Source organism: Streptomyces roseifaciens (genome assembly GCF_001445655.1).
Lineage (GTDB): Bacteria > Actinomycetota > Actinomycetes > Streptomycetales > Streptomycetaceae > Streptomyces > Streptomyces aureoversilis.
Genome location: NZ_LNBE01000004.1, coordinates 2,786,824 through 2,842,781 on the forward strand (window position 1 = coordinate 2,786,824; position 55,958 = coordinate 2,842,781).

General features: G+C 70.4%; 60 protein-coding genes and 1 tRNA gene (2 of these 61 only partly in view). 53 read left to right on the forward strand and 8 right to left on the reverse strand.

Annotation, left to right across the window (positions count from 1 at the left end; all coding sequences use genetic code 11):
* Positions 1–5 carry the 3' portion of a polysaccharide deacetylase family protein gene (locus AS857_RS29705; protein WP_245700573.1) on the forward strand. The gene continues 823 nt to the left of window position 1, outside the view, so 5 of the gene's 828 nt are visible here — the last part of the coding sequence; its start codon lies off the left edge, out of view; the stop codon is at positions 3–5.
* Positions 6–42: 37 nt separating this feature from the next.
* Here the strand turns inward: AS857_RS29705 and AS857_RS29710 are convergent, their stop codons facing one another.
* Together AS857_RS29710 and AS857_RS29715 are read right to left on the reverse strand one after the other, a co-directional pair.
* A complete protein-coding gene (locus tag AS857_RS29710; RefSeq protein ID WP_058046252.1) occupies positions 43–1,599 on the reverse strand; it encodes an amino acid permease in 1,557 nt (518 codons plus the stop codon).
* A gap of 104 nt (positions 1,600–1,703) precedes the next feature.
* Complete coding sequence (locus tag AS857_RS29715; RefSeq protein WP_079110721.1) at positions 1,704–2,675, reverse strand: hypothetical protein; 972 nt, start codon at positions 2,673–2,675, stop codon at positions 1,704–1,706.
* Positions 2,676–3,153: 478 nt separating this feature from the next.
* Between AS857_RS29715 and AS857_RS29720 the strand changes: the two genes are divergently transcribed.
* From AS857_RS29720 to AS857_RS29735, 4 genes are all read left to right on the forward strand, one after another.
* The gene (locus AS857_RS29720; RefSeq protein ID WP_058047157.1) at positions 3,154–3,438 is read left to right on the forward strand and encodes a hypothetical protein; all 285 of its coding nucleotides are present in this window, start codon (positions 3,154–3,156) and stop codon (positions 3,436–3,438) included.
* Positions 3,438–3,683, forward strand: a complete 246-nt coding sequence (locus AS857_RS29725) for a hypothetical protein (protein ID WP_058046253.1) — start codon at positions 3,438–3,440, stop codon at positions 3,681–3,683. Before AS857_RS29720 ends, AS857_RS29725 begins: the two co-directional genes overlap by 1 nt.
* Before the next feature lie 121 nt (positions 3,684–3,804).
* Complete coding sequence (locus AS857_RS29730) at positions 3,805–4,251, forward strand: GntR family transcriptional regulator (protein WP_058046254.1); 447 nt, start codon at positions 3,805–3,807, stop codon at positions 4,249–4,251.
* A gap of 13 nt (positions 4,252–4,264) precedes the next feature.
* A complete protein-coding gene (locus AS857_RS29735; protein WP_058046255.1) occupies positions 4,265–4,822 on the forward strand; it encodes an HD domain-containing protein in 558 nt (185 codons plus the stop codon).
* Here the strand turns inward: AS857_RS29735 and AS857_RS29740 are convergent.
* Positions 4,819–5,292 carry an NUDIX hydrolase gene (locus AS857_RS29740; protein WP_058046256.1) on the reverse strand — a complete coding sequence of 158 codons (474 nt, stop codon included), beginning with the start codon at positions 5,290–5,292 and terminating at the stop codon, positions 4,819–4,821. The two genes, AS857_RS29735 and AS857_RS29740, sit on opposite strands and share 4 nt — an antisense overlap.
* A gap of 11 nt (positions 5,293–5,303) precedes the next feature.
* Complete coding sequence (locus tag AS857_RS29745) at positions 5,304–6,056, reverse strand: helix-turn-helix domain-containing protein (protein WP_058046257.1); 753 nt, start codon at positions 6,054–6,056, stop codon at positions 5,304–5,306.
* A gap of 874 nt (positions 6,057–6,930) precedes the next feature.
* On the opposite strand from AS857_RS29745, the gene AS857_RS40135 reads away from it, so the two are divergent.
* From AS857_RS40135 to AS857_RS29855, 22 genes are all read left to right on the forward strand, one after another.
* Positions 6,931–7,101, forward strand: a complete 171-nt coding sequence (locus AS857_RS40135; protein ID WP_160330279.1) for a hypothetical protein — start codon at positions 6,931–6,933, stop codon at positions 7,099–7,101.
* Between the two features lie 128 nt (positions 7,102–7,229).
* Positions 7,230–7,490, forward strand: a complete 261-nt coding sequence (locus AS857_RS29750; RefSeq protein WP_058047158.1) for a DUF6284 family protein — start codon at positions 7,230–7,232, stop codon at positions 7,488–7,490.
* The gene (locus AS857_RS29755; RefSeq protein WP_058046258.1) at positions 7,490–8,149 is read left to right on the forward strand and encodes a GGDEF domain-containing protein; all 660 of its coding nucleotides are present in this window, start codon (positions 7,490–7,492) and stop codon (positions 8,147–8,149) included. Before AS857_RS29750 ends, AS857_RS29755 begins: the two co-directional genes overlap by 1 nt.
* Entirely contained in the window at positions 8,146–8,352 is a 207-nt protein-coding gene (locus AS857_RS29760; protein ID WP_058046259.1) for a hypothetical protein, read from the forward strand. The genes AS857_RS29755 and AS857_RS29760 overlap by 4 nt, the downstream gene beginning before the upstream one ends.
* A complete protein-coding gene (locus tag AS857_RS29765; RefSeq protein ID WP_058046260.1) occupies positions 8,352–8,645 on the forward strand; it encodes a DUF6303 family protein in 294 nt (97 codons plus the stop codon). The genes AS857_RS29760 and AS857_RS29765 overlap by 1 nt, the downstream gene beginning before the upstream one ends.
* Positions 8,642–10,303: a coiled-coil domain-containing protein gene (locus tag AS857_RS29770; protein WP_058046261.1), complete on the forward strand. Its 1,662-nt coding sequence runs from the start codon at positions 8,642–8,644 to the stop codon at positions 10,301–10,303. The genes AS857_RS29765 and AS857_RS29770 overlap by 4 nt, the downstream gene beginning before the upstream one ends.
* 95 nt (positions 10,304–10,398) lie before the next feature.
* Positions 10,399–10,611: a hypothetical protein gene (locus AS857_RS29775; protein ID WP_058046262.1), complete on the forward strand. Its 213-nt coding sequence runs from the start codon at positions 10,399–10,401 to the stop codon at positions 10,609–10,611.
* A gap of 86 nt (positions 10,612–10,697) precedes the next feature.
* Positions 10,698–10,934, forward strand: coding sequence for a hypothetical protein (locus AS857_RS29780; protein ID WP_058046263.1), 237 nt, complete (start codon positions 10,698–10,700; stop codon positions 10,932–10,934).
* Complete coding sequence (locus tag AS857_RS29785) at positions 10,934–11,320, forward strand: RRQRL motif-containing zinc-binding protein (protein WP_058046264.1); 387 nt, start codon at positions 10,934–10,936, stop codon at positions 11,318–11,320. The genes AS857_RS29780 and AS857_RS29785 overlap by 1 nt, the downstream gene beginning before the upstream one ends.
* 27 nt (positions 11,321–11,347) lie before the next feature.
* Entirely contained in the window at positions 11,348–11,596 is a 249-nt protein-coding gene (locus AS857_RS29790) for a hypothetical protein (RefSeq protein WP_058046265.1), read from the forward strand.
* The gene (locus AS857_RS29795) at positions 11,596–11,904 is read left to right on the forward strand and encodes a hypothetical protein (RefSeq protein ID WP_058046266.1); all 309 of its coding nucleotides are present in this window, start codon (positions 11,596–11,598) and stop codon (positions 11,902–11,904) included. The genes AS857_RS29790 and AS857_RS29795 overlap by 1 nt, the downstream gene beginning before the upstream one ends.
* A 1,152-nt stretch (positions 11,905–13,056) precedes the next feature.
* Positions 13,057–14,187 (forward strand): hypothetical protein, encoded by a 1,131-nt coding sequence (locus AS857_RS29800; RefSeq protein WP_144440906.1) that lies wholly within the window; start codon positions 13,057–13,059, stop codon positions 14,185–14,187.
* Between the two features lie 102 nt (positions 14,188–14,289).
* Positions 14,290–16,437 carry a hypothetical protein gene (locus AS857_RS29805; protein WP_058046268.1) on the forward strand — a complete coding sequence of 716 codons (2,148 nt, stop codon included), beginning with the start codon at positions 14,290–14,292 and terminating at the stop codon, positions 16,435–16,437.
* 253 nt (positions 16,438–16,690) lie between these two features.
* Entirely contained in the window at positions 16,691–16,885 is a 195-nt protein-coding gene (locus AS857_RS29810; RefSeq protein WP_058046269.1) for a hypothetical protein, read from the forward strand.
* A gap of 14 nt (positions 16,886–16,899) precedes the next feature.
* Entirely contained in the window at positions 16,900–17,202 is a 303-nt protein-coding gene (locus tag AS857_RS29815; protein WP_063804381.1) for a hypothetical protein, read from the forward strand.
* A 9-nt stretch (positions 17,203–17,211) separates the two neighbouring features.
* On the forward strand, positions 17,212–17,493 hold the full coding sequence (locus tag AS857_RS29820) for a hypothetical protein (RefSeq protein ID WP_058046271.1): 282 nt from the start codon (positions 17,212–17,214) through the stop codon (positions 17,491–17,493).
* A gap of 15 nt (positions 17,494–17,508) precedes the next feature.
* Positions 17,509–18,042: a hypothetical protein gene (locus AS857_RS29825; protein WP_058046272.1), complete on the forward strand. Its 534-nt coding sequence runs from the start codon at positions 17,509–17,511 to the stop codon at positions 18,040–18,042.
* 154 nt (positions 18,043–18,196) lie between these two features.
* Positions 18,197–18,820, forward strand: a complete 624-nt coding sequence (locus tag AS857_RS29830; RefSeq protein ID WP_058046273.1) for a bifunctional DNA primase/polymerase — start codon at positions 18,197–18,199, stop codon at positions 18,818–18,820.
* On the forward strand, positions 18,817–19,695 hold the full coding sequence (locus AS857_RS29835) for a bifunctional DNA primase/polymerase (protein WP_058046274.1): 879 nt from the start codon (positions 18,817–18,819) through the stop codon (positions 19,693–19,695). Before AS857_RS29830 ends, AS857_RS29835 begins: the two co-directional genes overlap by 4 nt.
* A 1,153-nt stretch (positions 19,696–20,848) precedes the next feature.
* A complete protein-coding gene (locus AS857_RS29845) occupies positions 20,849–22,408 on the forward strand; it encodes a YfjI family protein (RefSeq protein ID WP_058047159.1) in 1,560 nt (519 codons plus the stop codon).
* Between the two features lie 481 nt (positions 22,409–22,889).
* On the forward strand, positions 22,890–23,084 hold the full coding sequence (locus AS857_RS29850) for a helix-turn-helix transcriptional regulator (protein ID WP_173864821.1): 195 nt from the start codon (positions 22,890–22,892) through the stop codon (positions 23,082–23,084).
* Positions 23,081–24,565, forward strand: a complete 1,485-nt coding sequence (locus AS857_RS29855) for a tyrosine-type recombinase/integrase (protein ID WP_420823977.1) — start codon at positions 23,081–23,083, stop codon at positions 24,563–24,565. The genes AS857_RS29850 and AS857_RS29855 overlap by 4 nt, the downstream gene beginning before the upstream one ends.
* Before the next feature lie 143 nt (positions 24,566–24,708).
* Here AS857_RS29855 and AS857_RS29860 read toward each other — a convergent pair.
* Positions 24,709–24,780 (reverse strand) — tRNA-Arg (locus AS857_RS29860).
* A gap of 162 nt (positions 24,781–24,942) precedes the next feature.
* Between AS857_RS29860 and AS857_RS29865 the strand changes: the two genes are divergently transcribed.
* The 25 genes from AS857_RS29865 (at position 24,943) to AS857_RS29985 (ending at position 50,970) form a co-directional block, all read left to right on the forward strand.
* Complete coding sequence (locus AS857_RS29865) at positions 24,943–25,476, forward strand: response regulator (protein WP_079110873.1); 534 nt, start codon at positions 24,943–24,945, stop codon at positions 25,474–25,476.
* 197 nt (positions 25,477–25,673) lie between these two features.
* The gene (nrtL, locus tag AS857_RS29870) at positions 25,674–26,498 is read left to right on the forward strand and encodes an ArgS-related anticodon-binding protein NrtL (RefSeq protein WP_058046277.1); all 825 of its coding nucleotides are present in this window, start codon (positions 25,674–25,676) and stop codon (positions 26,496–26,498) included.
* A 14-nt stretch (positions 26,499–26,512) separates the two neighbouring features.
* Positions 26,513–27,904 (forward strand): diaminopimelate decarboxylase, encoded by a 1,392-nt coding sequence (lysA, locus tag AS857_RS29875; protein ID WP_058046278.1) that lies wholly within the window; start codon positions 26,513–26,515, stop codon positions 27,902–27,904.
* Positions 27,905–28,016: 112 nt separating this feature from the next.
* Positions 28,017–29,309, forward strand: a complete 1,293-nt coding sequence (locus AS857_RS29880) for a homoserine dehydrogenase (protein ID WP_058046279.1) — start codon at positions 28,017–28,019, stop codon at positions 29,307–29,309.
* 8 nt (positions 29,310–29,317) lie between these two features.
* Positions 29,318–30,406, forward strand: coding sequence for a threonine synthase (thrC, locus tag AS857_RS29885; protein ID WP_058046280.1), 1,089 nt, complete (start codon positions 29,318–29,320; stop codon positions 30,404–30,406).
* A gap of 299 nt (positions 30,407–30,705) precedes the next feature.
* Positions 30,706–31,620, forward strand: a complete 915-nt coding sequence (gene thrB / locus AS857_RS29890) for a homoserine kinase (protein ID WP_058046281.1) — start codon at positions 30,706–30,708, stop codon at positions 31,618–31,620.
* 425 nt (positions 31,621–32,045) lie between these two features.
* The gene (rho, locus tag AS857_RS29895; protein ID WP_058046282.1) at positions 32,046–34,088 is read left to right on the forward strand and encodes a transcription termination factor Rho; all 2,043 of its coding nucleotides are present in this window, start codon (positions 32,046–32,048) and stop codon (positions 34,086–34,088) included.
* Between the two features lie 311 nt (positions 34,089–34,399).
* Positions 34,400–35,518: an LCP family protein gene (locus AS857_RS29900; protein ID WP_058046283.1), complete on the forward strand. Its 1,119-nt coding sequence runs from the start codon at positions 34,400–34,402 to the stop codon at positions 35,516–35,518.
* Positions 35,519–35,715: 197 nt separating this feature from the next.
* The gene (rpmE, locus tag AS857_RS29905) at positions 35,716–35,940 is read left to right on the forward strand and encodes a 50S ribosomal protein L31 (protein WP_058046284.1); all 225 of its coding nucleotides are present in this window, start codon (positions 35,716–35,718) and stop codon (positions 35,938–35,940) included.
* A gap of 116 nt (positions 35,941–36,056) precedes the next feature.
* Positions 36,057–37,136 (forward strand): peptide chain release factor 1, encoded by a 1,080-nt coding sequence (gene prfA / locus AS857_RS29910; protein WP_058046285.1) that lies wholly within the window; start codon positions 36,057–36,059, stop codon positions 37,134–37,136.
* Between the two features lie 97 nt (positions 37,137–37,233).
* Positions 37,234–38,079, forward strand: a complete 846-nt coding sequence (prmC, locus tag AS857_RS29915) for a peptide chain release factor N(5)-glutamine methyltransferase (RefSeq protein WP_058046286.1) — start codon at positions 37,234–37,236, stop codon at positions 38,077–38,079.
* 52 nt (positions 38,080–38,131) lie between these two features.
* Positions 38,132–38,779 (forward strand): L-threonylcarbamoyladenylate synthase, encoded by a 648-nt coding sequence (locus AS857_RS29920; protein ID WP_058046287.1) that lies wholly within the window; start codon positions 38,132–38,134, stop codon positions 38,777–38,779.
* Positions 38,776–39,435, forward strand: a complete 660-nt coding sequence (locus AS857_RS29925) for an arsenate reductase/protein-tyrosine-phosphatase family protein (RefSeq protein WP_058046288.1) — start codon at positions 38,776–38,778, stop codon at positions 39,433–39,435. The genes AS857_RS29920 and AS857_RS29925 overlap by 4 nt, the downstream gene beginning before the upstream one ends.
* A gap of 92 nt (positions 39,436–39,527) precedes the next feature.
* Entirely contained in the window at positions 39,528–40,802 is a 1,275-nt protein-coding gene (locus tag AS857_RS29930; RefSeq protein ID WP_058046289.1) for a serine hydroxymethyltransferase, read from the forward strand.
* A gap of 111 nt (positions 40,803–40,913) precedes the next feature.
* On the forward strand, positions 40,914–42,269 hold the full coding sequence (locus tag AS857_RS29935; protein ID WP_058046290.1) for an MraY family glycosyltransferase: 1,356 nt from the start codon (positions 40,914–40,916) through the stop codon (positions 42,267–42,269).
* Between the two features lie 309 nt (positions 42,270–42,578).
* A complete protein-coding gene (locus AS857_RS29940; protein ID WP_058046291.1) occupies positions 42,579–43,016 on the forward strand; it encodes a Cg1360 family ATP-synthase-associated protein in 438 nt (145 codons plus the stop codon).
* Positions 43,017–43,274: 258 nt separating this feature from the next.
* Positions 43,275–44,084 carry a F0F1 ATP synthase subunit A gene (gene atpB, locus AS857_RS29945; RefSeq protein WP_063278443.1) on the forward strand — a complete coding sequence of 270 codons (810 nt, stop codon included), beginning with the start codon at positions 43,275–43,277 and terminating at the stop codon, positions 44,082–44,084.
* Positions 44,085–44,160: 76 nt separating this feature from the next.
* On the forward strand, positions 44,161–44,412 hold the full coding sequence (gene atpE, locus AS857_RS29950; protein ID WP_030367998.1) for an ATP synthase F0 subunit C: 252 nt from the start codon (positions 44,161–44,163) through the stop codon (positions 44,410–44,412).
* Between the two features lie 41 nt (positions 44,413–44,453).
* Positions 44,454–45,023 carry a F0F1 ATP synthase subunit B gene (locus AS857_RS29955; protein WP_058046293.1) on the forward strand — a complete coding sequence of 190 codons (570 nt, stop codon included), beginning with the start codon at positions 44,454–44,456 and terminating at the stop codon, positions 45,021–45,023.
* Positions 45,020–45,838: a F0F1 ATP synthase subunit delta gene (locus AS857_RS29960; protein ID WP_058046294.1), complete on the forward strand. Its 819-nt coding sequence runs from the start codon at positions 45,020–45,022 to the stop codon at positions 45,836–45,838. Before AS857_RS29955 ends, AS857_RS29960 begins: the two co-directional genes overlap by 4 nt.
* 136 nt (positions 45,839–45,974) lie before the next feature.
* Entirely contained in the window at positions 45,975–47,546 is a 1,572-nt protein-coding gene (atpA, locus tag AS857_RS29965; RefSeq protein WP_058046295.1) for a F0F1 ATP synthase subunit alpha, read from the forward strand.
* A 2-nt stretch (positions 47,547–47,548) separates the two neighbouring features.
* Positions 47,549–48,472, forward strand: coding sequence for a F0F1 ATP synthase subunit gamma (locus AS857_RS29970; protein WP_058046296.1), 924 nt, complete (start codon positions 47,549–47,551; stop codon positions 48,470–48,472).
* On the forward strand, positions 48,472–49,914 hold the full coding sequence (gene atpD, locus AS857_RS29975; protein WP_058046297.1) for a F0F1 ATP synthase subunit beta: 1,443 nt from the start codon (positions 48,472–48,474) through the stop codon (positions 49,912–49,914). Before AS857_RS29970 ends, atpD begins: the two co-directional genes overlap by 1 nt.
* A 114-nt stretch (positions 49,915–50,028) precedes the next feature.
* Positions 50,029–50,403 carry a F0F1 ATP synthase subunit epsilon gene (locus AS857_RS29980; RefSeq protein ID WP_058046298.1) on the forward strand — a complete coding sequence of 125 codons (375 nt, stop codon included), beginning with the start codon at positions 50,029–50,031 and terminating at the stop codon, positions 50,401–50,403.
* 117 nt (positions 50,404–50,520) lie between these two features.
* Complete coding sequence (locus tag AS857_RS29985; RefSeq protein ID WP_058046299.1) at positions 50,521–50,970, forward strand: DUF2550 domain-containing protein; 450 nt, start codon at positions 50,521–50,523, stop codon at positions 50,968–50,970.
* A gap of 61 nt (positions 50,971–51,031) precedes the next feature.
* Here the strand turns inward: AS857_RS29985 and AS857_RS29990 are convergent, their stop codons facing one another.
* The 3 genes from AS857_RS29990 to AS857_RS30000 all read right to left on the reverse strand — a co-directional run bounded on the left by AS857_RS29990 (position 51,032) and on the right by AS857_RS30000 (position 55,326).
* Positions 51,032–53,353: a glycoside hydrolase family 18 chitinase gene (locus tag AS857_RS29990; RefSeq protein ID WP_058046300.1), complete on the reverse strand. Its 2,322-nt coding sequence runs from the start codon at positions 53,351–53,353 to the stop codon at positions 51,032–51,034.
* A gap of 81 nt (positions 53,354–53,434) precedes the next feature.
* Positions 53,435–54,124, reverse strand: coding sequence for a response regulator (locus AS857_RS29995; protein ID WP_058046301.1), 690 nt, complete (start codon positions 54,122–54,124; stop codon positions 53,435–53,437).
* Complete coding sequence (locus AS857_RS30000) at positions 54,121–55,326, reverse strand: sensor histidine kinase (protein ID WP_058046302.1); 1,206 nt, start codon at positions 55,324–55,326, stop codon at positions 54,121–54,123. Before AS857_RS30000 ends, AS857_RS29995 begins: the two co-directional genes overlap by 4 nt.
* 159 nt (positions 55,327–55,485) lie before the next feature.
* Here AS857_RS30000 and AS857_RS30005 point away from each other — a divergent pair, with 159 nt between their 5' ends.
* Positions 55,486–55,958, forward strand: the 5' portion of a protein-coding gene (locus AS857_RS30005) for a hypothetical protein (RefSeq protein WP_058046303.1). Its footprint extends 109 nt past the window's final position; 473 of the gene's 582 nt are visible here — the first part of the coding sequence; the start codon lies at positions 55,486–55,488; the stop codon falls past the right edge of the window.

Consider the following 55,958-nt stretch of genomic DNA (forward strand, 5'->3'; position numbering starts at 1 on the left):
CCTGATCCACGGAGCGAGTGAACGAACCAGTAGGTCGGTGATCTACCAGCGGAAGACGTCGGTCTCCCGGGGCGGGGCGGCCGGCTCACGGACGGAGGCGGCGTTGCGCGGGTGGTGCGGATCGAGGAACCACCTGCGGGCCGAGGCGAGCCACCAGACACCGGCGAAACCCAGGACGGCGGCGACCGCGATGGGCGCGTAGTTGAACGTGTCGACGGTGACGGGGCTCGCCTGCGGCAGCATGAACAGCACGGTGATCACGGCGACCCAGCCGATGGCCACCACCCCGACCGGCTTCGACCAGCGGCCCAGGTGCCAGGGCCCGCGCTCGAAGGCGTCGCCCTTGCGCAGCCGCAGCAGGGTCGGCGCGGCGTAGGCGAGGTACAGGCCGATGGTGGCGATCGAGGTCACGGCCGCGTAGGCCGTGGAGTTGATCAGATACGGCAGGCCCAGCGCGAACGCCCCCGCGGCGGCCAGCCACACGGCGTTGGTGGGCGTGCGCGTCTGCGGATTGATCCGGTGCCAGACGCGGGAGAAGGGCAGCGCGCCGTCGCGCGAGAAGGCGTAGATCATCCGCGAGTTGGCCGTCACGGAGGCCATGCCGCAGAACAGCTGCGCGACGATCACGACGAGCAGCAGCAGCTTGCCGGCGGCCGCGCCGAGCGCGTCCATGAAGATCTGCGCGGGCGGCACCCCCGTCGCGGTGCCCGCCGCGCCGTCCCAGTCCTGGATCGCGTACGTCAGGCCCGCCAGCAGCACGAACCCGGCGATCCAGGACGCCCAGATCGACCGGACGATGCCGCGGGGCCCGGCCACCGCCGCGTCGTTCGTCTCCTCGGTCATGTGGGCGGAGGCGTCGTAGCCGGTGAACGTGTACTGCGCGACGAGGAGCGAGAGCAGCCCCACGTAGAGGCCCGAGCCCCAGCCGGTGTCGTTGACGAAGTGCGTGAACACGAACGACGCCGACCGGTGGTGGTCCGGCACGACGGCGAGCGCGCCCACGATGAGCAGGACGCCCAGCAGGTGCCACCACACGCTCACCGAATTGAGGAAGGCCACCAGCCGCACGCCGAAGGTGTTCAGCACCGCGTGCAGCAGGAGCACCGCGCCGAACAGCAGCATCGTGTGGCCCGGCGTGGCCGCGAACCCGAACTGCAGGTCCAGATAGGCGTTCAGGAACGACGCCGCACCGAAGTCGATGCCCGCCGTCGCCGCGACCTGCCCGAGCACGTTGAACCAGCCGGTGAACCAGGCCCACGCCGCCCGCGACTTCTCCGGGGCCATCCGGTACGCCCAGAAGTACAGCCCGGCCGACGTCGGGTACGAGGAACACACCTCGGCCATCGCCAGCCCCACGACCAGGGACATCGCCCCGACGCCGATCCAGCCCCAGGTGAGCATGGCGGGCCCGCCGGTGTGCATGCCGAAGCCGTAGAGCGTCATGCAGCCGGAGAGGACGGAGATGATCGTGAACGAGACGGCGAAGTTGGCGAACCCCGACATGTGGCGGGCGAGGACCTGGGTGTAGCCGAGCTGGCGGAGGCGCTCCTCGTCGGAGACGCCGGAGACGCCGGAGGAGCCTGGGACATCGAGTGGCACGCGATTCTCTTTCTCGTGGGGACGGTCAAGAAATGTGCGTGTTTCTGAATGCGGGTGCGTGTGCGTGTGCGGGTGCGTGTGCGGTGCGGGATCGGTGGTGGAGGTCACCGCCTGCGGGCGCGGGGCGGACGCCGCCCGTCCCGGACGGCCCGCACGGCCCACTCCCGGTGCCGGAGGAAGAGCTCCCGGGCGTCGCCGCAGTAGGACCACGGCACCTCGGAGGCGTACGGCCCGACGGCCCGGAACACCTCGTACGCCTCGACGTGCCGCCCCGCGAAGGCCAGCGCGTGGGCCAGGTAATTGGCGTCGTCCACGAACTGGGCGTGGGGCTGCGGGGAGCGGTGCCGCCACCAGCCGTCCAGCACGGGGTCGATGTGCGGGCAGTCGATCCACGGGTGGATGCTCAGCCCGTAACTGCCGTAGCTGCCGGCGTCGGTCTCCATCCGGTGCCGGTGCGACTCGGCGAGCGCCACCAGCGGCAGCACGGCGATCGGCAGCCCCCGGGGAGCGGTGTCGGCCTGCTCCTGGGCCCAGTGGAACATCTCCGCCCCCGAGCCGTGGTTACGGGGGAAGAGATAGGTGAGCAGCTCGTGGTGGGCCTCGCGGTTGTACGGATCGCGCCGCACCACCTCGGCCCACACCTGCTCCAGCACGTTCCGGCCCGGCGCGTGGACCCGCAGGAGCGCGAGCATCACCACCCACGGCGAGGGGTCGGCCGGCGCGGCCTCGGCGGCCGCCAGACAGGTCGCCCAGGCGGCCTCCATCTCGGCCCGCCCGGCCCCGGCCCCGCTGATCATCGACCGCACGGCCTGCACGTGCGCGAGCAGCGCCAGCGCATCGCCCGACCGCGGCTCCGCCCGCGCCCACGTATCGGCGAACCGCAGCCGCACCCCGGCCCGCGCCAGCACCTGCAGCCGGAAGATCCGCCGGTCCCAGTCCGCCCCGGTGACCGCCAGCAGATCCCGCGGCCCTTCCCACCGCCCCATGGCGGCGTCCTCCAGCACGGCCCGTAACGGCAGATCGTCCCGGGCCTGATGCAGATCCAGCCCGTGCCCGGCACCCCGGCGAAATCTCATCCGCCCCGCTTCCCTGAAGATGCGTCAAGTAGGCGTGTTACAGGAAAACTTGGAAGGGGACCGGGATCACCACCCCTGCCCCCGGGGGCGCACACTACCCCGGGGCGGCACCGGATGAGACCGTAACGGGTGAGGCCAATGGTGCCCACAACGAAGAAGGCCCGGACTCAGCGTTGCTGAGTCCGGGCCTTCGACCAAGGCATCCACCTGCACGTCTTCCCGACGAACCAGGCGAGTGCCCCCGGCAGGATTCGAACCTGCGCACACGGCTCCGGAGGGCATTACTGATCACGTCTGGGCTACGCGCCTGACCAGCGAAAACGTGAACCTGTGATCAGGCGGCGAAGAATCTCACGCGCCACTCACTCGTAGGGAGCTCCGAATGGGTGTGCCGGAGGGCGCCACGCAGCTGACGGCGAGCGTGCAGCGCGCGTACCGTAGGCGCGAAGGACGGCGACGATCGCGGGAGGCTCTGGCCGTGAGCGACCAGACATGGACCATCGAATCCATCTGCGAGGCGCTGGGCAACCCAGCGCTGAGCCAGAGATTCCTAGGCGAGATCAACCGTGCCCCCGCGCACGAGCTGCTGACCGTCTTCGCCAAGTGGCGCACGATCGCGGTCGGCGTGTCCGGCGCCGCTGAGCGCGGCCGCGTGCTCGCCGAGGCGGAAGAGGCCACGGGAGAGATCCCGGGGGACTGGGTGGACCGGACGGACCACGTTCAGGCTGAGGCTGCTGCCGCTCGTGGCCGAGGTGCCGCCTGATGGGATACCGGCTCAAGTACGACCGGGCGGCCGAAGCTGTCCACGATGCTCTGCCGCCTGAGGCGAGCGAGCGGCTTTCGCTCGAGCTGGCCGCGGCATGCGACGACCCGATCGCGGCGACCGAGGCGTACGGCGAGGACGATGGTGTCGTGCGGATGATCGTCACAGAGGAGGCCATCGCCGTCCTCTTAGTCGGCCAGATCACGAAGACCGTCACCGTCCTGCAGCTGAGCTACACCGGCTGAGCTGGACTCAGGCAGCTGGTGATTCAGCGCTCGGTGCCGACACCTGCGGCAGTGGTTCCCCCGCGTGCGAAGCTGGGGGTAGTCAACCGCTGTCACGCAAGGTCGGGAACGGGGAGGGCACGTGCCGCAGGCCAGTCCGCGAGGTACTTACTTGCAGGTCGCGGGTTCTCTGCGTGAGCAGATCAAGGCGGGGGAGATCGCGGAGAGGCTGCCTTCCAAGGCCGACCTGCGACGCATCCACGGGGTGGGTGCCAGCACGATCGACCGTGCGCTCGCGGTACTGAAGGCCGAGGGACTCATCGAGTCCGTGCGGGGGGCCGCGAACTACGTGGCAGGCACGGGTGACCGGCGCCCACTCGTGGAGAAGGTAACGGACCTTCTGAGAGCAAGCGGCATCAAGCCGGGAGACGCATTCTTCACGGAAGACGAGCTGTGCGAGCGGTTCCGCGCCTCACGGACCGCAGTGCGCTCCGCTATCGCAAAGATGGAAGGGCAAGGGCTGCTTGCCGGCGCCGCGCCGGGAAGGCGGCGGGAGGTGCGAGCCCTGCCAGACGACGATCGCTCATAGAGGGTGGACCTGGATGCGAATGACGAAGTGGGCCTACGAATTGTCGGAATCTCTGCTATCTGAGCCGCTTCCCCGTCGATGGGCGCACTCGCTCGGAGTGGCTGAACGAGCCCGAAGCCTGCAGCCGATCCTTGGCGACGACGCGGAGCTCTTGGAGGCTGCGGCCATCCTGCACGACATCGGGTACAGCCCGGTGCTGGTCAAGACAGGGTTTCATCCTCTGGACGGGGCGCGCTTCCTTCGCCACGAGCAGAATGCGGACGAACGTATCGTGAGGCTCGTAGCTCACCACACTTTCGCTCTACTGGAGGCGGAAGAGCGCGGTCTTCTAGAGGAACTTGTCAGCGAATTCGTCATGGAGGAGCAGCACCTTGTAGACGCCCTGGTCTACTGCGACATGACGACGACCCCGGACGGTACGCGAACCGAGCCGGTGGAACGGGTAGACGAAATCGTCCAGCGGTATAGCCCCGATTCCATCGTCGGGCGCTTCATTCAGAGGGCAGCACCCGAAGTCCATGCGACGGTAGCGCGAGTGGGCCAGCGTCTCTCCGCGGCCGGGTCCCGCTAGCCGATGTGCGGCGACGTACGCCCCTCATCCAACCCGTGCTCGATGCGAAGTCGCATTGAGGGGTGGATGTCGAGATCGGAGAGGTCAGTGGGTGAGGCCCATCGGACCTCCTTTGACTCCTGGCTGCTTCGCAGTGTGCCACCCGTCGGGCGAGCGCGAAAGCAGATCGTGAATTGCTGCCGGACCTCGCCGTCGTCATAGGCCATGACATGGTGCGGGTTGGTGTAGATGCCCGTGACGCGCTCGATCTCGATGTCGATCCCTGTCTCTTCCCGCACCTCCCGGATGGCCGTATCGGTGATGCTCTCACCGATATCGTGACCTCCTCCAGGGAGTGCCCAGAGATTGTTGTCCGTCTTGTGGATGACGAGTACTCGACCCTCATCATCAACAACCACGGCGCTGGCTGATGGAACGACCGAGTTCGCCCGCGGCGCATGCGGGTCCTCGAAATAGTCGATGCGGCTCATGGCGTGCTACCTCAACATTCTTTGGGGGACGAAATTTGGCGGGCGGACTCCCAGACTCGTTCGATGCTCTCGGCGTAGGTGTCGAATAATTCACCGCCGGGCACTCGCTGGATGTGGAGAACCGGGGCAAGCCAAGCGCTGATGCCGTAGACATGGGTGTTGGTGAGCATCTCGTCATCGGCTCGATAGATCGAGTTGTATAACGTGGTGCCGTGGAGTCGAAATTCCACACCGGGCAGCCCGAAGAGCGGAGCGCAGTTCACGAGGGCGTTGCGGGTCTTGCTCGCTTGCGCGTTCCCTACCCCCTCTTCCTCGCCTCGAACGGCGACAGCCGCAGAGTCCGGGTCGCCGAAGATGAATCGCATGTGTAGGCCGGCGGCAGACTTCTCCTTCACGATCCGGTGGAACTCTAGGTCCTCAGTCAGCCAGAAGGCGGAGTAAGTGAGGACGTCGAACTGTCGCGTTGCCTGTGCGTACAGCTTGGGCCAGAGGGGGCCCGGCACGACATTGCGGTGGGGATAGATCTTGACCAACTCGGCCTGCCCCACCGCGGTTACTTCGGAAGCCGTGCGCTTGTCTGGCCAGAGGTAGGTCACCTCGCGGCGTAGGAGAGCGGCTGCGGCGTACTTGTGCCTGTTGTACGGCGCGCGCCCGCCGTTGATCCACCGCTCCACAGTCTTGACGTTCACGTCGAGATGATCTGCGACCTTCTCCAGGGTCAGGCCAGCCTCCACGATCGCCCCACGAAGTCGCTCGTTGGTCATGCTGCACTCCTGAGGTTGGGACGTGCTGGGACGTCTTGACGGTAGTTGAGACGTCTCCAACACGTCTACCAGCGCGGTTACTTGTCTCGCTCGTGGCGTGGAGTCTGTAGACGCGCCGAACGCCAGAGGGTTTGCCGGCGGGATCTCACGAAGGGGTTGACGCCGCGAACCGTCATCGGCACGATACGAGGTAGGTAATACATATCTCGCATTCGAGGTGTGAGCCAGTTTGACCTGCACTAACGCCCGGCGGTCCCGTGAGGACGGGAGCTCCTTTGACCAGGGGTTAGCGCGCTGTCGGGGAGGGCTGTTGCTTGAGAACTGAACAGTGTGTCGAGTCGACGGGGTGAGAGTCCCCGTCCCCGTGGCGGCCCGGGCGATGGTCGTCGGCAGCCCCTTTGTGGCAGGTGAACCTGTCCTGTCCGCGTATCAGCTCTGGAGAACAGCCCTGGGGATCATCCCTTCACTGCTGGAGGTCAGCCCCTTGGTTGCCACCTGGTATGCGCTGCCCTGCTCGCGTCAGAGCAGTGACGATGACGCACCCGACTTCCCGGGCTCGGGGCTGATCAGCCGTGGCAACGGCCGGCCAGCGAAGCCCGTGTACCGCTCCTCGATTGGGAGGACAGCGTGTTCCGACGAAGACCTGAGACGCCTGCCCGGCTGGACCGGCCCGGCAGGACGTCCTTCGCGTCACCCACCACCGGCCGCCCGAGGACGGGCCCGGCCTGGTGATGTCCAACGGGACTGCAGCACAGGTGCTGCGGCGGTTGCCTCCTCTGCCCGTTCGGCCCGCGCATCGCGCGGCGGCCGGACGGGCGGGGTTGAGGGGAGCCGGGATCGGCCCGGAACCGATCACACAGATGAGGAGAGCCGCATGTCCGTCACGTGGCCGAACAAGACCGTCCCGAACTTCACGGACGAGGAACTCGCCGCCGCGATCGAGCAGCACCAGGGAGAGCCCGACCCGGTCACCCGGCAGATCACGCAGGGATGCATCCGGGAGTGGGAGCGCCGTCACGGCCTCTCCGCCACCGACTGCGGCTGACCGGCCTCGACCTGCAGAAGCCGGTCGTCGAGCGCTGACAACCACCATCAAACGGCGCGGTCCCGGTGGGCCAACACCGGGACCGCAAGGGCCGTTCCTGCTGAAGGGAGCACGACCCCGTGAACCCCATCTTCCCGGATCCCGCCCGTGTGGCGGGAGTCTTACCGCTGTCGGATCGGGAGCCGACCGACGCTGATCTGAATGCCATCGAGCGGGAGATGCCGCTGATTCAGGCGGAGGTTGCCCTGCTCGATGTTGAGGTTGCCCTGCTCGACAGGCCGCTGACGGGCGTGGACGTGAAGCGTCTGCGCCGGGCGGAGCGGCGGGTGCTGGTCGAGATCATCCGGTGGCTGGCGAGCCGCGCTGCCGCGGGATCGGAGGCGGCGTGATGGATGCCTTCCACGTTCTTGCAGCTGGCGGGACGGCCGCTCCGCTGGTGGCGGGTTGGTCGGCGCACATGCTGCTGCTGCGCCGTCGTCTGGCGCGGGCGCGCCTGGACGCGCTGACCGGCCTGCCGGGCCGCGAACTGTTCACGCACGTCGCGCGACGCGACCTGCGCCGCCCGGGCAGCATGGCCGCACTCGTGGTGGACCTGGACGGCTTCAAAGCCGTCAACGACCGCCACGGCCATGCCGCCGGAGACGCGCTGCTCGTCGCCCTCGCGCAGCGGCTGCGGTACTGGGCGTCCTCACTGGACGGCACCGCTGGGCGCCTGGGCGGGGATGAGTTCGCCGCAACGGCCCGGCTGGTGACACCCGCCCATCTGCCGGGCCACCTGCGCGCTCTCGACACCGCCCTGCGCGAACCCGTCCTCCACCGGGACACCACACTCGCCGTCGGCGCCTCGACCGGCGCGTTCGTGCACGGCGGCCTGCCCCAGGTGGAGCTGAGTCGCGCGCTACGCCGCGCCGATGAGGCCATGTACGCGGCCAAGCGTGACGGGGGCGGGTGGCGGATCGCCGACGGTCCCGTCCCGGAGATGACCACCACGAACAGCCGCCGCACCGGCCGTCCCGGCACGACTCCCCTTCCCGGAGGTGCACGATGACCGCGCTGAGCCACCGCCTCTACCGCCGTCTGCACCCGCGCCGTTACCGCGCCGGGCAGTTGGCGGAGCAGCGGCACCAGTTCCTCGACCTCGACCCGCACCTGATCCGCGACGACTACACCCGGCCGGCCGTCCTCGACGACGCCACGCTCAAGGCCGTACGGGTCCCGGCCGACGGCCGTACAGCTGGGGAGGTGGCCTGATGGCCACACCGTTCAGGGCCCAGATGGCCAACACCTCCGGCCGGTGGCAGCTCTATGTCGTGCTGCTGGGTGTGCCGGTGTCGTGGTGGCCGGAGGCTGACTGGGGCCGCTCGGATCCGGTGCCCACGCCGGTTGAGCGGGAGCGGGCGCTGGCGGAGCTGGGCTACCAGGTGGCTCCGGGATGCTGCTGGGAGTGGATCGAGGACAGCGACGATCCCGACGACCCGGCGACGCCGGTGCGGCTGATCGCCACCGCCGAAGTCCTGCCTGCGCGGGCCGGGGGCCCCGAGTGATCCCCGGCGTCGCCGCCCTGGCCGGTCTGCCGTGGCCGGTGCTGGCGGGTGCAGGGGCGGTTGTGCTGGCGCTGTTGGTGGTGGTGCTGGGCAGGCTGCGGAAGTCGGAGTGGCTGGCGGGGATCGGCCCTCAGGCCGTGGTGGCGCTGGGCGGCGTGGCCGTCAGCGTTCACGGCCTGTGGGGGTTCGCCACCACGACCAGCAACCTGTCTCACGTGCTGGCGGTGGCGTTTATCGCGGTGTTCGATGCCGCGGAGATGACGCTGCTGGTCCAGATGTACCGCACGGCCGATCCGGCGGCGGGGTGGACGCGTGAGCTGCGGCTGATGCACCGCACGGCCTGGATGCAGGTCGGCTTCTCCGCCGCCATGAACGCCGTCCACGCCCCGAACTGGTGGGCGCGTCCGGTACTGGCGGCGGTGCCGGCGCTGGCGGCGTGGCTGATCGAGCTGCAGCTGCGCAGCAAGCTCCACCACCAGCGGCCGGACGAGGAGAATGCGCGGCCGGGCCCGGCCCGGCTGGTGGCGCTGCTGTGGCAGCACGCCTGGTCCGGCCTGTTCGCCCTGCTCGGGCTGGACGCCCGCTCCTCCTCATCCGCCATCGCCCGCGCCGCCCTCGCGCAGCGCGCGGCACTCCGCGTCTACCGCCTCCGCCTCGCCCTGGAATCCCCGGACGCCGGGTTGCGGCCGAGGGCCCGGCGACGGACACAGCGGCGCACGGAGAAGCTGCGCGGCAAGGCCCAGAAGGCCCTGGACCGCGCAGACGTGGCCACCGACGGCGCTCAGGCGCTGGCTCTGGTGCGCCGTCTGGCCGCGATCACCCGCGCGGAAGAGGTCGCACGCCTCGACTACCGCGACGCGCCCGCGGTCCTGGAGCTGATCGAGGATCTCGCAGTGACCCCGGCCGCGCGCCGTATCGAGTCCTCGGCCCTGGCCGAGCGCGCGGAAGAGGAGCGGCAGCGCGCGGAGAGTGCGCGGCAGAATGCCGAGGACGCGCGGAAGCGCGCGGTAGACGAACTCGCCGCCGCCCGGGACGAGCTGGAGCGCGCCCGCGGGGAGTATGAGGATCTTGTCTCCCGGCAGGAGGGCACCAGCGCTCAGGCCGAGGCCGCGCGTCAGCGCGCGGAAGGCGCGCGGCGAGAGGAGGAGACCGCGCGGCAGCGCGCGGAACGACTCCTGACCGATGCCCGCACCGAGGCCGGCACCATCCTCCGGCGGGCACGGGAGGACGCTGATCAGGTCCGCAAGGATGCTGCCGAGCATGAAGATGCGCGGCAGCGCGCGGCAAGCGCGCGGGACGCCCTGCAGGGCCAGATCAATGCCCAGCAGCAAGCGTTTCAGCAGCTCAGCCGAGCGACCCAGGAAGCGACCCTGCTGCGCGACCGCCTGATGGGCGAGCTGGCAGCCCTGCGCCCGCACGCCCCGGAGACCGCCCTGAACGGTGACGGGCCGGTGTGGAAGAGCCCGGCCAAGCAGCAGGGCTGGACCTACTACCTGCACTGCCTGACCGCCGCCAACGAGCCGGCCGAGCCGGCGGCCGCGGACCTCGCGGAGCGCTTCGGCATCGACCCCGGTAACGCCCGCAACTGGGTCAAGGACTTCCGCGCCGCGCGCGCCGCGCAGCTCGCCGCGCAGCCACGCGCCTCCCACGCAGCCTGACCCCCGGCACGGCCCGCCGCCCGGTCGGCACAGAGCTCTCGAACCGCACTGACTGCCTGTTTCCAATTCACGAGCCGCATCGAGAGGAGCCCGTCATGGGCCTGTTCACCCCGAAGTATCCGCAGGGCGCTGAGCCGCCGCACAGGGAGTCGCGGGCGGACCGCAAGAGCCGTGAGCGCACGGAGGCCCTCGACAAGGACCTCACCGCCCGCTTCAAGGCCGCCCAGCGCGAAAGCAAGGAGCGCAGCGCCCGCTTCTGGGACGACTACGAGCGCCGGAACGGTCCGGGCAGCGTCGACTGGAGCTGATCTATCCCGCCGGATCAGAAACGGGCTCTGGGCGCCCGCCGCGCCCCGCCGGGCCTCTCACCTCTGTCTCTCACAGGAGCAGCCTCATGAAGCTCTCCCCGTACACCGCGCCCGCGGAATCGGGTGACCTGCTCATCCGGATGCGTAACCTCGTCGGCTCCGCGGTCGACGTCACCGGCAAGACCTACGGGGAAAACTCCCGTTGGATCTGCCGCGGCTACGGAGCCCCCGACAGCCCTGCCGACAACTACCTCGTCTTCACTCGCCACAGGGCCAACGCCCACGCCGCGGAATGCCGGGCGGCTTACCACCACCTCGGCTGATGTCCGCCGCGTTCGGCGGCTGCTACGACCCGACCGGGGCCACGCACGGGATACCGACGTACCCGTGGCGCCTGGCCCCGGACGGGCTGGCCACCCGCCGCCAACTCCGCGCCCGCGGCCTACGCCCGGGCGGACAGCCGGTTGCCGCGCAGGTGATGCGCCGTTCCCGCCGCCGCAAGGCCGGGGTGCTGGTCGGCTACCTCTACCGCATCGACCAGGCCCTGCCCGTACGCCCGATGACCCCGGGCCGCATAGCGGCACTGGCCGCGGCGATGCGCGCCCGCCGCACCTGCCCCACCTGCCAGACGGACGCCGGCTACTGCATCCCCACCTCACTCGGGGAGTGCGTGACCTGCGCCTACGCCACAGACCAGCACGTCGCCTGAACCATCCACCAACCCTGGAGATCAGCAGTGACGACCCAGACCACCACCCCTGCGGCCGCTACGCCGCAGGTGACCAGCTTCCACTACATCACCACCGTGCAGACCCGCGACGGCGTCCTCAACACCCGTGACGCGATCCTCGACGTGCCTGCCGGCTTCACCCGCGCCATGTGCTTCCGCCACCTGACGCAGCAGCTCGCAGACGAATACGGCACGCCGCTCGCGGTCCTGTACTTCGCCCTGGAACCCGACGCCCTCCCCACGGGAGCCGCGTAATGGCCACCCGGCACATACGCATCGCCATCGCCCTGTGCGCCGGTGCGGGGATGGCGGTGGCCATGTGGGCCCGCCTGAGCCCGTACGGCCTGCCGTGGTCGCTGACGCTGTCCTGCGTGGTGGCGGTGTCCGGGACCATCAGCGCCGCGACGCTTCACCTCACCGAGATGTTCGCTGTCACGACGCACCGGTGCAAGGCGCCGGGGTGCCGGTACATCGTGCGGGTGACGGGGGTGGATGCGGCGGAGAGCCGCCGGTGGCAGGAGATTGCAGCCGCTCACCCAGGTCATCAGCTGCCTCGCCGCTGACCGGCCTATCTGCACCAAGCCATACAGGCAGGGAGGTCCGGCCTGCTTTCTCAGGGCCCGGCCGGGCCTCCCCTCTCCACTCCTTAAGGAGCGAGGCCAGTGTCCAACACGAGTTCTGCGGGGGCGACATCGCCGCCCGCATCTACGGAAGAAATAGGCTCTGCCGCTGGCCTGGCCGTCGCTGACGGCGGACAGGCGGTGCCGATCGAGTTCACCGTCACGCAGGCCGCTGAGGAGCAGCAGCCTGCCCGTGCCCGTCAGGGGGCGGGGCTGCGGGTTCTGCCCGCCACGGTGTTCGGCGCGGAAGCTGTCTCGACCGGAACAGCCGCGCTGTACACGTCGGCGGGTCTGGCCGGGACGCTCACTGCGGCGGGTGTCGTGGTCGGCGCGGCCACCCTGGCGACAGTGGGTGTCACGGTAGCCCGGTCCCGCCGCAATCGCCGTGGCCTGCTGGGCGGTTCCAGCGGGGGCGTGGGCCGGGGCCGGACGGGGCGCTCCCGCGGTGTGTTCGGGAGCGCCGGCGCCGGTGGTGGCCATCGCTCTGCAGGAGGCCGCCGGACGGGTACGGGCATAAGCGGTAGCCGTTCCGGCCGTCAGGGGCGTTCTGCTTCCCGGCCCGGCAGCAGCCCTGTGGGCACCGGTGGCGCTGCGCAGCATGGTGGCGGCGGTCGTGGTCGTGGCGGCTGGGGGGTGTCGTTGTCCAAGCGGCACCGGCCGCTGTCCGGGGCAGGGTCTGCAGGTGGGCGGCACGTCGGCGGGTGGGGGAAGGCCGGTGCTGCGGTTGGCCGTTCACGTGCTGCTGCCGGTGGTGCCGGTGGCCGTTCAGGTAGCCGTGCGGGCCGTGGCGCGGGCGGCGGGGGCGCCGGTCGGCCGGGTGGCTGGAGAGGTCGCCACAGTGCAGGTGGCGGGCAGGGCGGGGTTCTGGGCCGCCTAGGCCTGCGCCGTGGGGCGAGGCAGGGCGGTGGCTCTTCCGACACGGCTGGTCGGCTTGGCCGCGATCGCCAGGGCAGCAACACCCGGAAGCCCACGGGTGGCGGGCAGAATGCCGCTTCGGGCCGGGGGCGGTTGCGGTCTACGGTCGCGGCGGCCGCCCGCCGTGCTGGCCGGGCCGCCCTGCGCGGCCGCACCGCTCTCCGACGCGCTACTGCTGGTGTGGCTCGGTCGTCTGCCGTGCAGGGGTTGCGGGAGCGGATCCGTACGGCACGCCGGTGGCTGGCGCGGAACGGGCTGGCCATGGCGGCCTATCTGGCTCGTTCGGCCGGGGCGAAGCTCGCGGCCGGCACGGTGGGCGTGCTGGCCGCGGTGCCCGGTCTGCTGTTCAAGGGGCTCGCGGCGACCTGCGGGGTGGTGCTGCGGTGGCTGCGCCTGGCGCCGCGCACCGGCAGGGCCTGGGGTGATCGCTTCCTGGCTTGGGGGCCGAGGGCCGCGCGTGCGGTGCACCGGTGGCTGATGCGCCGGGCGAAGGAGAAGTTCACCGAGGCCACCCGCCCTGATGTGGCCACGGTCTTCCCGCAGCCGGGGCGCTCGCTCCCGGCTTCTCTGACCTTCCCCAATGACCACTTCGGAGGAGATCTGGTGTCCGTCTTCAAGACCGAAACCGAGGCCGTGCGGGAGGCGTACGCCCGGTATGAGCCGCCGATGATGCTGGCGGTGGCGGCCGAGTACTGGGGTCTGCCCGAGGGGCTGACGTCCACGGCGGAGGCGGTGCGCCAGCTGGCGGTCAACACCGCGGAGAAGTACCCGGCGGACGCGAAGATGGCGGACCTGGTCGCGCAGGTCTACGCCCTGATCCACCAGGCCGCGCAGAAGGCCGGTGAGGTGGGGCCGCTGTTCGCCAAGCTCCATGAGCACGACCTGAAGCGGCTGGAGGAGCCGCGGAACAACGAGCACATGTGGAACATCCTCGAACGCCGCCAGGACGGCTCCTACAGCCAGCATCAGCCGTCGCATTTCGTGGCCGTGTGCCAGGACATCGCGCATGTCTACGCCCGCTACGAGCCCGGCCACATGCGGGAGGTCGCGGCGGAGTTCGAGGGCATCCCGGATGGGATCGAGAACGTGGCCGCGGCGGTGGATCTGCTGCAGGTCCGCTCTAACGACCGGTACCCGGTGGAGAAGGCGGTCGTGGACGCGATCGCGGAGGTCCACACGCTGCTGATGCAGGCGGCGTCCGCCGCGCAGGAGCTGATGCCGTCCTTCCGGCGCCTGCATGCCCCAGACATCAGCCGCCATGAGGCGCCGCGCAACGGCGAAGAGGGCGAAGCCATGTGGGACGCCCCCTGACCAGCACCCCTTCCCGCACAGCCCTTGTTCTCCCGTCGCGGGCTGGGCACCAGCTTGGTGCCCAGCCCGCGGCCGCCCGAGCACGAAGGAGCTTGATTCCTGATGGCACGCAGTAGCCCTTCCCGCCTGGACTGGGGCTGGAGGGTCACCCCCGCCGCCGGGGCCGTGATGACCGCCGGCGGCGCCTACAGCCTGGCCGCCGCCGGCGGCCTGGCCGATCTCCCGCCCGCCTACGCACTGCTGACCGCCGGAACCGGGGCACTCGCTCAGGCCGGTGCCGACCTCTACCAGCGGCGCCCGCGCGGGCACATGGTCACGCGGTGCGTCGCGTGGCTGGCCGCCGGCGGCTGGAGCGCCGTCGCCCTGGCCGGGCATTCCGCCTTTACGTGGTCCACCGCGGGATGGTGGGGGGCCGGGACGGCGGCCGCGGTGGTCGCGGCCCGCGGTCTGGCCGATGCGGAGGAGAGCGCGAAGAGCGAGCGAGTGCAGCGGCGGCTGCAGAAGTGGGCCAACGGCAAGGCCGGTGAGTGGGAGAAGCTCCTGGCGGAGCTCTTCCGCCTCGAAGGACACCAGGTCAACGGCGTTACCCCCTGGAAGGGCGACGTCGGATACACCGTGCGCGTCCAGATGCCCGCAGGCACCCCCGAACTCCCCGCCGCCGCCGACCGCACCCTTGCCGGGGCCCTGCGCCTGCCGCGCGGCGGTGGCATCCAGATCACCGACGGCATGGTCTATGGCGAAATCCAGATCCGGGTCACGGCCAAAGACGTCCTCGCCGAAGACGTGGACCTACCCCTGGGCCCGGAGGACACCAGCATCACCAGCATCTACGACGGCTTCCCCCTCGGCCTGCAGCCGGACGCAGAAGAAGTCCGCATACGCATGGTCGATGACTGCGCCCTGATCACCGGCCAGATCGGCTCCGGCAAGACCAACACAGTCAACGACCTCAACGCCGCAGCTCTGCGTACCGCGGACGCCGTCGTCATGCACATCGACGTCACCGGCGCTGGCATCAGCCTCCCTTGGCTGCGCTCCTGGGCCGTCGATGGCACCGCCACCGTTCCGCTGATCGACTGGAGCGCTGACACCGTCGAAGAGGCCCACATCCTGTGTGACACGCTCATCGCCGGGATCGCCGCCCGCAAGAGCGGCCATCAGGACCTGCTCACCGAAGACGACAAGATCGCCGTCAACGCCGACATCCCCGCGGTCGTTCTGCTTGTGGATGAGATCGCAGAGCTCCCGATGACGCTGCTGCACAAGCTCGACACCATCGTCAACACCGGCCGCGCCGTCCGGGTCCGGGTCGGAATCTGCGGCCTGCGCGCCACGCAGGACGTCATCACCGCGGCCATGAAGAAGCAGTCCCGCAACCGGGTCGGCATGCGCGTATCCGATGCCGAGGAACTCCACCACCTCTTCCCCGTCGGCGGCGCCCGGACCAACCCGAAGGCCGCCCCCTACCGCGGCTGCGGCTTCTACTGCGCGCCCAACGACGAGGACATCGTCAGCGACCCGGTCCCGTTCAAGGCCTACCGCATCACACCCAAGATGATCAGCGGCCTGAGCGTCCGGTATGCCGACCGCCGGCCCCGCCTGGAGCCCGTCTTCCTCGACACCGAGCCCGGCCGCTACTACGCGAGCCGATGGGCGCGCATCCTGCCCCGCCTCTACAAGACCAAGCAGCTCGCAGCCACCACACGCCCGTACACAGACCTGGAAGTCCTGCGCCCGCCGCTGGACGAGATCAAGGGCATCCCGATCACCACCAGCAGCGCCCCCATCGCCTCCGGAGGACCGCGCCCGCAGAGCCTCCCGCAGCGCCCGGCCCGGTTCGGCGGCGATCTGCTCTCGCAGATCCTCGACGCCGCCCGCACCGCCACCGGCCACCACGACCAGGCGCCCGGCGGGGAATCCAACGTCATCCGGGCGGAGTTCGGACGCGTCGTCCAGGAAGCAGGCACCCCCGAGGACCGCCCCAACCCGGTCCCGCAGCTCCTGGCCGAAGCCCACCAGCACGTCGTAGCCGCGGGCGGCCGGATGCACACCGGCGACCTCTCCGCCCGCATGGGCATGGACGCCGTCACCCTGGGCACGGAACTCAACCGCCTCATGCGGGACGTCGGCGTCGAGCGGCCCGGCAAGGGCAGCATCCGGGCCGGAACCGACAAGGAACCGAAGTCCGGCTACCTCGCTGAGACCCTGGCCGCCGCCATCCGCGGCTACGCCCAACGCGACACACAGTAGCCAGACCGTGCCCTGTGGGCCGCCCACAAGGCGCCCACCACGCGGCTCCCACACGCTGTGGGCCGCCCACAACCCTGTGGGAGCCCCTCACCTGCACGTGGGGCCGTGGGCCGCCCACAAAAACGGTCCCCGAAACCCCCTCAGAGGCCCTCCCGGGCACCGCGTCCGCGCGCTCCTCTCCGCCTGTGGGCCGCCCACACGGGCCCGCCCCGGCAGTCACCTTCCGTAATCGAAACCCCGATAGGGGACGCCCATGGCTCTGACCGTTTCCGCTGTCGCGGTCCTCGCGCTCATCGTCGTGCTCCTCCTGCGCACCGGCTCCCTGCGCTTCGGCCCGGCACTCGCCGTCTTCCTCCTCGGCTTCTTCACCGCCGGCACCGGCGCCGACGGCCCCATCCGAAGCCTCTGCGCGGCCATCGCCAACGCCATCCCCCACCTCACCTCCTGACAGGAGAACCCCGCATGCGCCAACCACCCCCGCCCGACGTGACCTTAGGCAACATCGCCCCCCACATCCCCGCCGACATCTACCACCAGGCCGACGGTCGCCCCTTCGTCATCGTCCAGGCCGCCCCGCCCCCGCCCCGCTCCTACACCCGGCCGGTGTTCATCGGCCTGGCCATCGCGATCGGCCTGATGGGCATGACCGCCGCGGCCCTGGCCCTCTTCGAGTTCGCCATCCGCACCGCCGCCATTGTCGGCTCACTCACCGGGCCCCTCGGAATCGGCCTCACCCTCAAACTCGCCCGCCCCACCAGCAAGTAGGAGATCACCGTGCTCCGATTGCGCATCCAGCACACGACCTGGCCCCGCCGGGCCCTCGTCCTGACCGACACGCCCCGCCCCGACTGCCGGGCCTGCGGCGGAGAGGGCGGCCACGAGTACGACTACGGCGACGAGGCCGGGGAGTACGCCGGGACCGAGTGGGATCCCTGCCCCTGCTGGGACGAAAACCGCCGCTGGATCCTCGTCCCCCTTCCGCGCCTGCCCCGCCGCCGCACCGCGGCCCGCGACCCGTGGGCCGCCAACGGCTCCAGCGACGAACCGCCCTTCTAACCCCAGGGAGACCTCGTGTTCGAGATGTGCGCCATCTGCGACCCCGACGACGCCGGCCGCGTCCAGCAGTCTCTGACCTCCGCCTTCGCCACCGAGGCCGTACGGACTGCCCCGGCACGGGGTGGGGACCGCGTCCGCCTGAACCTCACCGCCGCCCACCGCAACGACTCCCACCCCGCCTACCGCGACGCGCCGTCGCTGCTGCGGGAGATGTTCGACGTCTTGGAGATGGGGCTGGAAGTAGACCCGGCCGACGAGGACGTCTCCGAATCCACGTGGGCGTATCGGGTGCGGCGGGCCGCCCTACTCGACCGGATCGCTCTCCAGGAAGCGGCCACCTGCCCGCCCGGCATCGCGGCTGAAGCCGCCGAGACGGCAGAGATCGCTGCATGGGCACTCGCCGTGCTCGGCCACATGTACGGCTCAGGCCCCGACGCGGGGGTGCGGGAGTGGCCCCGCGACTACGTCCGCCACCAGTACACGGTCTACCGGCTCCGGGACTGCGCCTGTGACGGCCCCTGCCCGGTGCACCCGAACCCTGACCTGTAGCTACGCCCGGGGCGACCGCCGCATCTCGCCAAAGAACTGCGGTCGCCCCGGCCCACCCAGTCCATCTGAGAACGGAACTGGAGGAATCCAGCATGACCCAACATGCCCCGATCCGGCGACCCTCCCCGCGGCCCCTGCCCTTTGGGAGTGCGACATGAGCGAGCCCTTGACCGTCGGCTTCCCCCACCTGCGGCTGCTGGCCGCCGCGCTGGATGCTGCTCTGCGCGACTGGCATGTCTTCCCCCTGCTGCCCGAGAGCACGATCCCCGCACTCCACGATGAGCGGTCCTGCCCTGGCGCCGGTCCGTGCGCCGGCGGGCATCTGGGGTGGGAGGCGCGGTCGACCGTCGATCCTGACCGCATCACTGGCGCGTGGACTGTGGGTCCCTACAACGTCGGTATCGCCACCGGCCCCTCCCGCCTGGCCGTCCTCGACCTGGACCCGTCCGGTGAGGGGAGTAGGGAGGATGCCCGTGATGGGGCGGCGGCCCTCACGGCGCTCTGCGAGGGGGCCGGGCACCCCGTCCCCGCTACGTATCAGGTTCGGACTGCGCATGGTGGGCTGCACCTGTACTTCACGGTTCCGACGGGCACCCGGCTGAACAGCAGCTGCGGTGGCCCGCTCATTCCGGGTGTGCGCGTCCGGGCGTGGGGTGGGTACGCCGTCGCCCCGGGCAGCATCGCCCCGGCCGGTGTGTACCACGTCGTTGACGGCCGGGACCCGGTCCCGCTCCCTGACTGGCTCCTGCGCACGCTGACCTCGGGGGTGGCGGCATGATCGGTATTCCGCCGCTGTTGGACGTTGCGCTGAGGCTCGCGGTGGCGGGGGTGCCGGTGCTGCCTCTGCGCGAGGGGAAGCTTCCCTTTGGGAACTGCCGGACCTGCGCCGGCAACGCTTGTGGCGGGCGGCCCAACATGAAGCGTCCGGGCCCCTGTTCGTGTCCAGCTGTCTGCCACGGGTGGGCCGCTGCCACCACGAGCGCCCAGGTCTTGGGGTCTCACCGGTGGGCCGGGCCGTGGCGGCAGGCCGTTGCCGTCGCCTATCACCCCGGCGCGGCAGGGCTGACCGTCGTGGACCTGGATAACGTGCAGGCTGTGGCGTGGGCTCGCGGCAACCTGGCGCCCACCAGGACTGTGACGACGACCCGCGGGGAACACTGGATCTACCGCGGGACGATGCAGTCGGCTAACAAGGTGCTGCCTGACGTGGACATCAAGTCCTGCATGTCCTACGCCCGCTGGCTCGGGCCCGGCGCCGGCGCCATGGCTGATCTGCCGGATGCCGTCCGCGCGCTGGTCGTAAGGGAAGAGACCACCCCGGCCCGCGCGGGGGTGGTCTCTTCAACCCCGGCCCGGGCCACGTGGGACACGAGGGTGGCCACCGGGTGCCGGCACACCGAAAAGTACGTCTGCACCGGTCTGGAGCGGGGTCTGGCCCGGGTGCTCAGCCACAGGGATTCGGGTGCCGGTTCAGCGGCCTTTGGGGTGGCGTGCTTCCTGGCCGCCCAGCATGCCCAGTGCCCCGGCCCCTGCGGCCTGGACGCCATCGGCCAGCAGATCGTCGCGGCCGCCGTCTCCGTCGGTGTCCCCGAGCCCTACGCCGAACGTGCCGTGGCCAACGGCTTCAGCACCGGCACGGGGAGGACCGCGTGACCCCCCACCGGAGGAGCCCGGTGAACAGCCCGGTCGACGCCGTACAGGAACAGCTCGGGGCGGGGGTGGGCGCCTCGAAGGGCGTCGCCCGTCAGGGCGTCCTTTCAGCTCTTCGCCCTGACTCGCAGCCGGATACCCGGTATGAGCCGGTCGGGTGTCTGCACGTTGTCGCCCCGCCGTCCTGGACTGCGCAGGTCTCAGCGCGTTGCTGGTGCGCGTGTGGTGTCGAGCGCGATGCGATCGGGCGTCCCGCTGTCCTGCTCCTCGTCGAAGCCCACACCGAGCACGAGGTCGTCTGCCTGCTACGGGCCGAGCATGGGCGGGGGGTTGCGGCATGAGCGCTGCCGTTCGGCATGTGGTGATGATGAGCGGGGGGATCGGCTCGTGGGCGACCGCCAAGCGTGTCGTTGACGAGCATGGGCCTGATGAGGTGGTGTTGCTGTTTGCGGACACCAAGGTGGAGGACGCGGACCTTTACCGGTTTCTCGACGAGGCCGCAGCTGGACTCGGGGCCCGGCTGGTGAAGGTTGCGGACGGGCGGACCCCGTGGGAGGTCTTCCGGGACCGGCGGATCATCGGGAACTCCCGGATCGCGCCGTGCAGCCAGTACCTCAAGCAGATTCCTTGCCGTAAGTGGCTGGAGGAACACACCGACCCCGCGCAGACCGCGGTCTACCTCGGGATCGACTGGACCGAAACGCACCGCCTGCCCGCCATCCAGCACGCCTACCAGCCCTGGACCGCACTGGCCCCCTTGTGCGAACCGCCCTACCTCGACAAGGAAGACCTGCTGCGCGGCGCCGAAGCCCGTGGGCTGCGGCCCCCGCGCCTGTACGCACAGGGCTTCCCCCACAACAACTGCGGTGGCGCGTGCGTCCGGGGTGGACAGGCTCAGTGGGCGCTGCTCTACGAGACCAACCCGGCCCGGTTCGCGGCCGAGGAACGCGCGGAGCAGCAGCTGCGCGCCCACCTCGGGAAGGACGTGGCGATCTTGCGCGAGCGCACCGGCACCACCAGCCGGCCTCTGCCTCTGATCGAGCTGCGGTCCCGCATCACGGGCGGCCGGGCGGATCCCGACGACTGGGGCGGCTGCGGCTGCTTCACCGAACCCCCGATCGAGCCCACCACCTCTGTACAGGAAGGCGATAGCACCATGACGGCGCAGCCGGTCGACGGCAGTGAGGATCTGTGGGCCGGGCTGTCCAGCCTCGAACCCCCAAATGAGCCGCTGCGGCCCGTGTGGGACGAGCCGGTACCGATCACGGCCCGCCCCGCCCTGCCGGCGTTCCCCGTCGCCACGCTGCCCGCGTGGCTGGGGGACATGGTGCGCGGGGTCGCGGAGGAGACGCAGACGCCCGTCGATCTGGCCGGGTGCCTGGCGCTTGCGGTCATCGCCACCGCCGCCGGCGGTAGGGCCAAGGTCTGCATCCGCGGGCACTGGCGCGAGCCCGTGAACCTCTACACCGCCATTGCCCTGGACCCGGGCAACCGGAAGTCGGCGGTGTTCGACCTCATGGTCCGCCCGCTCCTCGACGCGGAGAGGACCCTGATCGAGCTGTCCGGGCCGGTACGGGCCGAAGCGGAGACCACCATCCGCCTGGCCAAGACCGCCGCCGACAAAGCCGCCCAGAAAGCCGCCAGCGCAGAGCCCAGCACCCGCGACGCTCTGACGGCCGAAGCGGTCGCCCTGGCACAGGAGGTGGAGGAGATGACGGTCCCGGCCGTGCCGCAGCTCATCGCGGACGACGCCACCCCCGAGACCATCGGCACCCTGCTCGCCCAGCAAGACGGGCGGATCTCCTGCCTGAGCGCAGAAGGGGAACTGTTCGACATCATCGCCGGCCGCTACAGCGGCCGCCCGAACATGGGCATGTTCCTCAAAGGCCACGCCGGGGACATGGTCCGCGTCAACCGCCAGGGCCGGGACTCCGAGCACATCGACTCCCCGGCCGTCACCATTGGCCTGGCCATCCAGCCCGAAGTCCTTGACTCCCTCGCCCGCATCGACGGGGCCGACGGACGCGGGCTCCTCGCCCGCTTCCTCTACTCCAAACCCCTCTCCCTGGTCGGCAGCCGCAACCTCTCACCCACCCTCCTCTCCGAAGACACCACCGCCCACTACGCCCGCAAGCTCGGCGGCCTGACCCTGGCGCTGGCGGGTTGGACGGACCCCGCGGTCCTGACCCTGACCCCCGAGGCTGACGCGGTGATCCTGGCGTTCCAGAAGGTCACCGAGTCCCGTCTGGGCAAGGGGGGAAGCTTCGCCCCGATCGTGAAATGGGCATCCAAGCGGGACGGGGCCGTGGCCCGCATCGCCGGACTGCTTCACCTGGCCACCCACCCCGAGGACGGGTGGCAGCGTCCTATCGAGGCTGTGACCATGGCCGCCGCCACGGAGCTGGGCGACTACTTCACTGCTCACGCCCTGGACGTCTTCGACGCCATGACCGCAGCCCCCGCCCGCGATGCCGCCTACACCGTCCTGACCCACCTGAGCGCCAGCCGGATGGACGGGTTCTCCAAGCGGGAGCTGTTCCGGGCCCTGCCCCGGGCGGACTTCCCCGCCATCGGCGACCTTGATCCCGCCCTGGCCCTGCTCGAGGAACACGGCTGGATCCGCCAGCAGCCCCAGCCCCCACGCGCCGGCCGCGGCGGCCGGCCCCCCTCACCCCGCTACGACACCCACCCCCGCCTCACCCGAGGCGGAGCCTGACGAAACCCCCGACCCGCTGACAGAACTGACACAACCCCACCCCCAAACCGTTGACCTGCACAAACGCTCGTGATCGCGGCTGTGACAAAACCTCCGGAAACTCTGACAGAACCCCAGGACCCTCCGGCGGGCCCCGGTGACAGAACCCCCTCCCGGGAGGTTCTGTCAGAGTTTTTTCGAGTTCTGTCACAAGATCCCGGGCTATCGAAACCGCAGGTCAGCGGCCTAGCGGACAGGTTCTGTCAGTTCTGTCAGCGCTCCAGGGGTTTCCGCATCTGCTGGCCCATGGACGAGAGGAGCGCGCGGTGACAATGCCCGCGTACGACTCGAAAGACGAGAAGCTCACGCGCAACAAGATGTGCAAGGACCTGAAGATCTCGCGTACGCAACCCCCGGGGGTCGCGACTCAACACCACGCAGGCCGACTATGAGTCGCGATAAGCCGCGACGCACAGCATTGCGATCCCAACAAGGAGGAATCGTGGCTAAGTTCCGCGATGAACTGTTGACCATTCCCCAAGTGTTGGAAGAACTGCCCGGCGTGTCCAAGTCCACCTTCTATCGCTGGCGACAGCTGAAGAAGGGGCCCAGGTCGATCAAGCTCCCGAACGGCACGGTGCGGATACGGCGTTCCGAACTGGATCGCTGGCTCGCAGCCAGGGAGGACGCTGCGTGATCGACCGGAACAGAAAGGGCCGGCAGCGCCCCGTGAGCAGCACGGGGCCGGTGGATGCCGGCGAGCCCACGCTTTCCACGGACGTTCGTCTGTGGAAGGTGAGCAAGGTCAACAGTAAGAGGGCGCCCTATCAGCTGCGTTGGACCGTGGTGGGGGAGGTCAAGACGGCCAGCTTCGCCACGGTCACGCTTGCCGACAGTCGCCGTTCGGAGCTGTGGCAGGCCATGAAGCGCGGCGAAGGGTTCGATGTCGACAGCGGCCTGCCCGAGTCTGAGTTGCGGGCCGCTGCCGAGAAGGCGAACGTTCGCCCGGATCCGAACTGGTGGGACTTCTCGCGCGAGTACATGGCGGCCCGGTGGCGGACCGCGGCCGCGAAGACGCGGGAAGGGCTGGCGGACAGCCTTGCCACGGTGGCGCTGGCAATGATGGAAGAGGACGCCAGAGCTCCGGAGCTGAAGCAGGCGCGTTTGGCGATGCGCTGGGCCGTTGTTCCTGCGCACAGGAGTGAGGAGCCCCCGGCGGAACTGCGTGCTGCCTGTGCGTGGCTCTCCAAGCGATCTCTTCCGCTCTCATCCCTGCTGGAATCGAGAGTGGTAAGGGATGTCCATTACCGGCTTTCGTTCAAGCTGGACGACACTCCCGTTGCCTCCGAGACGTACAAGCGTCGCCGCCGCGGGTTCAACACCGCCATGGAATACGCGATGCAGGAGGGGTACCTGGACGCCAATCCTTTGGCGGGTGTGAGACGTACAGGATCTTCGACCAGTGGCGTAGTTGATCCACGCGTATTGGTGAATGGGGTGCAGGGGCGGCAATTGCTCACGGCTGTTTCGTACGTCGGATCCATCCACCGGAACCGCGGCCGGCGCCTCGTGCCGTTCTTCGGCTGCATGCTCTACGCGGCCACGCGGCCGGCCGAAGCGGTCTACCTGAAGAAAGCGCAGTGCTATCTGCCTGAGAGGGGTTGGGGAAAGATCACTCTGAAGGAGACGCGGCCGGTCGCGGGGAAGAAGTGGACGGACTCCGGAGAGCGCCACGACAAGCGGGGGCTCAAGTCGCGGGCCGTCGAGACGGACCGTCCGGTGCCGATCCCGCCGATCCTCGTGCGGCTTCTCCAGGAGCACATCGCGGAGTTCGGCATCGCCGGTGATGGCCGGCTCTTCGGCAACGAGCGTGGGGGACTTCTCGGGAGCTCCAGCTATTGGCGTGTCTGGCAGGAGGCCCGGGAGCTCGCGCTGCCGCCGGAGAAGGTGGACTCGCCGCTCGCCCGGCGCCCGTACGACCTCCGGGCGACCTGCATCACCAACTGGCTGCGCTCCGGGCTGCCGGTGGCTGAGGTAGCCCGGCGGGCGGGCAACTCGCCCGAGGTCATCCACCGGAACTACGCCGGCTGCATAGACGACAGCGAGGAGGCCAACAACCGGAAGATCGAAGAGGCCATGGGATGGGGCGCAGACTCGGAGGCGAGCAACAGGCCGTGACGACCGCCTGAAAACTCACGCGCCACTCACGCGTGAACAGCGACAGGCAACGACAAAGGCCTGGATCCAGTGGGACTGGGTCCAGGCCTTCATGCTTGGCACTTCTGCAGGTCAGCCGCCTTGCGGTGCTGGTCTCTGCGAAGTGCCCCCGGCAGGATTCGAACCTGCGCACACGGCTCCGGAGGCCGTTGCTCTATCCCCTGAGCTACGGGGGCATGTCGTCCGCGTGGCGCGGTGACGGGTAGAACATTACCAGCTTCCGGAGGGTGATCCGCAACGTCGTTCGGCGGGGTTCGGGGGCCGGGGCCGGGTGGGGGTAGCGCACGGGGTGGGGGAGTGCGGGGCGGTCGGGGAAAGCTCGCCCGCACGGGGTGGAAGTGGGGAAAACCCGGACGCAGCGTGGCGGGCGCGCTTACTCTCGGGGTGTGCCTGGCTTGTCCGGCCGGGTCCTTGTCGTCGACGACAACAAGGTCATCCGGCAGCTGATCAGGGTCAACCTCGAGCTCGAAGGCTTCGAGGTCGTGACCGCGGCCGATGGTGCCGAGTGTCTGGAGATCGTGCACCGCGTGCGTCCTGATGCGGTGACGCTGGATGTCGTCATGCCCCGGCTCGACGGGCTGAACACGGCCGCCCGGCTCCGCGCCGATGCCCGTACGCACGACATACCGATCGCGATCATCAGCGCCTGCACCCAGCTGGAGGTCGAGGGCGGCCGTTCCGCCGGGGTCGATGCGTTTCTGGCGAAGCCGTTCGAGCCGGTCGAGATGGTGCGGCTCGTGCGCAGGCTCGTGCGGCGCCGCAAGGGGGAGCGGGGCGACGGGGTTCCGGGGGCCTCGGCCCCCGGGGATGCAGGGGCCGTGCGCGGGATCCAGTCCGTCTGCGGGGCGGAGGCCTTCCGAGGGCGGGAATAGCCGGCGTGATTGGTCGGCGTGGATAGTCGGCGGATAGTCGGTGTAAAAGGTTCGCCCCTGGCTGCTTCTGGTCCGCCCCGGCCTCGTTTCCGCGCCTCCGTCGCCCGGGCCGTATCCCGGTTCCGGTGGCGCCGCGCCGTCTCGGTCGGCGAAACCCATTCGCCCCGGCCCCACCCCTCTCCCCTAGGCTTGGCCCCGTGACCCCGGCCGATCTCTCCCGCACCGTGCTGCACGCCGTGCACTGCGCCGTCGAGGCCGACGAGCTGCCCGACGCCGCGCCCACGCGGGTCACCGTGCGGGTCCCGCCCCACCCGGGGTGCGGTGACTACGCCACCAACGTCGCCCTGCGCGTGGCCCAGGACACCGGCCGGCCCGCCCGCGAGGTCGCCGAGGTGCTCCGCAAGCGGCTGGCCGCGGAGCCGGGGGTCGCCCGGGTCGACATCGCCGGGCCGGGGTTCCTCAACATCACTCTTGAGGGAACCTCTTACACGCACCTCGTGCGGGACGTGCTGCGCGCGCCGCCCGCCGCCGAGCCGCTCCCGCTGCCTGCCCCCGCCCCCGAGCTCCTCGCCCGCCTCGGCCCCGATGCCGCCCGCTGGAGCCTCCTGTGGCCCGCAGGCTTCGACCGTGCCGAGCTCCTCGTCCAGCGCGACGGCAACCCCCTCTTCCGGGTGCGCTACGCCCACGCCCGCTCCCGGGCCCTCGTGCGCAACGCCCGTGACCTGGGGTTCCACTCGGAGCCGGCCGACACCGGCCACGACGGCGCCGCGGCGGCCCTCCTCGCCGCCCTCGCCGACCACTCCCGCATCACGGCCGCCCGTGACCCCGAGCGCCTCGCCCGGCACCTCGACCGGATCGCCGGCGCCTTCCTGACGTGGCAGACCGGCTGCGCCGTCCTGCCCCGCGGTGACGAGAAACCCTCGGCCGTCCACCGCGCCCGCCTGGCCCTCGCCGAGGCCACGGGCAACGTGCTGGCCGACGGCCTCCACCAGCTCGGCATCACCGCACCCGCACACCTCTGAGGGGATCAGAGACCATGAGCCGTTCCGCCCACCCCGCCGGGCCCCGCTACGCCGACGTCCTTCCCGAGGGGCACTACACCGCCCCGCCGTCCGACCTCAACGCCCTCGAACCGAAGGTGTGGTCGCGCACGGTCGGCCGCGGCGAGGACGGGGTCGTCACCGTCGGCGGCATCCCCGTCACCCGCCTCGCCGAGGAGTTCGGCACCCCCGCCTACTTCCTCGACGAGAGCGACTTCCGGGCTCGCTGCCGCGCCTGGCGCGACGCCTTCGGGACCGACGCCGACGTCTTCTACGCGGGGAAGGCGTTCCTTTCGCGGGCCGTCGTGCGCTGGCTCCACGAGGAGGGGCTGAACCTCGACGTCTGCTCCGCCGGCGAGCTCGCCACCGCGCTGGCCGCCGGGATGCCCGCCGAGCGCATCGCCCTGCACGGCAACAACAAGTCCATCGAGGAGATCACCCGCGCCGTCGAGGCCGGCGTCGGGCGGATCGTCCTCGACTCCTTCCAGGAGATCGTGCGCGTCGCGCACGTCGCCGAGCGGCTCGGCAAGCGCCAGCGCGTCCAGATCCGCGTCACCGTCGGCGTCGAGGCCCACACCCACGAGTTCATCGCCACCGCGCACGAGGACCAGAAGTTCGGCCTCGCACTCGCCGGCGGGCAGGCCGCCGAGGCCGTCCGCCGGGCGCTGAAGCTCGACGGCCTGGAGCTCATCGGCATCCACTCCCACATCGGTTCGCAGATCTTCGACACCTCCGGCTTCGAGGTCGCCGCCCACCGTGTGGTCGGCCTGCTCAAGGAGGTCCGCGACGAGCACGGCGTCGAACTGCCCGAGATCGACCTCGGCGGCGGCCTCGGCATCGCCTACACCGCCGACGACGACCCGCGCGAGCCGCAGGAGATCGCCACGGCCCTGCGCGAGATCGTCACGCGCGAGTGCGCGGCCGCCGGTCTCGCCGTGCCGCGCATCTCCGTCGAGCCGGGGCGCGCCATCGTCGGCCCGACCGCCTTCACGCTCTACGAGGTGGGCACGGTCAAGGAGCTGCCGGGCCTGCGCACGTACGTCAGCGTCGACGGCGGCATGTCGGACAACATCCGCACCGCCCTCTACGACGCCGAGTACACCGTCGCGCTGGTCTCCCGGGCCTCCACCGCCGAGCCGATGCTCTCGCGCGTGGTCGGCAAGCACTGCGAGTCCGGCGACATCGTCGTCCGGGACGCCTTCCTCCCCGCCGACGTGGCGCCGGGCGACCTGCTCGCGGTGCCCGCCACCGGCGCCTACTGCCGCTCGATGGCCAGCAACTACAACCACGCGCTGCGGCCGCCGGTGGTGGCGGTGGCCGACGGCGCGGCCCGTGTGATCGTCCGGCGCGAGACCGAAGAGGACCTTCTTCGTCTCGACGTCGGCTGACGGAAACATAAGTCTCGGATACTGGACGGGGAGCGGAATCCGCCGTCCAGTGAGTGAGACTGGTGCACAACCCAAGATGTATGAGGCTGTATCGATGAGAAGCAGGGGTCGGATGATGCGTACGCGTCCGCTGAAGGTGGCGCTGCTGGGCTGTGGAGTCGTCGGCTCTGAGGTGACGCGCATCATGACGACGCACGCCGACGACCTCGCGGCTCGCATCGGCGCGCCCGTCGAGCTCGCCGGCATCGCCGTCCGCCGGCCCGGCCGGGTCCGCGCGGGGGTGCCCGAGGAGCTCATCACCACCGACGCCACCGCACTGGTCGAGCGCGGTGACATCGACGTGATCATCGAGGTCATCGGCGGCATCGAGCCCGCCCGCTCCCTGATCACCAAGGCCTTCGAGAACGGCGCAAGCGTCGTTTCGGCCAACAAGGCGCTGCTCGCGGACGACGGCGCGGCCCTGCACGCCGCCGCCGAGAAGCACGGTGCGGACCTCTACTACGAGGCCGCCGTCGCCGGTGCCATCCCGCTGGTCCGGCCGCTGCGCGAGTCGCTCGCCGGCGACAAGGTCAACCGGGTGCTCGGCATCGTCAACGGCACGACCAACTTCATCCTCGACAAGATGGACTCCAGCGGCGCCGGCTACTCCGAGGCGCTCGACGAGGCCACCGCGCTGGGCTACGCCGAGGCCGACCCGACCGCCGACGTCGAGGGCTTCGACGCCGCGGCGAAGGCCGCGATCCTCGCCGGGATCGCCTTCCACACCCGCGTCCGCCTCGACGACGTCTATCGCGAGGGCATGACGGAGGTCACCGCCGCGGACTTTGCTTCCGCAAAACAGATGGGCTGCACCATCAAGCTGCTGGCCATCTGCGAGCGCGCCGCCGACGGGCAGTCGGTCACCGCCCGGGTGCACCCGGCGATGATCCCGCTCAGCCACCCGCTGGCCTCGGTGCGCGAGGCGTACAACGCGGTCTTCGTGGAGGCCGAGGCGGCCGGTCAGCTGATGTTCTACGGCCCCGGCGCGGGCGGCTCGCCCACCGCCTCGGCGGTCCTCGGCGACCTCGTCGCCGTCTGCCGCAACAAGCTCGCCGGGTCCACCGGCCCCGGTGAGTCCGCCTACACGCGACTGCCGGTGAGCCCCATGGGCGAGGTGGTCACGCGCTACCACATCAGCCTCGACGTGGCCGACAAGCCGGGCGTCCTCGCCCAGGTCGCCACGGTCTTCGCCGCGCACGGGGTGTCGATCGACACCGTCCGCCAGACGGGCAAGGACGGCGAGGCCTCCCTCGTCGTGGTCACCCACCGCGCCGCCGACGCCGCCCTCACGGCGACGGTCGAGGCGCTGCGCAAGCTGGATACGGTCCGCGGTGTCGCGAGCATCATGCGGGTTGAAGGGGAGTAACAAGAGCAATGTCCGACAACAACGGCCGTCCGGCCTCCCGTACCCACCAGTGGCGCGGCATCATCGAGGAGTACCGCGACCGGCTCCCGGTCTCCGCGGACACCCCGGTGGTCACCCTCCGCGAGGGCGGCACGCCGCTCGTCCCCGCACAGGTGCTCTCCGAGCGCACGGGCTGCGAGGTCCACCTCAAGGTCGAGGGCGCGAACCCCACCGGCTCCTTCAAGGACCGTGGCATGACCATGGCCATCACCCGGGCGAAGGAGGAGGGCGCCAAGGCCGTCATCTGCGCCTCCACCGGCAACACCTCCGCCTCCGCCGCGGCCTACGCCGTACGCGCCGGCATGGTCTGCGCCGTCCTGGTCCCGCAGGGCAAGATCGCGCTGGGCAAGATGGGCCAGGCCCTGGTCCACGGCGCCCGCATCCTGCAGGTCGACGGCAACTTCGACGACTGCCTGACCCTGGCCCGCGGCCTGTCCGAGCAGTACCCCGTGGCACTGGTCAACTCGGTCAACCCGGTGCGCATCGAGGGCCAGAAGACCGCCGCGTTCGAGATCGTCGACGCGCTCGGCGACGCGCCCGACATCCACGTCCTCCCCGTCGGCAACGCCGGCAACATCACCGCCTACTGGCGGGGTTACCGGGAGTACGCCGGTGACGGGATCGCCTCCCGCACCCCCCGGATGTGGGGCTTCCAGGCCTCCGGTTCGGCGCCGATCGTGCGCGGCGAGCCGGTCAAGGACCCGCACACCATCGCCACCGCCATCCGCATCGGCAACCCCGCCTCGTGGCAGTTCGCCGAGCAGGCGCGCGACGAATCGGGCGGCCTCATCGACGAGGTGACCGACCGCCAGATCCTCGCCGCGTACCGTCTGTTGGCCTCGCAGGAGGGCGTCTTCGTCGAGCCCGCCTCGGCCGCGAGCGTGGCCGGCCTCCTCAAGGCCGCCGAACTCGGCCTGGTCGACCCCGGGCAGCGCATCGTCTGTACGGTCACCGGCAACGGCCTCAAGGACCCAGACTGGGCGGTGGCGGGCGCGCCCCAGCCGATTACCGTTCCGGTGGACGCGGTGGCTGCTGCGCAGCAGCTCGGGCTCGCCTGACCCTTCCAGGCGTCCGCCAGCGGGGCGGGACGGGTGCGGGTGCACGTACGGTTGTGCCCACCTGTCCCGCCCTGCGGGACGATTGCCCACAACCAGGTGCGGGACGATGGCAAGCCCGCCGCAGGCGACACGCATCGTGCGCCTCCCGTGCGCCCTATGTCGCCGCAGAACCTTCCTTCGATAGGCTGTACTCACTCCGCCCCGTCGCAGACCGCTGCCGTGACCCACGGCATCGCCGTCGCGGCCCTTGCGGATGTTGCACGCCCCACCAAGGCCAGACCAAGGAGAGTCATCGAGCGATGGCCGGTCCCGCGTTCCGCGCCGCCGCTGTCCGCGTGCGCACCCCCGCCACCAGCGCAAACCTCGGCCCCGGCTTCGACGCCCTGGGCCTCGCGCTGGGGCTCTACGACGACGTCGTGGTCCGGGTGGCCGAATCCGGGCTGCACATCGACATCGCCGGGGAGGGTGCCGACACCCTCCCGCGCGATGAGAGCCATCTCCTCGTACGGGCCCTGCGCACGGCCTTCGACCTGCTCGGCGGCCAGCCGCGCGGCCTGGAGGTCGTCTGCGCCAACCGCATCCCGCACGGGCGCGGCCTCGGCTCCTCCTCGGCCGCCATCTGCGCGGGGATAGTCGCGGCCCGCGCCGTGACCATAGGCGGGGCCGAGAAGCTCGACGACGCGGCGCTGCTCGAGCTGGCCACCGAGATCGAGGGACACCCCGACAACGTCGCCGCGTGCCTGATGGGCGGTTTCACCCTGGCGTGGATGGACGCCGGAGTGGCGCGGGCCATTCGGATGGACCCTGCGGATTCCATCGTTCCGGTGGTCTTCGTGCCGTCCCGGCCGGTGCTCACCGAGACCGCCCGCGGGCTGCTGCCGCGCAGCGTCCCCCATGTGGACGCCGCGGCCAACGCCGGCCGGGCCGCCCTGCTGGTCGAGGCGCTCACCAGGCGCCCCGGGCTGCTGCTGGCGGCCACCGAGGACCGGCTCCACCAGGAGTACCGCGCCCCGGCGATGCCGGAGAGCGTGGCCCTGGTCAACCGACTGCGCGCGGACGGCGTCCCCGCAGTCATCTCCGGTGCGGGACCCACGGTCCTCGCGCTGGTCGAGAGCGGTGCGGCCGACAAGGTCGCACGACTGGCGGGCGAGGGGTGGGCGGCCAACCGGCTGGCTCTCGACGCCGGGGGGACGAGCGTGCTGCCGCTCGCCTGACAGCGGAAATCCGGGCGAAATCCGGCCCCGCGAAAAATAGCGGTTGCCGGTCTTGGAGAGGGGGAATGTTTGTGGGATCCGGTAGTGTTAACCTCAAGTCTGCACTCGACGCCACATCGGCTCGGTGCTCTGTGTCCCGATCAGGGGCCGCTTTTCTTCCGGGAGCCTCCCAAACTGCCTGAGCAGCCTGCCTGAGCAGCTTCGAGCACGCTCCGGAATCGGCGTGGGTGACATGAGTGAAGCCGATACTCCATGTCTTCACCTCATTCTTCACGCCGGACCAATGAACTGATTCTTCCGCCGTACCAGCCGTACCGGCGGACCACCGCCCCGGCCCGGTCCGCAAACCGCCAGACCGTAGCCGGACAGCACAACCGGTCGCCGAGCCAGACAGGCCGACGCCCGCTCCAGGGAAGGACCCCTTCGTGAGCGACACCACCGATCTGATGGGCGTGAACGCCGGCGCCACCGGCAATGCCTCCGCGCCCGCCACGGACGCTCCCGCCGCGCCTGCCACCGGTGCTGCCACCGCCCCCAAGCGGCGCCGCTCGGGCACGGGCCTCGACGCCATGGTCCTGGCCGAGCTCCAGCAGCTCGCCTCGAGCCTCGGCATCAAGGGCACCGCGCGGATGCGCAAAGGCCAGCTGATCGAGGTCATCAAGGAGAGGCAGGCCGGCTCCGCCGCGCCCGCCAAGGCCGATGCGGCCGAGGCCGCCGAGACCAAGCCGAAGCGCCGCGCCACCTCCAAGGCCCGTACGGGTGAGGCGGCCGAGAAGGCCGAGGCCAAGACCGAGAAGGCTGCTGCCGCGCAGCAGCAGATCGAGATCCCGGGCCAGCCGGGCAGCGACGAGCAGCCGGCCGCCGAGCGCCGCCGCCGCCGGGCCACCGCGCCCGCCGGCAGCCCCGAGGGCGCCGAGGTCAAGACCGAGGCCCGCGCCGAGGAGCGCACCGAGGCCAAGGCCGAGACCGCGCTGGACACCGCCGAGGGCAAGGCCGCCAAGGGCGACCGCCAGGACCGCGCCGAGCGCGGCCAGAAGGGCGACCGCCGTGAGCGCGGCGAGCGCGGCGACCGTCAGGACCGCGGCGAGCGTGGCGAGCGCGGCCAGCGCGACCGCCGTGAGCGCGGAAACCGCGGCGACGACGCCCAGCAGGGCGCCGGCCGCCAGCAGCGCGACGGCCGTGGCGCGCCCCAGGGCGCCCAGGGCGGTCCGCAGGACGAGGACGACTTCGAGGGTGGCCGCCGCGGCCGCCGCGGCCGCTACCGCGACCGCCGTGGCCGTCGTGGCCGCGACGACTTCGGCAACGAGCCGCAGGTCTCCGAGGACGACGTCCTGATCCCCGTCGCGGGCATCCTGGACATCCTCGACAACTACGCGTTCATCCGTACCTCCGGTTACCTGCCGGGCCCGAACGACGTCTACGTTTCCCTCGCCCAGGTCCGCAAGAACGGCCTGCGCAAGGGTGACCACGTCACCGGTGCGGTGCGGCAGCCGAAGGACGGCGAGCGGCGCGAGAAGTTCAACGCCCTTGTCCGCCTTGACTCGGCCAACGGCATGTCGGCCGAATCCGGCCGCGGGCGCCCCGAGTTCAACAAGCTCACCCCGCTCTACCCGCAGGACCGCCTGCGGTTGGAGACCGACCCGGGAGTGCTGACGACCCGGATCATCGATCTGGTCGCCCCCATCGGCAAGGGCCAGCGCGGTCTGATCGTGGCCCCGCCGAAGACCGGTAAGACCATGATCATGCAGGCGATCGCCAACGCGATCACCACCAACAACCCCGAGTGCCACCTGATGGTCGTCCTGGTCGACGAGCGTCCGGAAGAGGTCACCGACATGCAGCGGTCGGTCAAGGGCGAGGTCATCTCCTCGACCTTCGACCGCCCGGCCGAGGACCACACCACCGTCGCCGAGCTGGCCATCGAGCGCGCCAAGCGCCTCGTGGAGCTGGGTCACGACGTGGTCGTCCTGCTGGACTCGATCACCCGTCTGGGCCGCGCCTACAACCTGGCCGCCCCGGCCTCGGGCCGCATCCTGTCCGGTGGTGTCGACTCGACCGCGCTCTACCCGCCGAAGAAGTTCTTCGGCGCCGCGCGCAACATCGAGGACGGCGGCTCGCTGACCATCCTGGCCACCGCGCTGGTCGAGACCGGCTCGCGCATGGACGAGGTGATCTTCGAGGAGTTCAAGGGCACCGGCAACATGGAGCTCAAGCTCGACCGGAAGCTCGCCGACAAGCGCATCTTCCCCGCCGTCGACGTGGACCCCTCGGGTACGCGCAAGGAGGAGATCCTCCTGGGCGGCGAGGAGCTGGCGATCGTCTGGAAGCTGCGCCGGGTGCTGCACGCGCTCGACTCGCAGCAGGCCATCGAGCTGCTCCTCGACAAGATGAAGCAGACCAAGTCGAACGCCGAGTTCCTGATGCAGATCGCGAAGACCACGCCCTCCTCGGGCAACGGCAACGACTGATCCGCAGCTACGGCTCCAGGAGGCCCCTCGTCACCTCGGTGGCGGGGGGCCTCCGCCGTGATCTTCCTGTGACATTCTGAGATCTGCGCCACAGCCGTGCGGCTCCGCACTGGCCGGAATCATTGCCTTGCATTTGGCCGAAATCGCAGGTGGCGAGGGGTAGTAGTGATCGCCGGCCGCTCCGCCCGGAGGAGCATTTCTAAGACAGTCCTCAGAAATCGCTGTGCAACCCTGTCGCAGACTTCCCCGTCAATCAGCGCAGGGGGGCAAGCCGGGGCCAGGCCCGGAGACCGTGGAGGACTGAGGAGCGCATGGCCGACGAGAGCATGGGCACGTCAGCGGGTTCGCACCGCCGCCGTGCCGGCGGGACCCGCGGCCGGCGCCGCAAGGCCCGTCCCCGCCGCAAGGGCTGGCGAATAGCCGCCTGGACGGCCACCGGTATGGTCCTCGCGGGCGGTGCCGGTGCGGGGTTCCTCTACTACAAGTTCAACGGGAACCTCAGCAGCGTCGACATCAACGCGGCCCTGGGCAAGAACCGGCCGGAGAACGTCGACAACGGCTCGCAGGACATCCTCGTCCTCGGCTCCGACTCCCGGGCCGGCGACAACGGCAAGTACGGCAGGGACGAGGGCAGCTCCCGCTCCGACACGGCGATGATCGTGCACGTCTACGCGGGTCACAAGAAGGCCAGCGTCGTCTCGATCCCGCGCGACACCATCGTCGCCCGCCCCGCGTGCAAGACCCCCGAGGGGAAGACCAGCCCGGCGGTCAAGCGCGGGCAGTTCAACGAGGCGTACTCCATCGGGGGCGCGGTCTGCGCGGTCAAGACCGTCGAGGCGATGACGCAGATCCGCATGGACCACTACATGGAGGTCGACTTCGCCGGCTTCCAGAAGCTCATCGACAAGCTGGGCGGCGTGGAGGTCACCACCACCAAGGCCATCCACGACAAGTCGAGCCACCTCGACCTCGACGCCGGCACCCACAAGCTGAACGGCGAGCAGTCCCTCGGCCTGGTCCGCACCCGCAAGGCCGTCGGCGACGGCAGCGACCTCGGCCGGATCAAGCTCCAGCAGGCGTTCATCAAGGCCCTGCTGGACCAGGTCAAGCAGGTCGGCCTGTTCACCAGCCCCACCAAGCTCTACGGGATCGCCGACACCGCGACCAAGGCGCTCACCACCGACCGCGAGCTGGCCTCGGTCGACAAGCTGTACTCCTTCGCCAACGGGCTCAAGGGCATCGGCTCCGGCGACATGCACATGGTGACGCTGCCGGTGGGCGACGACCCCGCCGACCGCAACCGGGTGATCCCGCTGACGGAGGCGAGCGAGCAGATCTGGGCCGCGCTCCGCTCGGACCGGCCCATCCCGGAGTCCGCCCTCCAGGACGGCGCGGGCGCGAAGACGGGCGCCGAGGACGTCGTCAAGTGAGCCCCGGCGCCGGACGGCACTCCGCCGGACGGCCGCCGGACCCCCGCTGACCAGGCACCGGGCCCCTTGGGAATAACGGGCCGCGACCTCCCGTTTTGGGGGATGCGGCCAGTACTGGCAAACTGGTCCGTCGGCCCCGGTTCACGTAAGGCAATCCCGCCCTACGACCCGGAGCCCTCCCGAACCTAGGAGACCCCTTGAAGCGCGACATCCACCCGGAGTACGTCGAGACGCAGGTCAGCTGCACCTGTGGCGCCTCGTTCACCACCCGTAGCACCGTCGCCGACGGCACCATCCGTGCCGACGTGTGCTCCGAGTGCCACCCGTTCTACACGGGCAAGCAGAAGATCCTCGACACCGGTGGCCGCGTGGCGCGGTTCGAGGCCCGCTTCGGCAAGGCCGCCGGGTCCGCCAAGAAGTAGCGACCCGCAGGCGCCGGTCCTCGGTCGCCCTCCGCGTGCGAGGGCGACCGGACCGGCGCTTTGTCGTCCAGCAGGCCCGACAGCAGGCCGTCACTTCCAGCAGCTAGGGAAACCCCATGTTCGAGGCAGTCGAGGAACTGATCGGCGAGCACGCCGACCTCGAGAAGCGGCTCGCCGACCCCGCCGTGCACGCGGACCAGGCCAACGCCCGCAAGCTCAACAAGCGCTACGCCGAGCTGACGCCGATCGTCGGGACCTACCGCTCCTGGAAGCAGGCCGGGGACGACATCGAGACCGCTCGCGAGTTCGCCGCCGCCGACCCCGACTTCGCCGCCGAGGTCAAGGACCTGGAGAAGCAGCGCGAGGAGCTCACCGAGAAGCTCCGCCTGCTCCTCGTCCCGCGCGACCCCAGCGACGACAAGGACGTCATCCTCGAGATCAAGGCCGGTGCGGGCGGCGACGAGTCCGCGCTGTTCGCCGGCGACCTGCTGCGGATGTACCTGCGCTACGCCGAGCGCGTCGGCTGGAAGACCGAGATCATCGACACCACCGAGTCCGAGCTCGGCGGCTACAAGGACGTCCAGGTCGCGGTGAAGACCAAGGGCGGCAACGGCGCCACCGAGCCCGGCCAGGGCGTGTGGGCCCGGCTGAAGTACGAGGGCGGCGTCCACCGCGTCCAGCGCGTGCCGGCCACCGAGTCCCAGGGCCGCATCCACACCTCCGCCGCCGGCGTGCTCGTCACGCCCGAGGCCGAGGAGGTCGACGTCGAGATCAACATGAACGATCTGCGCATCGACGTCTACCGCTCCTCCGGCCCCGGCGGCCAGTCCGTCAACACCACCGACTCCGCCGTCCGCATCACCCACCTGCCGACCGGCGTCGTCGCCTCCTGCCAGAACGAGAAGAGCCAGCTCCAGAACAAGGAGCAGGCCCTGCGCATCCTGCGCTCGCGGCTGCTCGCCGCGGCCCAGGAGAAGGCCGAGGCCGAGGCCGCCGACGCCCGCCGCAGCCAGGTGCGCACCGTCGACCGCTCCGAGAAGATCCGGACGTACAACTTCCCGGAAAACCGCATCTCGGACCACCGCGTCGGCTTCAAGGCGTACAACTTGGACCAGGTGCTCGACGGCGAGCTGGACCCGGTGATCCAGGCGTGCGTGGACGCCGACTCCGCCGCCAAGCTCGCCGCCGCGGGCTGACCGCAGACCGCAAGCCCGTCCGCGACCGCCGGAACGGCCCCGCCCCGGGGCCGTCCACAGGCCGGGGACGACGATCCGAAGACGCGAGAGGACCACTGTGAATCTGCTGCTCGCCGAAGTGGCGCAAGCCACTCAGCGGCTGGCCGACGCCGGCGTACCTTCTCCGCGCTTCGACGCGGAGGAGCTCGCCGCCTTCGTGCACGGCGTCAAGCGGGGTGAGCTGCACCAGGTCGCGGACGCCGACTTCGACGCCCGCTACTGGGAGGCCGTCGCCCGCCGCGAGGCCCGGGAGCCGCTCCAGCACATCACCGGCCGCGCCTTCTTCCGCTACCTGGAGCTCCAGGTCGGCCCCGGCGTCTTCGTCCCCCGCCCCGAGACCGAGTCGGTCGTCGGCTGGGCCATAGACGCCGTACGGGCCATGGACGTCGTCGAACCCCTGATCGTCGACCTGTGCACCGGCTCCGGCGCCATCGCCCTCGCCCTCGCCCAGGAGGTGCCCCGCTCGCGCGTGCACGCCGTCGAGCTGGACGAGACCGCCCTCGGCTGGGCCCGCAAGAACGTCGAGGGCTCCCGCGTGACCCTCCACCACGGCGACGCCCTCACCGCGCTGCCCGAGCTCGACGGCCAGGTCGACCTCGTCGTCAGCAACCCGCCGTACATCCCGCTCACCGAATGGGAATACGTCGCCCCCGAGGCCCGCGACCACGACCCGCAGCTCGCCCTGTTCTCCGGCGAGGACGGCCTCGACACCATCCGCGGCATCGAGCGCACCGCCCACCGGCTGCTGCGCCCGGGCGGCGTCGTCGTCATCGAGCACGCCGACACCCAGGGCGGCCAGGTCCCGTGGATCTTCACCGAGGAGCGCGGCTGGGCCGACGCCGCCGACCACCCCGACCTGAACAACCGCCCCCGCTTCGCCACCGCGCGGAAGGCCATGCCGTGACGACGGCACCCCTGACATCTGCCCTGTTCACCCCGTACGAGGAGGTCCGTTAATGGCACGGCGATACGACTGCAGCGACGCGACCGACCGCAAGACCGGCCTGCGCGAGGCCGTCGCCGCGGTGCGCCGCGGTGAGCTGGTCGTGCTGCCCACCGACACCGTGTACGGCATCGGTGCGGACGCCTTCAGCCGCGAGGCCGTCGGCGATCTCCTGCAGGCCAAGGGCCGCGGCCGCGGCATGCCCTCGCCCGTCCTCGTCGGCTCCCCGAACACCCTGCACGGCCTCGTCACGGACTTCTCCGAGCAGGCCTGGGAGCTCGTCGACGCCTTCTGGCCCGGCGCGCTCACCCTCGTCGCCAACCACCAGCCGTCCCTGACCTGGGACCTGGGCGAGACCCGCGGCACCGTCGCCGTCCGGATGCCGCTGCACCCGGTCGCCATCGAGCTGCTCACCGAGTTCGGCCCGATGGCCGTCTCCAGCGCCAACCTCACCGGCCACCCGGCACCGCAGGACTGCGACGCCGCCCAGGAGATGCTCGGCGACTCCGTCTCCGTCTACCTCGACGGCGGCCCCACCCCCGCCGACGTGCCGTCCTCCATCGTGGACGTCACCGGCAAGGTCCCCGTGCTGCTGCGCGCCGGTGCGATCAGCGCCGAGCAGCTGCGCGAGGTGGTACCCGACCTCGAGGTGGCGAATTGATCGCCCCGCAGGGGCGTGGCATAGCGGGACCGGACACGGCGGCCAAGGCCGACACCTTCCGCATCCTCCACGTCAGCACCGGCAACGTCTGCCGCTCGCCCATCACCGAGCGGCTGACCCGCCATGCCCTCACCGACCGGCTCGGCGACCCCTTCGCGGGCGGCCTGGTGGTGGAGAGCGCCGGCACCTGGGGCCACGAGGGGGCCCCGATGGAGGCGCACGCCGCCACGGTCCTCGCCGACCTCGGCGCCGATCCGCACGGGTTCACCGGCCGCGAGCTGCTCGACGAGCACGTCATCCGCGCCGACCTCGTCCTGACCGCCACCCGCGACCACCGCGCCCAGGTCATCTCCATGGGACACTCGGCCGGGCTGCGCACCTTCACGCTGAAGGAGTTCACCCGGCTGGTGCGGGCCATAGACCCGGCGACCCTCCCGGACCCCGAGCGGTCCGGCGGCGTGGTCGAGCGGGCCCGCGCCCTGGTGCAGGCCGCCGCCGCCCTGCGCGGCTGGCTGCTCGCCCCGAACGCGGAGGCCGACGAGGTCCACGACCCCTACGGCGCCCCGATCACCTTCTTCCGCTCCATCGGCGACGAGATCAACCAGGCCCTCGACCCGGTCCTCACCGCGCTCACCGGGCGCTCCGCCGGGTCCTGACCGCCTGCGCCGGCGCGGGCGCGGGCCTACATTGGGTGACACACCCGCATCTTCCGATGCCCCGTGCACCACCGAGGTCCGGAGCGCGCGCCATGCCGGTCACCGCAGCAGCACCCCACACCCACTGGAGTCCCGACTTCGACGCGCTGCGCCGTCAGGACCCGGAGCTGGCGGGTCTGGTGCTCGCCGAGCTCGAGCGGCAGTCCACGGGCCTCCAGCTGATCGCCGCCGAGAACTTCACCTCGCCCGCCGTCCTCGCGGCCCTGGGTTCCCCGCTCGCCAACAAGTACGCCGAGGGCTATCCCGGCGCCCGCCACCACGGCGGCTGCGAGCTGGTCGACCTCGCCGAGCGCATCGCCGCCGACCGCGCCAAGGCCCTCTTCGGCGCCGGGCACGCCAACGTCCAGCCCCACTCCGGCTCCGCCGCGGTGCTCGCCGCCTACGCCGCCCTGCTGCACCCGGGCGACAAGGTGCTGGCCATGGGCCTGCGGCACGGCGGGCACCTCACGCACGGCTCGCCCGCGAACTTCTCCGGCCGCTGGTTCGACTTCACCGGCTACGGCGTGCGCCGCGACACCGGCCTGATCGACTACGACGAGGTCCGGGCGCTGGCCCGCGAGCACCGGCCCAAGGCGATCGTCTGCGGCTCGATCTCGTATCCGCGCCACCCCGACTACGCGGCCTTCCGGGAGATCGCCGACGAGACGGGCGCCCACCTGATCGTGGACGCCGCCCACCCCATCGGCCTGGTCGCCGGGGGAGCGGCGCCGAACCCCGTGCCGTACGCCGACGTGGTGTGCGCGACCACCCACAAGGTGCTGCGCGGCCCCCGCGGCGGCATGATCCTCTGCCGCGCGGAGCTCGCGGGCCGGGTCGACCGCGCGGTCTTCCCGTTCTCCCAGGGCGGCGCGCAGATGCACACCGTCGCGGCGAAGGCGGTGGCCTTCGGGGAGGCGGCGACGCCGGCCTTCACCGCGTACGCCCATCAGGTGGTGGCCAACGCCCGCGTCCTTGCCGCCGTCCTGGCCGCTGAGGGCCTCGCTGTGACCACGGGCGGCACCGATACGCACATCATCACCGCCGACGTCTCCGGGCTCGCTCAGGAGGCCGCCACGGCCCGCGGCAGGCTCGCGGCCGCCGGGATCGTCCTGGACGTCTGCGGGCTGCCCCACGGCACGGCGCACGGCCTGCGGCTGGGCACCGCCGCCGTGACGACGCAGGGCATGCGGGAGCCGGAGATGGCCCGGATCGGCGAGCTGATCGGGGCGGCGCTGCGGGGCGCGGGGCAGGGCGGGGGCCTGCGCGGGGAGGTCGCCCGGCTCGCGGGGAGCTTCCCGCTCTACGCTCCTTATCCCGCGCACATCTGACGGCTGCAACCATCGCGGGTGGCCGTACGTCTACAGCTGTATTCACGGATCGGGGGCGGACGCGAATATGGTGTGGGGCTGTGATGTCCAGCGCGACCTCTGGGGCAGCCCGTGCGTGAATACCTGCTGACGCTGTGCGTCACCGCGGCAGTCACCTATCTGCTGACGGGACCGGTGCGGAAGTTCGCGATCGTCGCCGGCGCGATGCCGGAGATCCGCGCGCGCGACGTGCACCGGGAACCGACGCCGCGGCTCGGCGGCATCGCGATGTTCGGCGGCCTGTGCGCGGGCCTGCTGGTGGCGGCCCACCTGTCGAACCTGGGCAAGGTCTTCGAGCTGCACAGCGAGCCGCGGGCGCTGCTGTCGGGCGCCGGGCTGATCTGGATCCTCGGCGTGCTGGACGACAAGTGGGGCGTGGACGCCCTGGTCAAGCTGGGCGGCCAGATGATCGCCGCCGGTGTGATGGTGCTCCAGGGCCTGACGATCCTGTGGATCCCGGTGCCCGGCGTGGGCACGGTCGGGCTCACCCCCATGCAGGGCACGCTGCTGACGGTCGCCCTCGTGGTGATCACCATCAACGCGGTCAATTTCGTCGACGGCCTGGACGGTCTGGCCTCCGGAATGGTGTGCATCGCCGCCGCCGCGTTCTTCCTCTACGCCTACCGCCTGTGGTTCGGCCACAACGTGGAGGCGGCCGCGCCCGCGACGCTGTTCGCCGCGATCCTGATGGGCATGTGCCTGGGATTCCTCCCGCACAATATGCACCCTGCACGTATCTTTATGGGCGATTCGGGCTCGATGCTCATCGGCCTGGTGCTCGCCGCGGGCGCCATCTCCATCACCGGCCAGGTCGACCCCGATGTGCTGAACGCATTCACGGGCGGTTCGGAGCGCGCGGTCGTGCACGCCACGGTGCCGGTCTACATCCCGCTGCTGCTGCCGCTGACGGTGATCGCGGTGCCCGTCGCGGACCTGCTGCTCGCCATCGTGCGGCGCACCTGGAACGGGCAGTCGCCGTTCGCCGCGGACCGCGGTCACCTGCACCACCGGCTGCTGGAAATCGGCCATTCGCACAGCCGTGCGGTGCTGATCATGTATTTCTGGTCGGGGCTCATCGCCTTCGGCACGGTCGCCTATTCCGTGCACTCGGCGAGCACCTGGATCCTGCTGCTGATCGTCGCGCTGAGCGCGGCCGGTCTCGTCCTCCTGCTGCTGCCGCGCTTCAAGCCGCGCGCCCCCCGCTGGGCCGAGGCGTTCGTGCCGCCGCGCTACCGCCGCCGCAAGGTGACCGCCGCGGAGCCGGAGGCGGCCGGTGCGGAGCCGGCGGCGGGGGCCGTGCCGGCCGGTGCGGAGCCCGCGGAGCCGGGGGAGGAGCGCGAGCCCGTGCCGGCCGGGGTGCACGGGGCCACGGCCATCGGCGACCGTTCGCGCTTCGCGCACGCCCGGAGGATCAGCAGCAACGGCTGACACCATCCGGAGGCGTCCATTCCGGGGGTCGGGGGAAGCATCCGAGCGAAAATGCGAGTCGGTGTCTCTATCAGAGATCTTTCGGCTCGTCAGCGCTATGACCAGCGACATGACCCTTGCGTGTGACCTCGGGCACACGATGTAGGTAAAGACCTCATCAAATAGTTTGTGATACCGTTCACGAAACCCGGTGCTGGAGCCGAAGGACCGTAGTGCGGCGGTCCTCCGTCGCAAGTCGCGAGCATTTCCGGGGATACGCTCGTCCACGACGAATCGTTGCTTCCGACCTCATCGCCGGAGAAACCCTTCATGCAGTCCAACGACGCCCGAACACTCTTCCAGTGCGCCGTCCCGACCGCCGTGGCCGGCATCGTCGCCGCCGCCGTGAGCGGTGTGCTCGCCGGCGGCAAGGGTGCGGTCGGCGCCGTCGTCGGCACCCTCGTGGCGGGCGGCGTGATGGCCATGGGCCTGTTCGTTCTCCAGCGCACGGCGAAGTCCTTCCCGCACCTGTTCCAGGCCATGGGTCTGGTGCTCTACGTGACACAGTTCCTGATCTCCGCGGTCGTTCTCGCGGTCTTCCGGGACACGTCGCTGTTCAACACCCGGGCGTTCGCCTTCGCGCTGCTCGGCGCGGTCCTCGTGTGGACTGCCGCGCAGACCCGGGCGTATCTGAAGGCCAAGATCCTTTATGTCGATCCGGAATCCGTTGAGGCGAAGAAGTCCGCGCCCGCCGGGTCTCCGACGTGACCGGTAGGGCCGCGATAAAGGTGCCGACGCTCACCTGCTATCGTCCGGTGCCATCTGAGGCACAGTGGGCGCAGGCAGCTGAACACCCGAGTTTCCCGGGACGGAATCGGCAGTCCATGCAGCTGATGCCCGCGACCGGCCCCGCGCCGATCACCCGCCCCCCCATCCGCAAGACCAGTCCAGTGCCGTTCCGCGGCTGTGCGCCGCGCCGACACAACGAGGTTGCCGTACCTATGCGCCACGCTGAAGGAGCTCGCGGTGAGTGCTGACCAGATGCTCGCCTTCGAGACCGATTGCCACATCTTCGATGGGTGCGGCTTCCCAGCCCCGGGCCTCCACTCGTTCCTGTTCGAGCCGCTCTTCACCGTCGGCGGCATCGAGTTCAACAAGCCCATGCTGCTGGCCGTGCTGACCACGGTCATCGTCATCGGCTTCTTCTGGGCGGCCTTCGGCCGGGCCAAGGTGGTCCCCGGCAAGCTGCAGATGGTCGGTGAGGCGGGCTACGACTTCGTGCGCCGCGGCATCGTCTACGACTCGCTCGGCAAGAAGGAGGGCGAGAAGTACGTCCCCTTCATGGTCTCGCTGTTCTTCTTCGTCTGGATCATGAACCTCTGGTCGATCATTCCGGTCGCCCAGTTCCCGGTGACGTCGATCATCGCCTTCCCGGCGGCGCTCGCCCTGATCGTCTACGTCCTGTGGATGTACCTGACGTTCAAGAAGCACGGTTTCGTCGGTGGCCTGAAGAACATCGTCGGCTACGACAAGTCGCTCGGCCCGATCCTCCCGCTCGCCGTGGTCCTCGAGTTCTTCTCGAACGTGATCATCCGGCCCTTCACCCACGCGGTGCGGCTCTTCGCCAACATGTTCGCCGGTCACCTGCTGATCCTGATGTTCACCATCGCCAGCTGGTACCTGCTGAACGGGATCGGCATCGCCTACGCCGGTGTCTCCTTCGTGATGACCATCGTGATGACCGCCTTCGAGCTGTTCATCCAGGCCGTCCAGGCGTACGTCTTCGTGCTGCTGGCCACCAACTACGTCCAGGGCGCGCTCGCAGAGCACCACTGAGCACCCCCGCTCCCCAGACCAACAGTCGTCCGGTGGCCAACCCCCACCGGTTCGTGAAAGAGAAGGAAGAACGAGCATGTCTGCTGCTCTCCAGACCATCGCCGCTGGTGTCGAGATCAAGGGCAACCTCGGCTCGATCGGCTACGGCCTCGCCGCGATCGGCCCCGGCGTCGGCGTCGGCATCGTCTTCGGTAACGGCACCCAGGCCCTGGCCCGCCAGCCCGAGGCCGCCGGCCTGATCCGCGCCAACCAGATCCTCGGCTTCGCCTTCTGTGAGGCGCTCGCCCTCATCGGTCTGGTCATGCCGTTCGTCTACCCGTCCTCCTGATCACCGTCTGACGACCACTGTTTTCGACGGAAGGCATTGATGTGAATCCCCTGGCAGTCCTGGCGAGTGAGGGGGAGCTGGAAAGCCCGCTCCTGCCCCCGCTCCCAGAGCTCGTCATCGGCCTGATCGCCTTCGCCATCGTCTTCATCTTCCTCGGCAAGAAGCTCCTCCCGAAGATCAACTCGACTCTGGACGAGCGCCGCGAGGCCATCGAAGGCGGCATGGAGAAGGCCGAGGCCGCCCAGGCCGAGGCCCAGCAGGTGCTCGAGGACTACCGGGCCCAGCTCGCCGACGCCCGCCATGAGGCCGCCCGCTTGCGCCAGGAGGCGCAGGAGCAGGGTGCGTCGATGATCGTAGAGATGCGATCCGAGGGTGAGCGTCAGCGCGAGGAGATCATCGCTGCCGGGCACGCCCAGATCGAGGCCGACCGCAAGGCCGCTTCGGCCTCGCTCCGCCAGGACGTGGGCAAGCTCGCCGGCGACCTGGCCGGCCGGATCGTCGGCGAGTCCCTCGCGGACGCGGCCCGGCAGAGCCGGACCATCGACCGCTTCCTCGACGACCTCGAGGCCAAGGCGGCGGCCGGTGCGACGAAGGCAGAGGCGAACCGATGAGTGGAGCGAGCCGGGAGGCGCAGGCCTCCGCACGTGAGCGCCTCGACGCGCTGGCGGACAACACCTCCGTGGACGCGGTGAAGCTCGCCGAGGACCTCGCCGCGGTCACCTCGCTGCTGGACCGCGAGGTGTCGCTGCGCCGGGTCCTGACCGACCCCGCCCAGCAGGGCGAGGCCAAGTCCGAGCTGGCCGGGCGTCTGCTCGGCGGCCAGGTGGGCGGCGAGTGCGCCGACCTGGTCTCCGGGATGGTCCGTTCCCGCTGGTCGCGCTCGCGCGACCTGGTGGACGCGATCGAGGAGCTGGCCTCCGGCGCCGAGTTCGTCGCCGCCGACCGCGCCGGTGTCCTGGACGACGTCGAGGACGAGCTGTTCCGCTTCGGCCGCATCGTCGCCTCCAGCTCCGAGCTGCGGGCCGCGCTGACGGACAAGGTCGCGAACCGCTCGGCCAAGGCCGCGCTGGTGCGCGAGCTGCTGGGGGGCCGGGCCAATCCGGTCACCGAGCGTCTCGTTGTCCGTCTTGTGGCACAGCCGCGGGGCCGTAGCCTGGAAGCGGGGCTCAACGCCCTCTCCAAGCTGGCCGCGGACCGCCGGGACCGTGTGGTCGCAGTGGTCACCTCCGCGGTGCCGATGAGCGATGCCCAGAAGCAGCGCCTCGGCGACGCGCTCGCCAAGCTGTACGGGCGCCGTGTCCACCTCAACCTGGACATCGACCCCGAGATCATCGGCGGTGTGCAGGTGCGGATCGGCGACGAGGTCATCAACGGCAGCATCGCGGACCGTCTCGCCGAGGCGGACCGTCGGATGACGACCGGCTGACAGCCACCAACTCAAGAGCATGACTGACGGCCCGAGTTGGGCCGACGGTGTCCTCCGGGGGCCCGCAGCACCGCTGCGGAACCCAGCCTCCGGAGAAGAAATACTTCGGGCCCAACAAGGAGAGCAGGGAACCCAGATGGCGGAGCTCACGATCCGGCCGGAGGAGATCCGGGACGCGCTGGAGAACTTTGTCCAGGCGTACAAGCCGGACGCGGCCTCGCGCGAGGAGGTCGGTACGGTCAGCGTTGCCGGCGACGGCATCGCTAAGGTCGAGGGCCTTCCCTCGGCCATGGCGAACGAGCTGCTGCGGTTCGAGGACGGAACCCTCGGTCTCGCCCTCAACCTCGAGGAGCGCGAGATCGGTGCGGTCGTCCTCGGCGAGTTCAGCGGCATCGAGGAGGGCCAGCCGGTGCAGCGCACCGGTGAGGTGCTCTCCGTCGCGGTCGGCGAGGGCTACCTCGGCCGCGTCGTCGACCCGCTGGGCAACCCGATCGACGGCCTCGGCGAGATCGCGACCGAGGGCCGGCGCGCCCTTGAGCTGCAGGCCCCCACGGTCATGCAGCGCAAGTCGGTCCACGAGCCGATGGAGACCGGCTACAAGGCCGTCGACGCGATGACCCCGGTCGGCCGTGGCCAGCGTCAGCTGATCATCGGTGACCGCCAGACCGGCAAGACCGCGCTGGCCGTCGACACGATCATCAACCAGCGCGACAACTGGCGCACCGGCGACCCGAAGAAGCAGGTCCGCTGCATCTACGTCGCCATCGGCCAGAAGGGCTCGACCATCGCCTCCGTGCGCGCCGCGCTGGAGGAGGCCGGTGCGCTGGAGTACACGACGATCGTCGCGGCCCCCGCGTCCGACCCGGCGGGCTTCAAGTTCCTCGCCCCCTACACCGGCTCGGCCATCGGTCAGCACTGGATGTACCAGGGCAAGCACGTCCTGATCGTCTTCGACGACCTGTCGAAGCAGGCCGACGCCTACCGCGCCGTGTCCCTGCTGCTGCGCCGCCCGCCGGGCCGTGAGGCCTACCCGGGTGACGTCTTCTACCTGCACTCGCGTCTGCTGGAGCGCTGCGCCAAGCTCTCCGACGAGATGGGCGCCGGTTCCATGACCGGTCTGCCGATCGTCGAGACCAAGGCCAACGACGTCTCGGCGTTCATCCCGACCAACGTCATCTCCATCACCGACGGCCAGTGCTTCCTGGAGTCCGACCTGTTCAACGCCGGCCAGCGCCCGGCCCTGAACGTCGGTATCTCGGTCTCCCGAGTCGGTGGCTCCGCCCAGCACAAGGCCATGAAGCAGGTCTCCGGCCGGCTCCGCGTGGACCTCGCCCAGTTCCGTGAGCTGGAGGCGTTCGCCGCCTTCGGTTCCGACCTGGACGCCGCGTCGAAGGCCTCGCTGGAGCGCGGCAAGCGCATGGTCGAGCTGCTGAAGCAGGCCCAGTACGCCCCGTACTCCACCGAGGACCAGGTCGTCTCCATCTGGGCCGGCACCACCGGCAAGATGGACGACGTCCCGGTCGAGGACATCCGCCGCTTCGAGCGCGAGCTGCTGGACTACCTGCACCGCGAGCACAAGGGCCTGATGACCAGCATCGTCGAGGGCGGCAAGATGTCCGACGACACGCTGCAGGCCGTGGGCGACGCGATCGCGTCCTTCAAGCAGCAGTTCGAGACCTCGGACGGCAAGCTGCTGGGCGAGGGCTGAGCATGGGTGCCCAGCTCCGGGTCTACAAGAGGCGGATCAAGTCCGTCTCCGCGACCAAGAAGATCACCAAGGCGATGGAGATGATCGCCGCCTCGCGCATCGTCAAGGCACAGCGCCAGGTGGCCGCATCGACTCCGTACGCCAGTGAGCTCACCCGGGCAGTGACCGCGGTTGCCACCGGCTCCACCACCAAGCACGCCCTGACCACCGAGGCGGAGAACCCGGTCCGGGCCGCGGTGCTGCTCATCACGAGCGACCGCGGTCTGGCCGGCGGCTACTCCTCGAACGCCATCAAGGCGGCGGAGCGGCTCACCGAGCGGCTCAAGGCCGAGGGCAAGGACGTCGTCACGTACATCGTCGGCCGCAAGGGCGTCGCGTACTACGGCTTCCGCGAGCGTCCGGTGGCGGAGTCCTGGACCGGCTTCACCGACAGCCCGGCCTACGCCGATGCCAAGCGCATCGCGGGGCCGCTGATCGAGGCCGTCCAGCGGGACACTGCCGAGGGCGGCGTGGACGAGCTGCACGTCGTCTTCACCGAGTTCGTCTCGATGATGACGCAGACGCCGGCCGACAAGCGCCTGCTGCCGCTGAGCCTGGAGAAGGCTCCCGCGGAGCAGGAGGCCGCCACGCCGGGCCGGATCCTGCCGCTGTTCGACTTCGAGCCGTCGGCCGAAGGGGTCCTCGACGCACTGCTGCCGCGGTACGTGGAGTCCCGGATCTACAACGCGCTGCTGCAGGCAGCGGCTTCCGAGCACGCCGCCCGTCGTCGTGCGATGAAGTCCGCCACCGACAACGCAGAAGAGCTCATCAAGTCGCTCTCGCGGCTTGCCAATGCGGCCCGACAGGCCGAAATCACCCAGGAAATCAGCGAGATCGTCGGTGGCGCCAGCGCTCTGGCCGACGCGACCGCGGGGAGTGACAACTAATGACGACCACTGTTGAGACGGCCGCCGCCACGGGCCGCGTCGCGCGGGTCATCGGCCCCGTCGTCGACGTGGAGTTCCCCGTCGACGCGATGCCGGAGATCTACAACGCTCTGCACGTCGAGGTCGACGACCCGGCCGAGGAGGGCGCTCGCAAGACGCTGACCCTCGAGGTCGCCCAGCACCTGGGCGAGGGCCTGGTCCGCGCGATCTCCATGCAGCCCACCGACGGTCTGGTCCGCCAGGCCCCGGTGGCCGACACGGGCAAGGGCATCACCGTCCCCGTCGGCGACGTCACCAAGGGCAAGGTGTTCAACACCCTGGGCCAGGTCCTCAACGAGGACCCGTCCACGGTCGCCGACGCCGAGCGCTGGACGATCCACCGCAAGGCCCCGGCCTTCGACCAGCTCGAGTCCAAGACCGAGATGTTCGAGACCGGCCTGAAGGTCGTCGACCTGCTGACCCCGTACGTCAAGGGCGGCAAGATCGGTCTGTTCGGTGGTGCCGGTGTCGGCAAGACCGTGCTGATCCAGGAAATGATCATGCGTGTGGCGAAGCTGCACGAGGGCGTTTCCGTCTTCGCCGGTGTCGGTGAGCGCACCCGTGAGGGCAACGACCTCATGGTCGAGATGGAGGAGGCCGGCGTTCTCGACAAGACCGCGCTGGTCTTCGGCCAGATGGACGAGCCCCCGGGCACCCGTCTGCGCGTGGCCCTGGCCGGTCTGACCATGGCGGAGTACTTCCGCGATGTGCAGAAGCAGGACGTGCTGTTCTTCATCGACAACATCTTCCGCTTCACCCAGGCCGGTTCCGAGGTCTCCACCCTGCTGGGCCGCATGCCCTCCGCGGTGGGTTACCAGCCGAACCTCGCGGACGAGATGGGCATCCTGCAGGAGCGCATCACCTCGACCCGTGGTCACTCGATCACCTCGATGCAGGCGATCTACGTCCCCGCGGACGACCTGACCGACCCGGCCCCGGCGACGACCTTCGCCCACCTGGACGCCACGACCGTTCTGTCGCGTCCGATCTCGGAGAAGGGCATCTACCCGGCGGTCGACCCGCTGGACTCGACGTCCCGCATCCTGGACCCGCGCTACATCGCGCAGGAGCACTACGACGCCGCCATGCGCGTCAAGGGGATCCTGCAGAAGTACAAGGACCTCCAGGACATCATCGCGATCCTCGGTATCGACGAGCTCGGCGAGGAGGACAAGCTCGTTGTCCACCGCGCGCGTCGTGTCGAGCGCTTCCTGTCGCAGAACACCCACGCGGCGAAGCAGTTCACCGGTGTCGACGGCTCCGACGTCCCGCTGGACGAGTCCATCGCGGCGTTCAACGCCATCTGCGACGGTGAGTACGACCACTTCCCCGAGCAGGCCTTCTTCATGTGCGGTGGTCTCGAGGACCTGAAGAAGAACGCCAAGGAGCTGGGCGTCTCCTGAGCCCCGTGCTCGTCAGCTGCCGGGGGCGGGGCGCTCCCGCCCCCGGCAGCCACGTCCCCTATTCTTTGACCCAACACCTGCCGTGCCCGGCAGGTGAAGACCCGAGGAGCCACGTTGGCTGCTGAGCTGCACGTCGAGCTGGTCGCGGCGGACCGAAGCGTCTGGTCCGGCGAGGCCACTCTGGTCATCGCGCGTACCACATCGGGTGACATCGGCGTCATGCCCGGCCACCAGCCGCTGCTCGGTGTGCTGGAGTCCGGCCCGGTGACCATCAGGACCGCCGACGGCAATGTCGTCGCCGCGGTGCACGGTGGGTTCATCTCGTTCGCGGACGACAAGCTCTCGCTGCTCGCCGAGATCGCGGAGCTTGCCGACGAGATCGACGTCAAGCGTGCGGAGCGGGCGCTCGAGCGCGCCAAGTCGGCGGCGGACGCCGCCGCCGAGCGGCGCGCCGACGTCCGGCTGCGTGCGGTCGCGGGCGTTCACTAGCCCACGGCCCACTGAGTTCGTCCCTCAGCCGCGGACCGCACTGGAACACTCCAGGGCGGTCCGCGGCTGAGGCAATACAAGCCCGTTGCTCTAGATGTTGCGAGGAGGTCGGTGGAGATGGTCCTCGCTCTGCTCGTGAGCGGCGTCGTCGTCCTGCTGGTGCTGGTGGGGCTCTTCGTCTTCGGGCTGCGGAGGCGCCTGATCCAGCGCTCCGGCGGTACGTTCGACTGCAGTCTGCGCTGGAACGTCCCGGAGAAGGGCCCCACGCCGGACGGCAAGGGCTGGGTGTACGGCGTCGCCCGCTACAACAGTGACCGGATCGAGTGGTTCCGGGTCTTCTCGTACGCGCCGCGGCCCCGCAGGCTGCTGGAGCGCGCCTCCATCGAGGTGCTGGAGCGGCGGTCCCCGCAGGGGGACGAGGAGCTCGCGCTGCTGTCCGACGCGGTCGTGCTGATCTGTGTGCACCAGGGGACGCGCCTGGAGCTGGCGATGAGCGAGGACGCCCTGACGGGCTTCCTGGCGTGGCTGGAGGCGGCGCCTCCCGGTCAGCGTGTGAACGTGGCGTAACTTCCCGTGGTCTCAAGCGCCGGCCGGGCTGAAGATTCAGCCCGGCCGGCGCTTTTGCCGGTCAGGAACGCAAGCCGTTGTCCACGGCCGTCATCAGCGTTCCGCTGTCACCCGACATCTCCCAGATCATCACGCCGCCCAGGCCCTTCGGCTTGAGCCAGGCCGTCTTCTTGTTGATCGACCAGACGTCGTCGAACGTCCACCACTGCCCGTTGTTGCCGGTGTAGCCGTACGTGGCGACCGACTGTTCGTCGTGGTGGACGGTGAGGCCCGCGACGGACGCGATCAGGTTGTCGTAGCCGCGCGTACCCGACTCCTCCGGGAACTGGCCCGGGGCCGCCCCGTTCGCCGTCTGCCAGACGCCCCGTTCGCCGCCGTCGGCGACCTGCTGCCAGCCGCGGCCGTAGAAGGCCAGCCCGAGCACGACCTTCTTCGGGTCGACCCCGGCGTCGAGGTAGGCCTGGACGGTCTTCTCGACGCTGAACTTCGTCGTGTACGGGTCCTTGGCGTCCTGGTAGAGGTTCCCCTGGTGGCCGGTGCGCTTGGGCTCCCAGCTGTTGTCGCTGCCGGAGCCGTGGAAGTCGTAGCCCTGGACGTTGGCGAAGTCCATGTAGTCGATGACGCTGGGCGTGCCGTCCTTGGTGGTGATGTCCCAGCCTGCCTCGATCTTCGCCGGGTCGGCCGGGGTGAAGGCCGTGAGCAGGTACTTCCTGCCCGTCGTCGCGCTCAGTGCGTCGAGCTGCCGGCGGAACTCGGCGAACAGCAGGGTGTTGTTGGCCTTGTCGTCCTTGGAGACGTGGTTGCCGGCGTGGCCCTCGGAGCCGGGCCACTCCCAGTCGATGTCGAAGCCGTCGAAGATCCCGGCGGCGGCGCCGGGGCCGCCGCGGCCGTTGGTCACCGGCAGGTCGCCCTTGATGTACATGTCGATGCAGGACTTGACGAACTTCTGCCGGGAGGCTTCCGTCCTGGCGACGTCCGAGAAGTACTTGCTGTAGGTCCAGCCGCCGATGGACATATTGATCTTGAGGCCGGGGTGCTTGGCCTTGAGCTTCTTCAGCTGGTTGAAGTTGCCGGCCAGCTTCTGGTCCCAGGTGTCGCCCACGCCGTCGACGGACTCGCCGGCGCCGAAGCCCTTCTCGTAGTCGGCCCAGGAGTCGCCCGCGCCGTCGCCCTGGCTGGGGTCCTGGGGGTTGGGGGTGGTGGCCTTGGTGACCCCATTGAGACAGGTGAGGTCCGTGGGGTGGATGTTGGAGAAGGAGTAATTGATGTGGGTGAGCTTGGCGGCGGCGCCCGTGGTCTCCAGGGACTTCACGGTGTAGCCGCGGCCGTAGATGCCCCACTGCACGAAATAGCCGACCTTGGCGTAGCCGGCGCCGGGCTGCGGCTGGCCGCCGCCCGTGGTGCGCACGGTCAGCGGCGCGCTGGCCTTGCCGGTCTGGCCCGCGGAGTCCCGGGCGACGACGGTGTAGGTGTAGTCGGTGCCCGCGGTGAGGCCGGTGTCGGTGTGGGCGAGCTTGCCGACCGTGGCGACCTTCACGGTGCCGCGGTAGACGTCGTAGTCCTTGATGCCCTTGTCGTCCGTGGCAGCGGGCCACTTCAGGGCCACGGAGGTGTCGGTGACCGCGGTCGCCTGCGGGGTGCCGGGGGCGGAGGGCGGCTTGTCGGTGCCGCCGCCGCTCCCCGTGCGCAGGGTGGCGGACGGGCTCGCCGGGCCGGTCTGGCCGGCCGAGTCGCGGGCGACGACCTTGTACGTGTAGTCGGTGTCGGCGCTGAGGCCGGTGTCGGTGAAGGCGGTGCCGGAGACCGTGCCGACGACGCTGTCGCCGCGGTAGACGTCGTAGTTCTTGACGCTCTTGTCGTCCGTGGCGGCGGCCCAGGTCAGCGCGATGCTGTCGGCCGTGACACCGGTGGAGGAGGGCTGCCCGGGGGCGCTGGGCGGGGTGTCGGCGGAGGAACCGTCGCAGGGCCCGCCGTCGAGCCGGCAGCCCGTGGGGGCGCCGTCGCCGGAGCCGACGAAGCCGAAGGTGACGCTGGCGCCGGGGGCGATGGTGCCGTTGTACTCGCGGTTCTTGGCGGTGTGGTGGGAGCCCGAGCTCGTGAGCAGGGCGTCCCAGTAGGCGCCGACCGTGGTGGTGGAGGGGAAGTCCCATTCGACGGTCCAGGCGGTGATGGCCGTGGTGCCGGTGTTCTTGACCGTCCACTCCGCCTGGAAGCCCGTTCCCCAGTCGGAGGTCTTGACGAATGTCGCCGTCGCGGACGGCGCCGCGTGGGCCGGGGCGGCCGCCAGGCCGACGAGCGCGGTGGCGGGCAGCGCGAGCGTGGCCAGGGCGGCCACCGCTCTTCGTAAGGTGCGGCCGATGCTTCCTGAGGTTCCTGTGCTCAAGGGGGTGCTCCTCGGAGAGAGGTGCGGACAGGTGGGGGGTGCACAGCTGCTCGGGGAGCGTAAGAAGGTCCGTACCAATGGTCAAGAGGACTGGACCAATCCCAACTCCCGGGCCAGCACCGCCGCTTGCACCCTGCTGCGCAGCTCCAGCTTGTTCAGCAACCTGCTGACGTGCGTCTTCACCGTCGCCTCCGCCATGCCCAGACGGCTCGCGATCTCCGCGTTCGACAGCCCCTCGCCCAGCGCCGCCAGCACCTCGCGCTCGCGGCGCGTCAGCGACTCCAGCGCCGCGGGCTCCTCGGCACCCGGCATCCGGCCCTGCGCCGGGCGCGCGAACTCCGCGATCAGGCGGCGCGTCACCGCCGGGGAGATCAGCCCCTCGCCGGCCGCCACCGTCCGCACCGCCGCGATGAGACCGGCGGCGTCGCTGTCCTTGAGCAGGAAGCCCGCCGCGCCCGCACGCAGCGCCCCGAAGACGTACTCGTCCAGGTCGAACGTGGTCAGCACCAGGACGTCGGCGAGTTGCTCGGCGACCACCTGCCGGGTGGCCGACACCCCGTCCAGGCGCGGCATCTGCACGTCCATCAGCACCAGGTCCGGGCGCAGTTCGCGGGCCAGCCGGACGGCCTCCTCGCCGTCGGCCGCCTCCCCGACGACCTCGACGCCCGGCGCCGAGCGCAGGATCAGCACCAGCCCGGAGCGTACGGACGCCTGGTCCTCGGCGACCAGGACGCGGATCCCGGGGGCGTCCGCGGGGGGTGTGGTGGTCACGGTGTTCCTTCCTCCGGTACGGGCAGCACCGCCCGCACGCGCCAGCTCTTGCCGTCCGGGCCCGCCACCGGGCCCGCCTCGAACTCCCCGTCCAGCAGGGCCACCCGCTCGCCCATGCCGACCAGCCCCGCCCCGGAGCCCGGCGCCCGCGGCCCCGGACCCGCGCCGTAGGCGCTCGTCACCTCCACCGCCAGCCACCTGCGGCCCTCGCGCGCCAGACGCACCGTCACCTCGCCCGGCGCCGCGTGCTTGACGGCGTTGGTCAGGGACTCCTGGACGATGCGGTACGCCGCGAGCTCGGTCGGCGCCGGGAGCGGAACCGGCCCCCGCCCGTCGTCCAGGACGAAGCGGAACCGGTCGTCGCGGACGGCCTTGCGGGCGTGGGCGAGGAGCGCGTCCACACCGTCGAGGCGGGGCGTGGCCGCGGGCTCCTCCTCGCCGCCCGCCTGCCGCAGCAGCCCGATGAGCCGGCGCATTTCGGCCAGGCCCTGCACGCTGTTCTCCCGGATCACGGTGAGCGCCTCCTCCGACGCCTTCGCCTCCCCGATCGACAGCGCCGCGGTGGAGTGGATCGCGATCGCCGACAGGTGGCCCGCGACCATGTCGTGCAGCTCGCGCGCCATCCGGGCGCGCTCGGCGCCCACGGCCTCGCGGCGGTCCATCTCCGCCAGCAGCGCCGTCCGCTCGGCCTCCAGCCGGGCCGCCCGCGCGGCGTCACGGTGCCGGCGGATGCCCGCGCCGGTCCACGCCGGCGCGACGATCAGCACCCCGAAACCGAAGCCGATCAGCAGCGCCTCCGGCTTGCGGATCACCGCCACGGCCAGCAGCGTCCCCAGCACGGTCAGCACCTCGGCGATGCGGGGGATGCGCCAGGCGACGGAGGGACGGCCGTAGAGCACCGCCGCGTAGACGACGTCCGTGTACATGGCGATCGTCGCGACGAGCGAGCCCGTGCAGATGTCGAGGACGAGCGTGAGCGTGCCGACGGCGAGCGCCGTCAGCGGGGCGCTGCGCCGCAGCAGCTCGGCGCCGCACATGACGCCCAGCGCCACCAGGGACAGCCACCCGGGCACATCGGCCAGCGGCGGGTTGTTGTGCAGCCCCAGGAACCACAGCGCCAGGCCGCCCAGCAGGCCTGTGGCCGCGATCAGGACGGCGTCGCGGTCGGGGCGGCGGGGCAGGCGCAGGCGGCGGACGGGCATGCGTACATCACAGCATGCGGCGGAGGCCGCGGGGACGCGCCGCGGGAGGGTCCGGCAGGGCGCGCACTACATCGAAGGATGCAGTCCGGAATCGTCGTAAGCGACGACGAAACCGCTGGTCACGGCAGGGAGCCTGGAAGGGAGGGAAGGGAGAGAACCGTGATCGTCACGCTGATCGTCGTCTGCGAGGTCGGCTTCTGGGTGCTGCTGGCCGGCGGCCTGAGCCTGCGGTACCTGGCGAAGATGCCGCGGGCGGGGGTCGCCGTGCTGCTGCTGGAGCCCCTGCTGGAGCTGGTCCTGCTCATCGCCACCGCGGTCGACCTGAAGAACGGTGCGGAGGCCGACTGGAAGCACGGCCTGGCCGCCGTCTACATCGGCTACTCCGTCGGCCTCGGCCACGCCACGATCAAGTGGGTCGACGCCCGCTTCGCCCACCGCTTCGCGGGCGGCCCGCCGCCGGTGAAGCCGCCGAAGTACGGCATGGCCCGCACCGTCCACGAGTGGAAGACCGCCGCCCGCTGGATCCTGTCCTGCGCGGTCGCCCTCGGCCTGCTGCAGGCGGCGGTCTGGTACGTCGGGGACGCGGGCGACATCAGCTCGCTGCGGGCATGGCAGACGAAGATGCTCATCGT

What these genes read in the sequence shown, in the direction of transcription:
- atpA (WP_058046295.1), top strand. Translation starts at nt 45,975, where the DNA reads ATGGCGGAGCTCACGATCCGGCCGGAGGAGATCCGGGACGCGCTGGAG.
- thrB (WP_058046281.1), top strand. Translation starts at nt 30,706, where the DNA reads ATGGCCGGTCCCGCGTTCCGCGCCGCCGCTGTCCGCGTGCGCACCCCC.
- AS857_RS29815 (WP_063804381.1), top strand. Translation starts at nt 16,900, where the DNA reads ATGCGCCAACCACCCCCGCCCGACGTGACCTTAGGCAACATCGCCCCC.
- lysA (WP_058046278.1), top strand. Translation starts at nt 26,513, where the DNA reads ATGAGCCGTTCCGCCCACCCCGCCGGGCCCCGCTACGCCGACGTCCTT.
- AS857_RS29810 (WP_058046269.1), top strand. Translation starts at nt 16,691, where the DNA reads ATGGCTCTGACCGTTTCCGCTGTCGCGGTCCTCGCGCTCATCGTCGTG.
- AS857_RS29795 (WP_058046266.1), top strand. Translation starts at nt 11,596, where the DNA reads ATGGCCACCCGGCACATACGCATCGCCATCGCCCTGTGCGCCGGTGCG.
- AS857_RS29835 (WP_058046274.1), top strand. Translation starts at nt 18,817, where the DNA reads ATGATCGGTATTCCGCCGCTGTTGGACGTTGCGCTGAGGCTCGCGGTG.
- AS857_RS29985 (WP_058046299.1), top strand. Translation starts at nt 50,521, where the DNA reads ATGGTCCTCGCTCTGCTCGTGAGCGGCGTCGTCGTCCTGCTGGTGCTG.
- AS857_RS29735 (WP_058046255.1), top strand. Translation starts at nt 4,265, where the DNA reads ATGCGAATGACGAAGTGGGCCTACGAATTGTCGGAATCTCTGCTATCT.
- AS857_RS29970 (WP_058046296.1), top strand. Translation starts at nt 47,549, where the DNA reads ATGGGTGCCCAGCTCCGGGTCTACAAGAGGCGGATCAAGTCCGTCTCC.
- AS857_RS29930 (WP_058046289.1), top strand. Translation starts at nt 39,528, where the DNA reads ATGCCGGTCACCGCAGCAGCACCCCACACCCACTGGAGTCCCGACTTC.
- AS857_RS29940 (WP_058046291.1), top strand. Translation starts at nt 42,579, where the DNA reads ATGCAGTCCAACGACGCCCGAACACTCTTCCAGTGCGCCGTCCCGACC.
- AS857_RS29845 (WP_058047159.1), top strand. Translation starts at nt 20,849, where the DNA reads ATGACGGCGCAGCCGGTCGACGGCAGTGAGGATCTGTGGGCCGGGCTG.
- AS857_RS29830 (WP_058046273.1), top strand. Translation starts at nt 18,197, where the DNA reads ATGAGCGAGCCCTTGACCGTCGGCTTCCCCCACCTGCGGCTGCTGGCC.
- AS857_RS29715 (WP_079110721.1), bottom strand. Translation starts at nt 2,675, where the DNA reads ATGAGATTTCGCCGGGGTGCCGGGCACGGGCTGGATCTGCATCAGGCC.
- AS857_RS29880 (WP_058046279.1), top strand. Translation starts at nt 28,017, where the DNA reads ATGATGCGTACGCGTCCGCTGAAGGTGGCGCTGCTGGGCTGTGGAGTC.
- AS857_RS29745 (WP_058046257.1), bottom strand. Translation starts at nt 6,056, where the DNA reads ATGACCAACGAGCGACTTCGTGGGGCGATCGTGGAGGCTGGCCTGACC.
- thrC (WP_058046280.1), top strand. Translation starts at nt 29,318, where the DNA reads ATGTCCGACAACAACGGCCGTCCGGCCTCCCGTACCCACCAGTGGCGC.
- AS857_RS29960 (WP_058046294.1), top strand. Translation starts at nt 45,020, where the DNA reads ATGAGTGGAGCGAGCCGGGAGGCGCAGGCCTCCGCACGTGAGCGCCTC.
- prfA (WP_058046285.1), top strand. Translation starts at nt 36,057, where the DNA reads ATGTTCGAGGCAGTCGAGGAACTGATCGGCGAGCACGCCGACCTCGAG.
- AS857_RS30000 (WP_058046302.1), bottom strand. Translation starts at nt 55,326, where the DNA reads ATGCCCGTCCGCCGCCTGCGCCTGCCCCGCCGCCCCGACCGCGACGCC.
- AS857_RS29785 (WP_058046264.1), top strand. Translation starts at nt 10,934, where the DNA reads ATGTCCGCCGCGTTCGGCGGCTGCTACGACCCGACCGGGGCCACGCAC.
- AS857_RS29765 (WP_058046260.1), top strand. Translation starts at nt 8,352, where the DNA reads ATGGCCACACCGTTCAGGGCCCAGATGGCCAACACCTCCGGCCGGTGG.
- AS857_RS29780 (WP_058046263.1), top strand. Translation starts at nt 10,698, where the DNA reads ATGAAGCTCTCCCCGTACACCGCGCCCGCGGAATCGGGTGACCTGCTC.
- atpD (WP_058046297.1), top strand. Translation starts at nt 48,472, where the DNA reads ATGACGACCACTGTTGAGACGGCCGCCGCCACGGGCCGCGTCGCGCGG.
- AS857_RS29740 (WP_058046256.1), bottom strand. Translation starts at nt 5,292, where the DNA reads ATGAGCCGCATCGACTATTTCGAGGACCCGCATGCGCCGCGGGCGAAC.
- AS857_RS29725 (WP_058046253.1), top strand. Translation starts at nt 3,438, where the DNA reads ATGGGATACCGGCTCAAGTACGACCGGGCGGCCGAAGCTGTCCACGAT.
- AS857_RS29775 (WP_058046262.1), top strand. Translation starts at nt 10,399, where the DNA reads ATGGGCCTGTTCACCCCGAAGTATCCGCAGGGCGCTGAGCCGCCGCAC.
- AS857_RS29760 (WP_058046259.1), top strand. Translation starts at nt 8,146, where the DNA reads ATGACCGCGCTGAGCCACCGCCTCTACCGCCGTCTGCACCCGCGCCGT.
- AS857_RS29805 (WP_058046268.1), top strand. Translation starts at nt 14,290, where the DNA reads ATGGCACGCAGTAGCCCTTCCCGCCTGGACTGGGGCTGGAGGGTCACC.
- AS857_RS29920 (WP_058046287.1), top strand. Translation starts at nt 38,132, where the DNA reads ATGGCACGGCGATACGACTGCAGCGACGCGACCGACCGCAAGACCGGC.
- atpE (WP_030367998.1), top strand. Translation starts at nt 44,161, where the DNA reads ATGTCTGCTGCTCTCCAGACCATCGCCGCTGGTGTCGAGATCAAGGGC.
- AS857_RS29755 (WP_058046258.1), top strand. Translation starts at nt 7,490, where the DNA reads ATGGATGCCTTCCACGTTCTTGCAGCTGGCGGGACGGCCGCTCCGCTG.
- AS857_RS29900 (WP_058046283.1), top strand. Translation starts at nt 34,400, where the DNA reads ATGGCCGACGAGAGCATGGGCACGTCAGCGGGTTCGCACCGCCGCCGT.
- AS857_RS40135 (WP_160330279.1), top strand. Translation starts at nt 6,931, where the DNA reads ATGTCCGTCACGTGGCCGAACAAGACCGTCCCGAACTTCACGGACGAG.